Origin of the sequence: Vibrio sp. OPT20 (assembly GCF_963889365.1) — a bacterium.
Classification (GTDB): domain Bacteria; phylum Pseudomonadota; class Gammaproteobacteria; order Enterobacterales; family Vibrionaceae; genus Vibrio; species Vibrio splendidus.
Genome location: NZ_CAWPOA010000078.1, coordinates 283,566 through 340,700 on the forward strand (window position 1 = coordinate 283,566; position 57,135 = coordinate 340,700).

The following is a 57,135-nucleotide window of genomic DNA, read 5'->3' on the forward strand; positions in this document are numbered from 1 at the left end:
GAAAGTAGCAATAACATTAACAGCGTGATTGATGTGATTAAGTCGGTTGCTGACCAAACCAACTTACTCGCACTAAACGCGGCGATCGAAGCGGCTCGTGCAGGTGAACAAGGTCGTGGCTTTGCCGTCGTTGCCGATGAAGTTCGTACTCTGGCACAACGTACTCAAGAGTCTACTTTGGAAATTGAAGGCTTCATTAGCTCTCTACAATCAGACGTGCAAACCGCGTTTAACGTGATTGATAACAGCAAGAAGATGTCTTCAAGAGCGGTTGAAGATTCACGAGGAGTAGAGCAGACGCTGCAAGATATTTCAGGTGCTGTGAGCGAAATATTCAGCATGACAGAGCAGATCGCAACTGCGACCGAAGAGCAAGCGGTCGTCACTCAGGATATCGCTCAGAACGTTGTGGCAGTCGAACAGAAGTCGACAGAATCTACGACGGGTGCAACGCAAATTGCCGCAACAGCTAAAGAGCAAGCTGAACTGGCAACATCACTGAAAGAGCTTTCGAATACGTTTAAAAGTTAGCGGCTCAGAGCTAGAAGCTTTCTATCTTATATAAAAATGTCCCGCCTAGTGCGGGACATTTTTTTAAGAGTTGAAACGACCAGTAGAGTCGCTTAGAGCTCGAATAGTACATCTGTGCGAATAATGTATTTCGTCCCAGAAAGCATCGGCGCAGAACCGTGAATACAATGGGCGGGGTGCGTACCGTGAGGAAAACAAAGCACGCTGCCGCTTGGTGTTCTAACCGATTCTATATTCGCGTTCTCCTGATGATGCCCTTGACGACGAGCAGGCTTACTCGGGTCATTACGGTTAACCATAAATTGGGTTTCGCCACCAACGAAGTCATCACTCAATAGAATCAAGAAGGTGTACATGCTCCAGCGGTCACCAAATGCGTCATCGACTAACTGTTCATTCACCACCTGACTGCCAGGCCATGATCCATCGGTGTGCATCTTAAAGAAATCCCCTTTATCGTAACGATAAAAGCGGAAACGACCGTTAATGCCTAGAGGTTTTACACCAGCAAAGTGATTGTACTTATCGATGAATTGATCTTGGCAACGCTTCCAAATAACGTCGAGAGTTTCAGTATCTGCGATCAAGTTGAGATTCTGATTATGGCGAACTTCTCTTGGTAGAGACACGGCAGCATCTTCCGTAAATCCAAGCTTGTTGGCTTCATCCAGTATGCGCTGAACTTCTTCGGGAAGCAGCACATCTCGCAACTGGAAAGCACCGGGAACCTTGTCTACTTCAACGCGTGATACCGCGTTAACGTTCTTATCAAGTGCAAATGGGTTTGCAGATTTTGGTGCCCAAACAGGAAGGTCACTGCGCTGGGTACCTGACTCGCGTCGAACGACATAAAAATTCTCATTGTTATTCATCATCAACCTCTATCTCTATCTTGAAACCACTTTTACTTGTGCAAACTGACGGTGCCCGTCAACCGAGCCGTGGTAACCAAGGCCACTCTGTTTCGCACCAACCCATGGAGCATCACCACTGCCGCCTTGTCCTTGATTAATGCCAACCATGCCAGCATCAAGTTCGTCAGCAACGTCATTGACGCCTTGGTTTCCAAAGACCACAGCACCTAGGCCGTACTCACTGGCGTTGGCTCGCTCAATCGCACCTTCAATGTCGGAATAGCGACTGATCGAGACAACTGGACCGAAAGTTTCTTCTGTTTCCAGTTTCATTTCTGCTGTCATTCCGGTGATTACTGTAGGGCGGATATAACGCTCGGGTTGCTCAGAACCGCCTAAAAGAAAAGTGGCTCCTTTCTGTTTTGCGTCTTTTAGCTGGTCGACAATCTTGCCATGTTGTGTCGCGTTGATGATTGGTCCGATATTGACGTTCGGCATATCCCACGGGCCAATCTGGTACATGTTGGCGATCTCGGTGACACGTTGTTCAAATTTTTCAGCGATACGATCATCAACATAAATACGTTCAATCGAAGTACACATTTGCCCTGAGTTCTCAAAGCTGCCTGCGACGGCAAAGCGAGCGGCCTGCTCTAGGTTGGCATCACGCATCACAATCATTGGGTCTTTGCCACCTAGTTCCATGACCAAGCGTTTTACCTTGCTCGCGGCACGTCGCATGATGTCTTGGCCTATTGCTTTTGAGCCAGTGAACGCGATCATTTGGATGTCGCCTTCGACTAATGCTTTGCCTGTTTCACCATCACCTTGCATCACGGTCAAGACATTCTCTGGTAAGTACTTTTGCAGTTCACCAAAGAATGCTTCAGCGATGAGAGGGGTCTCTTCTGAAGGTTTTAGAATCACGCTATTGCCGGCGACCAGTGCTGGCACAATGAGGTTGTTTGCCATCATCACCGGGTAGTTCCAAGGAGATATAACTCCGACAACACCTAGTGGACGATATTGAAGTTCTGTTGAGCCGGATAATTTTCGAGTGTTGAGTGCACGCTGAGCATCTTCTGCATAGTGCTGACCCATGTAGATCGCACCGGTTGCTTCTCCGGTCGCACGGCGAATGTCTTTACCCATTTCACGAGCAAGCAACTGTGAGAGGGACTCTTCGTACTTATCAAGTTGTTGATAGGCTTTGATAATGGTCAGCACTCGCTCGTTCATCGAAAGTTTGCGCCATGCTTTTTGTGCTGCTTTTGCTTTGTGGATGGTTTGAGTTACTTCTTCAGCCGAAGTTTGGTTTACCTCGCCAAGGAGTTCACCATTACTTGGGTCAAAGGATTGAATAGACTTGTTCATGTTTGTCGGCTCCGCTGCATTTTTAGTATCGGCATCATCATTATTATTGAATAGTGCGATAACTAGATATCTAAAAATCTCGATGTGTTGATTTTTAAAAATGATATTCGTCATAAAGGATGGCGTGATTCCATCCAGTTTTCATCTTGCTATCTAACTGCTGTTCTGTTGATTTTTGTTCTTTTCAACTAAAGGGAATCAGACAGCGCTTTCAGGAATTTCTCGATGTATTCGTCATTACGCTTGTAGTAAGTCCACGAGCCAATGCGTTTTGATGTCACTAACTTCGCACGCTGCAGGTTCGAGAGGTAAGAAGAAACGGTAGATTGAGATAAGCCACTCTTCTCCTGAATAATGCTAACGCATACCCCCTCAACATCGGTATCAACGAGTTGTTTCTCTAAGTTAAAGTGCTCTTGAGGCGACTTAAGCCAATGAAGAATATCTCTGCGTACCGGGTTGTTGATGGATTTTAAAATTTCGTTCACGTCTGACATGGTGTTTGACTGCTATTTCCGATTTAAATGAAATATACCCTTGAAACTAAGATATCGCAATATGTCGATATCTATTTTCGGTGTCTGCCAATCTGGCGTTACGGTGTCTGCCAATCCGACGTTGCGGGATCTGAGTATCGATTTGTTTTGGTAAAGCTTGTTCGCTATTAACTAATGAACAATCCCCAAGTTACTCGCTCAAAGCAAAGTAACTTAGGGATAAGGCTCAATTTTAGGCGTCTACTGACATCTCTATAAGCGTATCTTTCTGGTTTAACTTTGAGACTAAAGCACTTGTCCGTTAACCGACAATTTCACATCAATGTTGCCACGAACCGCGTTTGAGTAAGGGCAAACTTGGTGCGCCGTTTTCACAAGCGTCACAGCTTGTTCTTGCTCTAGATCCAGTTCAATCGATAGAGCAACAGTTAAAGCAAAGCCACCGTTTTCATTTGGTCCGATACCGACTGTTGCAGTGGTTGGCGCCGATGCGATTTTGATTTTCATCTCTTTCGCAACGTGAAGTAGAGCATTTGAGAAACACGCAGAGTAGCCCGCAGCAAACAGTTGCTCAGGGTTTGTTGCTTCACCTGTTCCGCCCATTTCTTTAGGGTAGCTCAACGCCACTGAAAGCAGATTGTCATCAGTAGAAACTTGGCCGTTACGACCCGCCGTTGCTGTTGCAGAAGTTGTGTAGAGTGTTGTCATTGTTTTAGTCCTTAATTATGATTTTGTGCAATTAAGTTGTGCGCAACTTAATTTTGAAGCTAGCTTAATTGATAAAATTTGAGCGCGCAAGTATATTGTGCACAATTTAAATTATTGGTGAGGCGATCATGAGCGACCAAGATGACTATCTAAAGCTGGATAATCAGGTGTGTTTCGCGCTGTATAGTGCATCGAATGCAATGAGTAGAGCGTATCAACCTTTGCTGAAAGCACTTGATCTTACTTACTTGCAATACATTGTGATGATGGTGCTTTGGGAAGAAAAAGAGATAAATGTCAAAGCGCTAGGCGCAAAAACGCATTTAGATTCAGGTACGTTGACGCCACTACTCAAGCGTTTGGAAGTGAAAGGTTACGTGCTTAGAACTCGCAGTATTGAAGATGAGCGAGTTCGAGTTATCACGTTGACACCTGCAGGGGTAGAGCTCAAAGAGCAAGCGCAGACCGTTCCGGTTGAAATGCTGTGTCTTTCTAAGATGAATGAAGATGAGCTTAAATCGCTAAAAGACCAGTGTGAGCAATTGCTTGGTAACTTAACCAAGTGAGAAAGCCCTTTTAGCTCTCGGTAATGATAATAAGAAAGCGAAAAAGCCCGTTAGTCCTACTGTTAATTAGTTGCGATTGCTAATTCGAGTAAGGTTAACGGGCTTTTTGTATCTGCCGTCGTTCAAATGGCAGCAGATAGTGTATTCAATTGGGATTTATCCCATAAACCAAGATACGAAAATCAACGCACCAAAGCCGAATGTTGCCATTAGTGCCGTGTCGCCACCGGCTGCAGTATAGCTGCCTTCGGTTTGTAGGTGAGGGAAGTCAGGTCTACGAACCTTAACTACCATTGCAAGTGGTCCCCAGATAGCTAGGAACACCAATACCATCCCTGCGTAATCCAGCATGCTGACAAACTGGCTAGCGAACAGCTCTGCTAATGCCAAAGGTAAGATGAAGGTCAACGCATAAGCCAACGCTTTGTTGTTGGTGACGGCATCTTTGTTTTGGTCGTAAAGCGCCATCGACACACCGAGGAAAGAAGTCACCAAGGCCAGAGCAGAGAACAGAGCAATCACCACTTTCAACCAAGCAGATTGGCCGCTGAACGCAGAGATCAACTCAGAGATATTGTGGAACTGACTGATCGCGTCTGTGCCAAGGTTACCGATAATCGCAAACAACCAAGTTAGGTAGCAGATTAGTGGAATCACCGAGCCTAGCAGAATCATATTGCGGATCTGTTTTTGAGTCGCTTCTCGGTTGTAGATAACCAGTGACGGGATAACTACCATAGAGGCAAAACTGGTAAAGATAACTGCGCTGTACTGTACTACATCATTAGCCGTGTATTTGCTGGCTTGAGTCAGGTAATCAAGGCGAATATTGCTAAATAAAGAGGCGATAACGATAAAGAGCATCACCACCATCATTATGAATAAACCGCGATTCAATTTGTCGATATACGATTTACCCGCCACCACAATCACACCCATCAATAGGCTGAAAACGGTATAAGCAACGGATGCAGAGATGTCTATTCCCACATCGAGCAATAGCTTATGAATGATGTCGCCAACACCTAAGATATAAGCGATCAGCATGCATACCAGTAGCAGGTAAAAGAGTGCATTGATAAAGTGTTTACCTTTGCTGCCTAGAGTTAGGTAAGCAACACTGCTCATGCCACTGTTGTCTTTAGTTTTGGTACACGCTTCTGCCAGTAGGAGTGCAGAGTAAGTGGTGCCGATAAAGATAAGTAGCATCAGCACTGAGCTGATCATGAAGCCAAATTGGGCCAATACCATCGGAATGGCCAGCATGCCTGCACCTAATGCAGTCCCTGAAAGGATTAGGGAACTGCCGAATAATTTCATATTCAAGAAAATAACCTCGAAGTATCCAAATAATTTTTAGTTGGATTGTAAATATTTGTTGCCAAGACTAACAAATTACTCAGTAAAGTTAGGGGTTAATTTCTAATAAATTTTGAATTTCTCTAAAAAAATCACGAAGCAATTTGTGAGGGGTATGGTTGGATGAATCAGGTGTTCGGCAGGTGAATTGTTTTAGCCTTTTTATAACCTTTGTAAATTAATCGACGTTCAATAACCCGCACTGCACCTCTGATTAAGATATGCCTTTATTTCAGAAAAACTCAGTCCAAATCTTGCTTATTTAGTGAATCTCTGTCGGATTTTTATATCTAGCACAGCTCATTTGATGAGCCCCAATCAATAGACTTCTTGAGAGAGCATGGGGGTTTGTCGTAAATGGAAAGACCTGTTGTCGTAGATGCCACTCGGTAGTTTTGCATTTCGCTCTTATTATCCTCACACCAATTATGTGGGGGTGTTATGTATCGTTTTCTATTTTGTAGTTTCGCACTTGTGCTTTTGTATCCAACGGCTATTGATCTGTATTTGGTTGGGTTACCTCAAATCGCCGCGGACTTAAATGCTTCTGAGGCTCAGCTCCATGCCGCTTTTTCTATCTATCTGGCCGGTATGGCAACGACTATGTTGTTCGCGGGTAAATTTGCCGATAGCGTAGGGAGGAAGCCCGTTGCCATTTTCGGTGCAATTGTTTTTACTCTCTCGTCGACCTTGGGCGGGGTTGTGAACAGTGCTGAGCCGTTTCTTATCGTGCGTTTTTTCCAAGGTGTTGGTGCTGGATCTTGCTATGTGGTGGCGTTCGCTATCTTACGAGATGTCTTAGACGATAAAAGGCGTGCCAAGGTGCTGTCGATGTTAAATGGCATAACTTGCATCGTTCCGGTACTCGCGCCTGTGATTGGTCATCTAATCATGACTGTTTACCCATGGCCGAGTTTGTTCACGACCATGGCGGGCATGGGTGTAGTGGTGTGCTTATTGTCTGTGTTGGTGCTAAAAGAGACTAAGCTCAACATCAAAGATAATGGGTTAGCCAAAGCCTCTCTCTCTGAGAAATCGCGCTTACCTGAGAAACCTGTAACCCTTCATTCGACTTCAATCGAAACGTTTAAAGAGCCGTTGTTTATTAGCCGAGTGATCATGACCAGTTTCGGCGTGACCACAATTCTCACTTATGTGAATGTCTCTCCACTGTTGATTATGACAGAGCTTGGCTTCGATAGAGGTCAGTACTCTTACACCATGGCATTAACCGCCTTGGTGAGCATGTTGGTGTCATTTTCAGCCCCATTTGCATTGAATGTGTTTAAGCAGAAAAGCTTAATGCTGACCTCTCAAACGTGCTTCATTGTGGCTGCTATTTTGCTAATAGCCTCGATGGATGGTGGATTAGGACATTACGTGACATTAATAGGCTTCGCTTTCGTGTGTGGCGGATTCTCGTTAGGCTTTGGTGTCGCGATGAGCCAAGCATTGAGCAGTTATTCGCAGCGGGCAGGTGTGGCTAGTTCGATTCTTGGTGTTTCTCAAATATGTACGTCGGCATTGTTTATCTGGTTTATGGGCATTATTGGACTAAGTGCATTGAATATGTTGGCATTTATATTAGCTGTTGGTGGAGTTATCAGTATTGCTCTAATACTATGGGTAGGTCCCTCTCAAGTTAAAAGTGATTATGAAGAAGCCACTAGCCCGTCTTGATCTGAACCTGTTGTTCACTCTGCAATTGCTGCTGCAGGAGCAGAGTGTTTCAAAAGCTGCGAAAAAGCTGAACGTCACGCCTTCTACGGTGAGTAAATCACTCACCAAGCTTAGAGATTGGTTTGATGATCCTTTGTTTGTGAAAACGCCAAGGGGATTAACGCCAACGCCACTTGCACTGAGCATGGTAAAAGATCTTCAAGACTGGCTGCAGATTGGAAGCCAAATACTGACGACTCGTGGTGACGAAGCGCCAAAAGATGTGCGTTTGAATCTAGAGGCAGAGTCTCCTTTATCTCTGATCATGCTTAACGAGTTGACGCAAAGCGTGTCTCAACGTTACCCCAACGCGAAAATCAAAATGCGTAACTGGGACTACGATTCGATAGATTCCATCGTACGTGGCGAATCGGATATTGGATTTTCAGGGAGAGAAAGCCATCCGCGTTCGAAAGAATCTCTAGACTCACTACCTTATTTCATCGACTTCGAGGTTCTGTTTCACGACTTGCCGGTTGTGTATTTGAGAAAAGATCATCCTGCCTTGAAAGAAGAGTGGAATCTAGAGGCTTTCCTTAAATACCCCCACATCAATATTGTGTGGGAGAAAAGTGAAACATGGGCGCTAGATGAAGTGCTTACTGACCTACAACTAGACCGAAATATCGTACTGACTTTAGCTGGTTTTGAGCAGTCGTTATTTATGACCGCTCAATCGAATCACACCATGACTACCGTTGCGCCGAATTACTGTCGACGTTACGTTGAACAACTCCACCCCAATCTTACTTGTCTACCCATCCCTTTAGATGAAGAAAATGTCAAAAAGCTGCTGATCCCGTTCACCATGATTTGGCACAAACGCAATGCCTACAATCCGATCGTTCTATGGTTAAAAGACACGCTCAGAGAGCTTTACCAATTTGAAGGGAAAAGTGTCTAACCTTGTGATGAGATTAGATGTTCTGAAGGCTTGTGCCATTAGCATCGATCGTTGATTGAAATAAGAATGCAGACTTATAAGCGAGCCCGCCAGTTGATGCCTGGCGGGTTTTCTATTTTTAATCATGTGGTTAGGGTTGGCCCCTCAAAATAAAATCGGTTTTTCTTAATTGTTGATTCGATAAATAGACTGAAATTGAACGAATGTTCAAAATAATAGTTGAACGATCGTTCTAATTTGATCTATATTGTTTTCACACCAACGGAGAACAGTCATTAATTGCTCCGTGATTGAATAACTTTAGAATCATAAATTGATAGGGATAAAACAATGAGCAACTTCAAAATTCATTCAGTAGAATCAGCGCCAGAGCAAAGCCAACCTATTCTTGAAGGTGCTAAAAAGCAAATGGGCAGAGTACCGGGCTTATTTGGTGTATTGGCTGAATCTCCAAACACACTTAAGGCTTACACTCAGCTTCACCAGGCGTTTAGTGACTCATCTTTCGATGCTGAAGAGCTAACGGTTGTTTGGCAAACCATCAACGTTGAACACGAATGCCACTACTGCGTTCCTGCGCACACAGGTATCGCACATTCAATGAAGGTTGATCCTGCAATCACCGAAGCACTTCGTAATCGCACGGCTCTACCCACTGAAAAGCTGCAAGCACTGCATGACTTTACGCTGAGCATGGTACGCAACCGCGGTAATGTACCTGAAAGCGAAATGGCAGCATTTTTCGAAGCGGGCTATGGTCAGCAACAGGTGTTAGAAGTGATTCTTGGCTTGTCTCAGAAAGTGATCAGCAACTACGTAAACCGCGTTGCCAAAACGCCAGTAGACAAAGTATTTGAACAGTTCGCTTGGCAAGGTTAATTACCGTTAACCAAATCAAAACCTGATAATGATGAAAGCCCCGCTCAGTTGAGTAGGGCTTTGTTGTTTGGGCTATGTGGGCCTAATCTGGTTAAGGTGTATGTTTAGCGATTATCTTCGCTAATGTCACAACCCCTTCTTTCCACTCTTTGCTCTCTTCAATATTGGCGACAGTGAAGCGCAAGCAGTGTTTATATTGGTCATTCGTCCCAAACACAGTACCGGGTAAAATTCCCAATTTATGCTTTAAACAATCTTGGTAGACGGCATAACTATCGACCGACTCTGGCAACGTTATCCAGTTTAAAAAAGAGCCTTCTGGCTTCGATAAATGATAACGCCCTTCAAGATGAGGATAGCTATCCAATGCTTGTATTAACAAGCTTTGAAACTGCTTTTGGTTGGTTTGGTAGAGTCGTTTCATTTTCGAAATGTGACTGCGGTATTTGCCTGTGGTGAGGAATTGACCCACCGCGGATTGCATCAGGTTTGAACTGCCCATGTTGTCGCATAAAAGGTACTTTTCGACCAAAGGTTGGTAGCGACCCGACAGTAACCAACCGATTCGTAAGCGTGAATCTAGGGTTTTAGACAGTGAGTTGACGTATATAACTCTATCTTGATCATCAAGTTCTTTGAGACTAGCGATTGGTGTATCGAATGCCAAGCTACCGAACACATCGTCTTCGATAATTGGTAAAGATCCGGTGATCTCCAGAAATGCTTTTCGATTCGCCAATGGCATCCGTGATCCCGTTGGATTAGTAAAGTTTGGCGTTAGTAGTAAGGTTTTCACTTTCCATTTTTCCAACGCACTCTGTAGTGATGGGATATCAATACCGTGGCTAACGCTGCTTGGGATTTCAAGAGCTTGCAAGCCAAGTGATTCAAGTAAAAGTAGATTACCGAAATAACAGGGCGACTCGACCGCCACGATGTCGCCGGGCTTGGTGAGCGCACGTAAAGCCAAACTGATAGCCTGTTGAGCACCATGAGTAATCGCAATCTCTTTCGATCCCGCAGGCACACCAAGATCATGGGTGATCTTTAACAATTGCTTTACTAATTGCTCGTCGCCGGGGGGTAATTGGTAATAACCGGGAAGCTGAGTTTGTAATCGACTGTGGCGGCCAATCTCGGCATACAAGCTACGAATCGCAGAATTGTTGATGTTCGGGTGCGCGGAGCCTGCCAACAGTTTCAGACGACCTTTCGGGCGAGAGAGTACCGATTTGGTGACAGATAAGAGGTCCACTTTTTGAGGTTGGCTCGATGAATCCCAGCTGGTGGTATTGGGCGCTTTCACGCGATAGCCAGATTTAGGTACCGAGTAAACCCAACCCGTTGCTTCGAGTTCTTGATAGGCGCGAATCACGGTATTTTTACTCACGCCAAGCTGTTCGCTTAGTTGACGGATTGAGGGAAGACGATCGTCTGGGTGAAAGAGCCCTTTATCAATTTGAGCCTTAATATGTTGTTCGGTAGCAAGATATTTATTGCCGCTGAGTTCTGCTTCCACGTTTTTCTCCCTCGTTGCTCACTCTCAATCTGTAACCATTTAAAGTGTTATATCTGTGTCTTTATTAGTTATCTGTACCCAACTAAGGTAACAGCATTGATGAAGAGTTGACCAGAGGTTTGTAATGCTGATTAAAATGATTCCGTTCGTGTTTGTAATATTGTGGTCGTCAGGCTTTGTTGGCGCACGTCTTGGTGTGGAATATGCCGAACCCGCAACGTTACTCTCACTGAGGATGGTGGCCAACGTAGCGCTGTTCTTGGTTTTGATTGCAATCCTTAAGCGTCGTATCCCTCGTGGTCGCGCATTCTTCCACGCTTGTGTGGTTGGCATCTTGATTCATGGTTTTTATCTTGGTGGCACCTATCTGGCGATTGATATGGGTATGCCTGCCGGGTTAAGTTCTCTACTGGTTGGCTTACAACCGATTCTGACTGCCTTGATTATGATCAGCTGTACTTCACAGCGGTTTAACTTCGCACAATGGCTAGGATTAGCGCTCGGTTTTGCGGGTATTAGCTTGGTGTTGATGGGCAATATTGAATGGCAGTCAGACGACCAAAAAGGCTTGGCAACATTATTGTGTTTGGTTTCTTTGGTGGGTATTACCTGCGGCACTTTGTATCAGAAGCGCTTCTGTCAGGGGACAGATATGGTCGGCGGTGCGATGGTGCAATACTTGGCTTCTGCTGCGCTGTTTCTACCGTTCGCAATGCGTTACGAAACGATGCAAGTGAACTGGACTGTAGAATTCACGTTGACTCTAACCTGGCTGGTGGTGGTTCTGTCTTGTGTTGCCATCCTTTTGCTGCTTTACATGGTAGAGCACGGTGCATCTTCAAGTGTGGCGTCGGTGTTTTACTTGGTGCCACCGACGACAGCAATTCAAGCCTGGCTTATTTTTGGTGAGTCGTTCGACATCTATGGTGCAATGGGCTTCGCCTTGTCTGCCGCCGCGGTTTATTTGGTGGTGAGGAAGCCAGAATGGATTAAGGCTCGCAGGCGAACAGCGTTAGAGCGGTAAGCGTATTTCATCAAAACTAACTGGGTTTAAAGCCGAGTGATAGAAACAAAAAAGAGCCTGAATGTTCAGGCTCTTTCTGTATCAAATATTGGCTAGCGACTATTGATTAGCGCTGCATTAAACAAGCGTAAGCCGTTGTAAACGGTGCTTCTTGGTATTGCTTAAGGCCAGTTTCTTTGAACTTCATCATAAGAGGGTTGCGCTTAAGGCTCTCCTTGATGTCAGCCGGTGATACAACGGTTACGTCTAGGCCGTCGATCAGTTGAATTGCTGCTTCTAGTTTGAAACCAAAGCCACCGCCAGCAAATTTGCCTTTAGTTTGGCGTTGACGAATCACAACTTTGTCTACTTGGTAATCTTCCATTAACTTTGCAAAAGAGAATTGAAAGTCTTTCATATTCTGCGTGTCGTTTGCGTCGCTAATCGCAACCTTTGAAACTCGGCAATCAGGGATATTAAATACACCATCTGACAGAGAAAGAAGACAGATGACAGCATCGTTACCTTTGATTTCAACACCACAAATTTTCATGTTCATACCTATTTACTTTTGAGCCGTACATTATGGTGCTATTTCCATTACTTCTCCAGTATTTGAGCATGTCTGTGGTAAATAAGTGCAAAAACGTCTTTGGCTCTACTTTTTAAAGTTGACCTTTGGTTGAATAATAGACAGTCGATTCAAGGGTAACGTTTTCTATGCGACTAGGTTCACAAACTTTTAGCTAGCTTTTATATTGATACTGTATATTATGCGCGCGTCCCTATTTACTGTGTGGTTATTAACCCCCTTATGAGTATCAACAACCTATCTATTAAGAGTAAAATTGCGATTCCACTAATGGTGATCGTGATTGTTTTCTCGACTGTTACTGTGCTTAATGTCATTAGATCTAATGCTCAGGCTGCGATCAACCATGAGCTGAATAATGTGGTTCAGCCCGTGTTAGACAATTTGGAAGATGGGTATCGTGACATTTACCAAGTTATCGCTTCTGCTCAAGGTCTGCTACTCGCGAAAGACCAAGCGGCGATTGAGTACCAAAAATTTGAGTTTAAAGACAATGCTTACAAAGCGGTTCCTCGCTTTGAAAGTGTGGAAACTTTATATGCAGCGGGCGTGCTAGATCCTTCTTCTCGCGGTGAGTTGTCAAAGCTTGTGAACGCGATGAGCAAGTGGGTGGCGCTGCATGAACCAATGTTTGCAGACCCTGCCAGCGCATACCAATACAACATCAATTACTCGCCAGCATTAGACGCTGAGTTTGCAATCATTCGTGTTCAGCTTCGTGATATCAGAACCCTGATTGAACAGAAGCAGAAAGAGCTTCGTCAGCAAGCTGCTGACTCTATCGAATCAAGTAAGTTGATCATTGAAGTGGGTATGGCGGTCGCTGTTTTCGCTGCGCTTTTCGCGATGTGGTTATCTAACCGTTTTATCGTCCAACCAATCCAGAACGTAGAGAAAGCGATGAATGAGATCGCATCGGGCGACGGTAACTTGTCTCAACGCATGAAGGTTGAAGGCAACGACGAAATTGCTCGCTTAAGCTCCGCATTTAACCAGTTTGTTGGCAAGATCCATGTAACCGTGGAACAAGTTATTCTCACATCGAACGCAGTACGTGGCGAGATGGAAAACATCAAATCACTCACGCAAAGTGTTGCTGAGTTTTCTTCAAATCAGCAGCGAGAAAGTGAAGTGGTAGCTGCGGCGGTTCATGAAATGCAAGCAACTAGCGAAGTGGTCAGTGGTAATGCACTGGATGCCGCAACTGCAAGTAACGTTGCCAATCATGAAGTGGAATCGGCTGATACGACGCTGGGTTTAACCGTGACTTCTATTGAACGCCTTGCGCAAGATATCGAGAATGCGGGTGGGGTGGTTCAAGATCTGGATACCGATGTGAAGAACATTGCTTCAATTCTTGGCGTGATCAAAGGCATTGCAGAGCAAACCAATCTGCTTGCATTGAATGCGGCGATTGAAGCCGCTCGTGCCGGTGAGCAAGGCCGTGGTTTTGCCGTAGTTGCAGATGAAGTAAGAGCGTTGGCGAGTAAAACTCAAGACAGCACTGGCGAAATCCAATCAATGATTGAACGCTTAGAAGTGGGCGCTAAACACGCGGTTGGTGTGATGACTGAAAGCAAAGTGAGTGGCGAGAAAACCATTGTTCAGGCAGGAACGGCGGCGTCTTCACTGAGTGAGATTCGTAACTCAATCGGCAAGATGAATGACATGAACACACAAATCGCGACGGCAGCTTCGCAACAGTCTCAAGTGTCTGAAGAAGTGAACAAGAATGTTCAACGCATCGCTGAAAGCACCATGCAAATGGTTGAAATGGCGAGCAGCGCTGAGAATGCTTGCATGGCATTGGCCGAACAGTGTGAAGCGCTTGATAGCCTTGTGTCTCAGTTTGAAGTGTAATCTTCAAAATTAGCCAGACGAATATGAGCTGATAATGGTTGCTCGTTTTGAATTCCATTAATCATAGCTGAACGACAAAAAAGCCCGCATTCTATGAGTGCGGGCTTTCTTTTTGACTAGGTGATCAGTTTTTTTGACTACGTGATCAGTTTTTAGACCTGATCAATCATTCGGTGTTAGCTGCTGCGACCGTCTTTGTATGTGTAACGGTAGTCAACTTTTACGTTCGCTTGGTAATGAATGTCACCGCTCATGTTAGTGATTTTCTTCACTTCCATATTCGCGTCATCAATCTTGAACGAATCGTATTTGGTTGTCTGTTGGAACTGTGGCAGTTCTCTTGAAAGCTCAAAAGGTGTTTTTGCGCTTAACTCATCCATAAGGTTTGTGCCTGCATCGTATGCTTCCGCTTCAGTAACAAATGTATCAGACTTTAGCGTTGTTTCTTGAATCGTTGTTTTAGTTGCTGCAAACGCTGTGGTGCTGAGAACAAGAGTTGATGCAAGTATGATTAATTTCTTCATAGGATTACCTTACTTTGTTGGAATACCTGTGTTCCGGTACAGAACCAACATACCAATGAAGTGGTAAGATGAGTGTCAGGAGAAAAGCCGATTTTGTTAGTATTAGGTAAGGAATATGGAGAAATGTCAGGTGTTGGTTGTATTGATTTTGAACGATTGTAGATGCAGACCATTTATGCACAGTGCATATCAAGCAAGGTGACACTGATATCTATCTTCAATACACTGTCTGGGTAACCATCGTTTAGCATAAGGTAAAAGCATGGCCAATTGGGAAGGGGTAAGTGAGTTTGTTGCAGTGGCAGAGCGTGAAAGCTTTACCGGTGCGGCGCAGAAGCTCGCTACGTCGGTGGCTCAAATCAGTCGCAGAGTCGCAAACCTCGAAGAGCGTCTCGCAGTGAAACTACTCAATCGAACGACTCGTAAGGTTTCTCTAACAGAGGCGGGGCAACTCTATTATCAACAGTGTAAGTTGCTGGTCGAAGGCTTAGAAATTGCTGAGCTTGCGGTCACGCAGATGCAATCCACACCGAAAGGCTTGTTGAAAGTGACGGCACCCGTGACTTATGGCGAGCGTCAACTCGCCCCAATACTTCATCAATTCTTAAAGCTTCATCCGCAAGTAGAGTTAGAGCTAATGCTGACTAACCAAAAGCTCGACCTTATTGATTCCGGTGTTGATGTGGCGATTCGCCTTGGTCGTCTAGAAGATTCAAGTCTTGTGGCAAAAAAGCTTTCTCAACGACAACTCTACGTATGTGCCAGCCCTGAATACATCGAACGCTATGGTGAGCCGCATACGCTCTCTGAATTGAGTCACCATCAATGTTTGGTCGGTGGCTTTGAACATTGGCGATTCAAAGAGAATAAACGCCCTCGCTCGGTTCGTGTTAATGGACGAATTAGGTGTAACAGTGGCCTAGCCTTATTGGATGCCGCTAAACAGAGCATTGGCTTGGTTCAACTGCCAGAATATTACGTGAGTGAAGATCTAGAGTCGGGAGAGTTGGTCGAAGTGCTATCCGATTATCGAGACGACAAAGAAGGGATATGGGCGCTTTATCCTCAGAACCGTAACCTGTCTTCAAAGGTTCGCTTGCTGGTGGACTTCCTGTCTGAGCAATTGGATTAGTTCTATGACCCAAAGCCACAACAATTCAAAGGGTCAAGCCGAGCTGATCCTTAGCGTGTTCGACACCCTTGAGCAGCACTATGGCTATTTTGATTGGTGGCAAAGGGAAGACCCTTACGAGATAGTTTTGGGCGCTATTCTGGTTCAAAACACCAACTGGAAGAACGCAGAGAAAGCGCTCACCAACCTAGGCGATAAGTGCGATCCAAGCTCAGTAGCCGAGATGGGTCTTGAGGATCTTGCCCAAAAGATTCGTTCGAGTGGCTACTACAATCAAAAAGCCATTAAGTTGAAGGCTGTGACTGAGTGGTTTTCGAAGTACCAATACGATATGTCTGTGGTGCGAGAACAGGACAAAAATCAGCTCCGAAAAGAGCTATTGGAAGTCAAAGGAATCGGCGGTGAAACGGCTGACGCGATTCTGGTGTATGCGATAGGTAAACCATCTTTTGTGATTGATGCGTACGCAAGAAGGATCTTCACTCGCAATGGGCTCGATGTGCCTAAATCGTATGAAAAATTTCGAACCTTGATGGAAAGCGTGATCCCTCTAGATACTAAAAAGTACGGCCACTATCATGGTTTGCTAGTCGAACATGGTCAGCAGTTTTGTAACCCTAAGCCCAAGTGTGAACATTGTCCTCTGAATCAAAGTTGTGTTGAGGCTGAATTTGGGTCTTAGAGCGGTGCAATATGCTCCCTTACATCAATACCCCATCTAATTAAAAACGGGCTTCAGAGTAGAGATTCTGAAGCCCGTTCATATTTAGTGTAAAAGTCTTAACGTTAAGTAGCGCTTACTTGCTATTTATAAGTAGCGTTTACTTACTATTTAATAGACCGTAAATGTCCTAGACCGTGAAGCGATCAACCAAGTGGTACAGCTCATTTGCGCGGCTGTTGAGGTTTTGGCTCCCCGCACGGTTTTGATTCGCTAATGATGCTGATTGTGAGCTTTGATCGGAAATCACCACAATGCGTTGAGATATCTCTTGGCCAACAATGTTTTGCTGCTCTGTCGCGGTAGCAATCAATGAGTTCATGTCCATGATCGTATCAATCGACTCTTGGATTTTCGCCAGTGCTGCGGCTGCGGCATTCGCTTCTTCCACCGTTTGAGCACTTTTATTTTGGCTCGAATCCATTGCTTTTACGGCAGCATCTGACGCGGCTTTTAGCTGCTGAATCATTTTATGGATGTCGCCAGTGCTTTCTTGAGTTCGGCTTGCCAGTTTACGAACCTCGTCCGCAACCACTGCAAATCCACGCCCTTGCTCACCTGCACGAGCGGCTTCAATTGCTGCATTCAGTGCTAATAAGTTTGTTTGTTCGGCAATATCTTGAATGACCGTCAGTGACGACGAAATGTTTTGTACATCACCCTCTAATCTAGATACCACAGTGTTGGCTTCGGATACTTCGCTAGCAAGGCCAGCAACAGAGTTGGCAGCAGCGTTCACTATTTGTTGAGCTTCTTTGGCATTACCCTCTGCAAGCTTCGCTGAGTCAGCCGCCTGGCTTGCGTTACTGGAGATTTCTTGTGCTGTTGTTGTCATTTCGGTCATTGCTGTTGCAACTTGTTCAGTCTCTTCACGCTGACCAGTGGCAATTTCATCAACCTGAGCGGCGCGAGAAGACATACTGCTGGTTTCAGCGACGACTTGCTGGCCAACATCACTCACGCTGCGGATGATGGTTTGTAGGCTAGCAACGAAGGCGTTGAAGTTCTCGCTGAGCTTAGTGAACTCAGGGGCTTTGAATTTTTCCATTCGAGCGGTTAAATCGGCCTCGCCACTTGCAAAGGCACTAATTGAACGGTCGAACTGCTCAAGAGGTTGCATGATGGTGCGGTTCACTGCAACAGCGAAAACGGCTACCACTAGGGCAATCAATCCGCAGAAAATCGCGATAGCAGTCAGGGAACTTTGTAGCGCGACATTCGAACTTTCTTTCATCTCGGCAATAACAGCGTCGATGTCATCGGTGTAGAATCCAGTACCAAGCATTAAGTCCCATTGCGGAACAAATACTGAGTAGCTAAGTTTTGGTAACGCGACAGATTGGCCCGGTTTCGGGAAATAGTAAGTCGTAAATTCACCCAGTTTTGAGTTCTTGATCAGGTCTCGGATTAGGTAATTACCTTGCTTGTCTTGAAGGTCATAGTAGTTTTTACCAATACCATCGTTACTTTGCCCAACCACAACTCGGACACCTTTAGAGTCGTAACCAAAAATATAGCCCGATTCGCCATATTCTAGGGTTTTCAATGTTGGTAAAGCCTCTTCTAGTGTTGCCCCTTTATCTAAAAATGGGCTGATCGAAGAGTAGGCCATTTGCAGGTACGCTTTGAGTTCCTTTTCTTTCATCGCCATCATATTGCTACGCGTCGATTCTACTTGCTGTGCGGTTAGCTCGGTGCTCTTCATATACGTCACGCTCATCATGCCAATTGCCATTAGTAGCAAAGGAATGAAAGAGAGAATATAAAGGCGGTTTTTGATGGTTAGGGTCATTTCACGCTTCCTGTGTGATTTTCTCATACAATTTTCAACACATTATTAATGTGGTTTCAAAATGTAAATGGGCTTGTTGTCTAATTGTTACCCTAGAATATTTTTGTTTGATAAACATGATGGCGGTTAAGTTTTTAATGTGAGAAGCCTTGCAATTAAAGGCTTAAGAGCGAAAAAGCGAGTTTGTATCGATGCTTTTGAATTCGACGTTGTTTTGGTAGAATGCGGCCCTTTGTAGCACCTTGCTATGTTTATTCGTTAAGTGAGAAATATTCATGAACAAAAGCCATGTGATTATTGGTTTAACTAACCCAAAGAGCCCGACGAATGTTGGCGCTGTTATGCGTGCGGCTGGTTGTTACCAAGTCGACGAAGTTAAATACACAGGGCAACGCTACGAAAAAGCCGCTAAATTCCATACTGATACGAAGAGCGCAGCGCGCACGATCCCGCTTACAGCCGCTGAGTCATTTTTAGATAATCTTGACGCGGAAACTCAGATTGTGTGTGTAGAACTAGCAGAAGGTGCGACACCACTGCCTCGTTTTAAACACCCTGAAAATGCTATCTATATCTTTGGCCCTGAAGATGGCTCAATTTCTCAAGATGTTGCGGATAGAGCTGATCACGTTGTGTATGTACCAACGGTTGGTTGCATGAACTTGGCTGCGACGGTGAATGTGCTGCTTTATGACCGCCTTGCAAAGTCAGATGAAATGGATGAGAGCAACGAGCTTATTAAAAAGAGCCGTGATAATCGTAATCATCTATTAATCAAAGAAAAGTAACTATTTACTTCTAGTAAAAGTAACGATCTGCTTCTAGTGTTATCTATCCCGTAAGCAATCGGATATTATCTTTGGTTCATCATTAGATAATTGAAGGGTTAGATAACACCATGGAAGACAAGCAATTACTTGCCGCGCTGCAACAACACCCTGTCCTCGATCTGTATCAGTTATTCCAAGAAGTTGGTCAAAATAGCTCTCTATACGCACTATTAGAGAGGTTATCTTCCCTTAAAGAACACCACCAGCTGAGTACTCGTCTTAGCCCTTTTAAGCCACACATCGAAGGGTTACTGGCTCAATTTGATGGCACTACACCGGATAGTGATATCCTCAAGGCAGTTGCTCTTCAGTCTGAGATTCAACAACGAGGCCACAGCATGAGCCGTTACATCATGACATCAGACAATCACCGTCATTTTTCTCCAAATGCAGACCTAGTGATGTTTGGTGATTCGATCACCGAGTGGGCCCCGTGGGCGGATATTTTCCGCGATGTCTCAATGGTCAATCGTGGCCTAGCAGGAGATACCACAACAGGCATGTTGCGCCGCATTGATACCACGTTGAATGTGAAACCAAAGCTTGTATGTTTTATGGCAGGGGTAAACGATTTAGCTCAGGGTTATGATGTCGAATATATCTACCAGAACTACATTGATATGCTTAAGGTGTGGCAAGAAAACGATATTCGAATCTTGGTGCAATCAACGCTTTATGTTGGCTCTAAACTGCAAGGTTTGAACCCTTCAGTGGAACTGCTCAATAGCAAGATAAGCGAGTACTGTTCTCAGCAATGCATTGCGTTCTTAGATGTGAATTCTGTATTGTCACCTAATAAGCTTTTGTCGAATGAGTACTCGTGTGATGATCTGCATCTGAATGCTAAAGCTTACCAAGCTTGGGCTGAGGTGCTTCAACCTACGATAGCTGAGTTACTAAAATAAACTCACGCAAATAGCCAAATAAATAGACCGATAACCAGCTTAGCTAATACAAGAAAAGCTAACCCCTAGATTTGTTTCGCGAACCATAAGGACATCAATGTGAACCTAAGACAGTTGGAAGTCTTTTACGCGATCATGCAAACCGGCACCGTATCTGGAGCCGCACGTAATCTGCATGTGTCGCAACCTAATGTGACCCGTATTCTGGCGCACACAGAGCAACAACTTGGGTTTGGTTTATTCGAACGTGTTAAAGGGCGATTAGTGCCAACGGTAGAGGCCAAAACCTTGTTACCTGAAGCAGAAAAAGTGTATCAGCAACTGGGTCAGTTTCGATCTTTGACCAACAAAGTTAAGCAAGGCCATCAGCATTTACGTATTGGTGCGCCGCCGATTCTGGCGACCAAGTTGCTGACGCCAGTGATTGCTCAAATGTCTCGCGAACAATATTCCAGTAAACAAGAGCTCTCTTTTGAGTTGCTGACAGCCAACCGTGACGAACTGTGTGCTGGGCTATTAAAGCATGAGCTTGATATTGCTATCGCGTTCGGCGATGAAGCACCGCCTGCCATATTAAGTGAAACGCTATTAACTGAATCACTCAAGGTTTTGGTTCCATCCAATACGGTGGAGCAGTTACCGGCAGAATTAACGCTAGATGATCTTATCAATTATCCGCTGCCAATCATCGGGCTCGATCCCCGCGATCCATTAGGCTTACTGCTAAATCAAAACCTTGTGGCGCTAGATGAGCATTATCACCACCCTATATCGGTACGTGGATACAGCGCTGCGGCGGAACTGGTGAAGCACCAAGCAGGGTTTGCGATCGTTGACCCGTGGACGGCAGAGCAGTATCAAAATGACGATGCGGTTTGTGTGTTGCCACTTCAACCAGATATCCAATTCTCGGTATCGATGCTTTGCGCAGAGCACACCCCTCAGTCTATTTCCGTTAAGCAATTGATCGCTTCATTGAAGAGCCATACTCACCCTATAACTTAAGGTTATAGGCACGCCATAAATAGGTATTCGGCAGCTTCTAAGTTCTTAATTAAAGTAAATCCATACAAGGACTTATTAATTAGGAATGCTCATGTCGATCGCTCAACCTTACCTTCTTTTTCTTGGGGATGTTACCGACCCACTCGCGGCAAAAACCGCTCGCGGTATTCATCAATGGCGACCAGAAATCTGCCTCGGCCAACTGCGTTTAACGGGCGATACCGTTTCACTGGGCTTAATGGACATGACCTTGCAAGAGGCGCAAGCGCAGGGTGCGAAAACGCTAGTGATTGGCACCGCAAATCCGGGGGGCGTCATTCCTGATTCTTGGCAGTCAACCATAATGGCCGCTGCAGAAATGGGATATGAGATTGCATCTGGCATGCACCAACGATTGAGTGAATTTTCACCGCTTGCTGACATGCAGCAACAAGGATTGACTAAGCTTCATGATGTACGCCATTTTGATGGTTCTCTAAAGGTTGGTAACGGTAAGCCACGTCAGGGTAAGCGCCTGCTTACTGTCGGAACAGATTGCTCAGTAGGCAAAATGTTCTCGGCATTAGCGATTGAAAAATCGCTTAAACAAGCGGGAACATCTGCTCAGTTTAAAGCGACAGGGCAGACCGGTATTTTGATTGAAGGCAGCGGAATTTCGATTGATGCTGTGGTTGCGGATTTTATTTCCGGCGCGGTTGAAGCGATTAGCCCCGATTTTACCGACCACGAGTGGGACATCATTGAGGGGCAGGGTTCTTTGTTCAACCCTTCGTTTGCAGGCGTGAGTTTGGGGTTATTGCATGGTGCACAAGCCGACGCTTTGGTGTTGTGTCATGAAGTCGGGCGACCACATATTCGTAACCTTCCTCATGCTCAATTGCCAAGCATAGAACAGACGATTGAAGCCAACTTACAAGCGGCACGACTGACGAATCCAGACGTGAAACTGGTCGGCATCTGCTTGAACACGTCGGCAATTAGCGGTGAAGACGCTGAGACATTATGCCAAGAATGGACCACACTCTATCAAGTGCCCGTGACGGACCCTGTGCGTTTTGGTGTACAACACATTACTGATCATTTGCGACATTCACTTTAACGACTTCATCATTTCTACGTTTCCATTTGTTAAAGCGAACATCAACCGAGTGAAATTATGAAGATTACAGCAGAACCCATTACTATCGCGATGCAAACGGCTTTTCGCATCTCTCGTGGCAGCCGAACTGAGTGTCACGTTGTTCGTGTTTATATTGAACATGATGGCAAACAAGCTCAGGGAGAGTGCACCCCTTACCCACGATACGGCGAGTCATCGGAGTCTGTGTTAGCGCAAATCCAACAAGCGTCTAGTGCTCTTGAAGGTATGTTTGAGCGAGGCGTTACCGATCCGGCAGAGCTAAGAGAGCATCTTCAGTCTTTATTGACCGGAGGGGCAGCGCGAAATGCGGTCGATTGTGCGCTTTGGGAGCTTGAAGCCAAACAACATGACCAGGTCTTCCCAAATAGCCTGTTTGAGTTACCGAATCAAATCGTGACAGCAATGACCGTCTCGATTGGCACTCCAGAAGCGATGGCGACTCAAGCTCGAGACTATGTCGCAAATGGAGCGAAACTCTTAAAAGTGAAGCTTGATGGAGAGCAAGTGATAGAGCGTGTTCGCGCGGTACGAGAAGCTGCGGCAGATGTTCAGATTGTACTGGATGCCAATGAAGCGTGGACGGGGCTGAACCTCGAAGAGTTGTTTAATCAACTAACAGAGTTTGATATTGCGATGATCGAACAACCTCTTCCACAGCAGCACGATGCGTCACTGGCACACATCAAGCACCCGATCCCACTGTGTGCGGATGAAAGCTGTCATACCACTTCACAGCTCTCATCGCTGTTGGGTAAGTATGAAATGGTCAACATCAAACTCGATAAAACGGGCGGTTTGACTGAAGCATTGGTACTTTCAGAAGAAGCACAAAGGCTCGGGTTTACTCTGATGTCTGGTTGTATGCTCGGTACATCGTTGGCGATGCGTGCAGCTCTGCCTATTGCCGTCCAATCTAAAATTGTCGACCTCGATGGCCCAGTATTACTTGGTCAAGATGTAGCACCATCACTGACTTATCGAGATGGGATGATTATTCTCTAAGTTCGCTGAGCCTCGGGTTAGTCGATGGACATGACATAAATGAAATCGCATGAGTGAAAGCTTGTGCGATTTTTTAGATCTCTAGTCCTTAACTTATTAAATAATCGAAGGTTTTTACTGCTTGATTGAGCGCGCTATTCGTATGATTTACGGGCGTATTGATAAAGTAATCACGTTTCTGTCGGTGCGGTCACTTTCTATTATCGCAAAACAGACAGCTCAAGCTTTATAAAATAATTGTTATGATATCTTATGTGAAATGTTAATGATTACTCTTCGTTTAATAGTTTCACTAAAGCTATTCGATGCAAGCCCAAGTAAGGCTCACACCCTAACTGATTGAATCATTGACAGTTCCTGTTGATTATTTGATGAGAAGAAGGTGGGGCGAGTGAGTAGTCATGTCTCCGAGGTTGTAGAAAATAAGGATAGTTTCGAGCGCCCGTTCTCGATCAAAATTCCACGTCGTAAGTGGTTTGGTTGGAAAGGTATTGAGCTGCGCTTGGTACTTGCGTTAGCCATGCTATCGATGACCACTATCTTCCTCTCGGTTGTCTCCAGCTTTACCTTCGATGATTTAAACCAACGTCTTGTTGAGCTAAAGGAGAGTGAAATCCCGGCCTTAGATAATGCCGCACGCCTAAATGATATGGTGCGAGTGATTATCACAACATCTTCTCAGCTCAGTGACGCTGAATCGAATTTAGAGCGCAAACAGGCGATGCTAAAAATCGAAGACGCTATTTCTGTAATGAATAGCGTTATGGTTCAGTTCCCGGACTATCACGCCTATTTTAAAGATCTTATCGCCCAAGTTAATAACAGCCTTAGCTTGTTGTATCAAAGTGAAATTGAGTCAGAACAGCTCAACCAAGAGCTTCGTAATTTGCTCGAAGGTTTTTACCCTCTATTGCAGCAAGCCAGTGATTCACTTGATAACTTGCCAGAGTCTGCCAAAGCTCAAATCCAGTACACACAGCTCAAGTCTCTGCTTTATTACCAATTAGGCTTGGTCGAAAAGTTGTATAACGACTCCAGTTTTAATGAACTGGATTACACCAGTTTGCGATTAGAGCAGGTAGGGGAAGAGTGGTGGAAGCTTTGGGTCAGTGGTGATTTAAGAAGTGATTTTCCTCAATTAGATCATCAACTCACGGTGATTTATAACCTTGCCTCAAGCGATAGCAGCTTGTATGGGATGAAAAACAAAGCGCTCGATCATCTTTATCAAGAGCAATATTTCCTGCAAAACAGCCGTGAGCATTTGAACCAATTAACCGTGCAGATCGAAAGCAACACCAGCAAGGTGAATAGCAATATTGACCAATCGATTCAGCAGGCGCAGCAATCTTTGCAATCTAACCAGCGTCTCTCTCTTTTTCTTTCTCTATTTAGCGTGTTGGCTGCCGCTGCTATTTCATGGTTCTACGTGCGTAAGAGCATTTTGGAAAGACTTTTACAGCTTAAAGACAACATGTTTGCGATTTCTACCGGCCATTTAGATACCGAAGTGTCCATTCGTGGCAAAGACGAAGTGACGCAAATGGCCAAGTACCTAAAGGTATTCCAAACTACGGCCAAAGTCGTTAAGCAAACCAACCGAAAATTAGAAGCTGAAGTGGAAGAGCGAACCCTAGCCGAAGCTAAACTTCGAGTGACTCAAGATGAGTTGATCCAAGCCGGAAAACTGGCTGCATTGGGGCAACTCAGTGTTGGGATCACTCACGAAATCAATCAACCTCTGACGGCTGTGAATAGCCACGTTCGAAGTGCTCAGCTTTGGCTCGGTAAAAATAGACCAGACAGAGCACAAGAGAATCTTAAAAAGATCGAAGTCCTGCTAGAAAAGGTGGCTGCGATTACTCGTCACTTAAAAGCCTTCTCACGTAAGAGCGATGGCAAGATTGATAACGTCGAGTTGGATAAGGTTGTCAGTGATGCGATTGACCTGTTTGAAACCAGACAGAGCGCAGTGTCGATTCAGTATTCCCCCCAAAGTTACCAGATGGTTCGAGCCAACAGCATACGCTTGGAACAAGTACTGGTGAACCTCATCAGCAATGCTCTGGATGCCATTGAGCATAAAGAGCAGCCTCAACTTAGTATTGCTACGCAAGTGCTTTCGAACACCACTCAGATTTTGGTTAAGGACAACGGACTGGGCATACCTGAAGAAGATATCCCGTATTTGTTTGACCCATTTTATTCCAGCAAAACAACAGGTAAGGGGCTTGGGCTAGGCTTGTCTATCGCATACAACATAATAAAAGATTTTGGCGGCTCGATTCACGTGGAATCGGTTGAACACCAAGGCACCACCTTTATCGTCACTCTACCAAAAGGCACAGGTTCATGATTTCAGAAAAACACATAGTTCTTATCGACGATGAAATAGATGTCGTCGAAGCCGTGAGCGAAATGTTAGAGCTAGAAGGGTTTAGTGTCACCACCTTCACTGATCCCAACCTTGGTCTTAAATCGCTCAAAGCAAACAGCCCGTCGGTTGTACTGTGTGATGTACGAATGCCACAGGTGGATGGACTTACGTTGCTGAGTTCCATTCAACATAGAGCCGCTAACGTCCCTGTATTGTTGATGAGTGGCCATGGCGATATTCCCATGGCGATAGAGGCAATGAAGCTAGGGGCTTTCGACTTTTTAGAAAAGCCACTTAATGCGAGTGAGTTGGTAGAGAAGCTCGATTTAGCGTTGGCACAATCTCAGCACAATTGCCCAGCGACAACAGGGGATGATGAGGAAGCTGAGTTACCGATTGAAACGGTGGTTATTGGCCAATCAAAAGCGATGGATACCATACGTAAGCAAGTGCTTGCCTTGGCACATACTGGCGTCGATACCATTATCAACGGAGAAACGGGAACGGGTAAAGAGGTGATAGCTCAAGCTCTACATCAATTCAGCCGTCGTAAAACCAAACCGTTTGTCGCGATAAACTGTGGTGGCATGACAGAGAGCATTATCGAAAGTGAGTTGTTTGGCCATGAAGCGGGTTCGTTTACCAGTGCCAACAAGAAACGCATTGGCAAAATAGAACAAGCCAATGGTGGTACTCTGTTTCTTGATGAAATAGAAAGTATGCCAATTGCGGTGCAAATTAAACTGCTGCGCGTCATTCAAGAACGAATGATTGAGCGCGTTGGTGGTAATGAGTTGATACCTGTCGACATCGTCGTGGTCGCAGCCAGCAAAGCCGATCTCGTGAGCTTGAGTGAGTCTGGGGAATTCAGAGCTGATCTCTTCTATCGCTTGAACATTGCGAGCTTAAATCTTCCGGCACTGCGCCAACGAAAAGAAGACATTCAGGTGCTGTTTCGCCATTTTGTGATTCAAGCGAGCCACAAATATAAGACGCGCCCATCAACGATTTACCCTGAGCAGATACAGCAGCTATGTCGGCATGAATGGCCAGGTAACGTGCGTGAACTGCGTAATGTCGCTGATCGATTTGTGTTGGGTATCGTCGGCGATGGTTTCGATCTTCAATCGCCGATTTGTGAAGCGTCCGGAGAAGATTTCGCTTTTGAAAAGCAGATGGAGCAGTACGAACGAAATGTACTGACGGAAGCGCTAATAGAAAGCGCAGGCAACATTAACGAGGTATCAAGTAAGCTGAATTTACCGCGTAAAACCCTTTATCGAAAAATGAAGAAACACCAATTGGATAAAGAGAGTTTCAAAGCTTAATTCGTTCAGGTGTTTGTTAAATGGAAAACCAAAAGAAAAAGCAAAACGAAAGCCAAAAGCAAAACCAAAGCCAAAAGAAAAAGCACAAGACAACAATGACCCATTTGGTTTTTAGTCGAATGGCTAACTGTTTCAAGTGATTGTAATAAAAGCGCTTTAACATCTGGCATAAAGCGTGCAATCCCTACATTGTGGCGTCAGCCCACACGAGGTTATTCGGTGTTGAGTCAAAAAACATATGACGGCTATCTATATATGACAGCTATCCAACACCGAATGATCGAATAAAGGACATTAGAAAAATAATTGCTTGTTGCAAGGAGATACAAACATGAAGCAAATACTGAAAGGTTCGATTGCTCTGATATTAGGCATGAGTTCAATAACGGCATGGGCCGCTGAAGAACCAGCAAACTTAGGACCTCGTCCCCTCTTTTTAGTTAACAATATGGATGAGAGCCCTTTGAAAACCAAGCTACTGAGTTGTAGCGAAGGACCTTTCCATCGTAGTGATTTTTCTATTGGGCATCGCGGAGCTGCGATGCAGTTTCCTGAGCACACTAAGGAATCTTATTTAGCGGCGATTCAAATGGGCGCGGGTGTTGTCGAGTGTGATGTGACCTTCACCAAAGATAAGGCGTTGGTATGTCGTCACTCTCAAAGTGATCTACACACCACAACCGATGTTTTGGCGCATCCAGATCTCGCTAAGAAGTGTTCAACACCGTTCACTCCAGCCAACCCGGCGACAGGCGAAGATGCGCAGGTTGAGTGCCGTACTTCTGATTTCACGCTGGCTGAGTTTAAGACGCTCAAAGGTAAAATGGATGGTGCGAACCCAAAAGCCACCACGGTTGAAGAGTACATGAACGGGACTCCAGGTTGGAGAACCGATCTTTACAGCCAAAGTGGCACACTGATGACGCACGCAGAAAGTGCAGCACTGTTTAAAGAGCACGGCGTTAAAGTGACTCCTGAATTGAAATCAGCCGCGGTAGATATGCCTTTCAATGGATTTAGCCAAGAGATGTATGCACAGAAGTTGGTGGATGAACTGAAAGAAGCGGGTTTCAAGCCTTCTGAGACTTACCTACAGTCATTCAACTTGGATGATGTGAAGTATTGGATCAATGAAACGCCGAAGTTCGGCAAACAAGCGGTTTATCTTGATGACCGTGTTTATGAGCAAGCGGACTTTGTCGCGTCTGTTGAAAACATGAAAGAGCTACACGATGCGGGCGTGAATATCATCGCACCACCTCTGTTTGCTTTGGTTGAACTTGATAAGAACAACGAATTAGTGGCGTCTAACTACGCGAAACTGGCTAAGGATGCAGACCTCGACATTATTGCATGGACACTGGAACGTTCTGGCCCGCTAGCGCAAGGCGGTGGTTGGTATTACAAGAGCGTGAAAGATGGCATCAACAATGATGGCGATATGATGAAAATGCTTGATGTGTTGGCACAAGATGTTGGTGTGATGGGCGTATTCAGCGATTGGCCTGCAACGGTAACTTATTACGCTAACTGCATGGACAGCGACGCATAGGCGATTCTGAGAGCGCTGTTACGTCGCTAATTATAGCGTTTGTATAGAGAGCGCTTAGCCAAAGAATAATAAGAGAAAAAGCAGTGAACCAAAGAGCCTTCGGGCTCTTTTTTTACCACTGAAATCGGCGGGACAGAAATGACCCAAATGATGGGTTTTGAGTTGGACACGAATGACTCAAAAGTAATTTGAAAGTGTGGGTTTTTATTTAAGTAACTGAAATTAAAGATATAAAAAGGTGGCACAAAGGCTGCAATAGTGAAGGTGACTTTCAACAATAAGTAAAAGTAAGGTTTGAATATGAAAATCAGTGTTAAAGGACTGTTAATCGCTAGCTCATTACTACTTCCTTCAATGGCTATGGCAAGCGACTGCTCTAGTCGTGGTGTGTTAGACGATCGATACTGTGATGAAAACCAAGATTTGGTGGCCGATTCACCAAAGAATCCAGATGAGTGGAATGACCCAAGTACGCTTGTGTTTACCTACACGCCGGTAGAAGACCCAGCGTTATACAAAGATGCATTCGCCGACTTCCAAGCTCACCTAAGTAAAATTACAGGTAAGCGAGTGATTTACTACACAGTGCACTCAAACTCTGCACAAGTAGAAGCGATGCGTTCTGGTCGACTGCATGTTGCAGGTTTCTCTACTGGCCCGACTGGCTACGCAGTTAACCTCGCGGGTTACGTTCCAATCGCAGTAAAAGGCGATGAGTCTGGTTTCCAAGGTTACAACCTAATCACAATTGTGCGTAAAGACAGCGGCATTAACAAAATGTCTGATCTGAAAGGCAAAAAGGTTGCACATACTTCTGCATCTTCCAACTCTGGCAACCTAGCTCCTCGTGCGTTATTCCCAGCGAAAGGCCTAGTGCCAGATGAAGATTACAAAGTGCTTTACTCAGGTAAGCATGACCAATCGATTCTAGGTGTCTTCAATGGAGATTATGACGCAGCACCTGTGGCATCGGACGTGTACGATCGTATGGTCGCAGCAGGTCGTGTTGACGATTCTGAACTGAAGATCATCTACCGTAGCCCACGCTTCCCAACGTCTGCGTTCGGCTATGCTTACAACCTAAAACCAGAACTGGTTGAGAAGATCAACGAGGCTTTCTTTAGCTACCGCTTTACACCAGAAATGAGCGCATCGTTTAAAGGTGCAGACCGTTTCTCGCCAATCAGCTACAAAGAAGAGTGGGATGTAATTCGTGATATCGCCCACGCGACAGGTACGGCTTACACCAAAACTGGCCTGAAGAAGTTAGCTGAAAAAGATGCGGCTAAACGCGCAAAGAAAAAAGCCGCTGAGTTAGCAAAACAAGCAAACAACGGCTAGTTCTTAGCTCTGTTGGAAGGCTAAGTTTTAGAAAGACTTAGCCCTTTAAAAACACCTACTTCAACTAAATATCTATGCCCTCGCGGGTAGGGCATAGATCATTCGAAAATTCGCACAAGGAAATGCAGTATGGCCGTAGCAAGCTATGAAGGAATAAAGATAAACAACCTTTTCCACGAATACGTGGCAGGCAAGCCAATCCTTAAAGGCATTAATATTGATATCGATGAGCCAGGTATCATCGCGATCATTGGTCCATCTGGTACCGGTAAAAGTACGCTTCTGCGCTGTATCAACCGACTCAACGATCCAAGCCAAGGTGAGATCATATTTGATGGCGCAGACCTGACTCAATTAAAAGGCCAAGCGCTACGCAAACAGCGTCGACACATCGGCATGGTGTTCCAAGAATATAACCTCGTGGAACGTTTAACGGTTATCGAGAACGTGTTGAGTGGCCGTTTGGGTTACATGACCGCTTGGAATGCATGGCGTCGTAACTACTCTGCGCAAGACCTAGCAAAAGCGTTCGAGTTACTTGAATTTGTTGGCTTGCAAGACTTTGCTAACCAACGTGCCGACAGTTTATCGGGCGGCCAAAGACAGCGTGTCGGTATCGCTCGCGCCGTTATGCAAGACCCATATATCTTATTGGCGGATGAACCGACTTCATCACTCGACCCGAAAACCGCGGTTGAGATCATGGAGTTGATGGAGACATTCGCAGAACAGAAAAACATTCCCGTGTTGGTTAACATCCACGATGTGAACTTAGCCAAGCGTTATGCCAAGCGCATCATCGGCATGTGTAACGGTAAAGTTCATTATGACGGCAGCCCTGAAGGGATCTCAGAAGAAGATCTAAAAATCATTTACGGGGGTGAGTCATGGCTGGATTAACCCCAAGTTCATCGTCAAGCGTACCGTCAAACCAGTCGCCAGCAAAGCATGAAAACCCGTTCAAAACTTCATGGACTAACCGAGCAATCATCGCTGCAATCATTGGCTACCTGTTTTACAGTTTCTCGACGTTAGGGCTGACTTTTGATCGTTTGGTCATCGGTTTTGGTGAAAGTGAGCGGTTACTATCAAGAATGTTTCCGCCTGATTTTTCGCGTACTAGCTTACTGCTGAGTGGATTAGCGGAAAGCTTACAAATTGCGATTATCTCAAGCTTCTTTGGCATCGTTATTTCATTGTTTCTGGGCTTGTTAGCTGCGAGAAATATGATGCCTTCAATCGTATCGACGCCAATACGTTGTTTCATCGCACTATGTCGCTCTTTTCACCCGGTGATCATCGCAATCCTATTTGTGAAAGCGGTGGGCTTCGGTGCCCTAGCAGGGATCCTGACTTTGGTCTTCGCATCGATTGGTTTTATTGCCAAGCTTTTTGCAGAAGCGATTGAAGAGATCTCTTTTAAACCGGTTGAAGCGATTAAAGCAACCGGTGCCAGTTTTATCAGCGTCATTTTGTATGCGGTAATGCCTCAAGTATTTACTCGTTTTATTGGCTTTGCTAGCTACCAGCTTGATTCCAATCTACGTAATTCAACCATGGTTGGCATTGTGGGTGCGGGCGGCCTTGGCGGCACGTTATTTTCGGCATTCCAACGTTTTGACTACGACTTTGTCGCCGCTATTTTGATCACCATTATCGCATTGATTCTTGTGGGTGAATTTCTTTCCGACATTGTTAGGAGAATCTTCTAATGACAACTGCATCTATCGATAAAGAGTGGCAGCGCTTTACACCCAACGAACGCGTGGCTCGATTTGCCGTTTACCTTAGCTTAGTGTGTGCGATTGTTTGGTCTTGGCAGACGGTTGAAGTGATTCCTGAGTTCCTATACGACGCGCCAGCGCAGTTTGCTGACATGTTCGAGCGTATGGTGCCAGTGGACTACGCTTTCTATCCTGAATCAATCCACGCAGCGATGATTGAAACACTGCACATTGCGACGTTAGGTACCTTGTTTACCTTGATATTTGCGATTCCATTGGCGTTATTGAACGCGCCAAATATCACACCTAATAAAGCGCTGAACTGGGTGGCTCAATTCTTTCTGGTGTCTTCACGTTCTGTGAACTCATTGGTTTGGGCTTTGTTGTTTATCGCACTATTTGGCCCCGGTGTTCTCGCAGGCATTATGGCAATTGCCATTCGCAGTATCGGCTTTGTAGGGAAGCTGTTAGCGGAAGCGATTGCCGAAGTGAACATGGGGCCTATCGAAGCTCTGCGCGCAACTGGCGCTTCTTGGATGAGCATCTTGCTTAAAGGGTATTGGCCACAAGTTATGCCCGCATTCTACTCCATCGTGTTGTTCCGTTGGGACATCAATGTGCGTGAATCTGCGGTATTAGGGTTAGTGGGCGCTGGTGGTATTGGCGTGGTGCTAAACGATGCGCAGAATCTTTTCGAGTGGCAAAAAGTTTCGATGGTATTAGTGAGTATCTTCGCAGTGGTTATCGTTGCGGAAGCCGTAGTGATCCACATACGTAACAAACTCATATAAACATATGGTGCAATGCAGCGTGTTTTGTGTGATGTGTCAAAGTTAAGAGCTTATCTAGCATTTTGAAGCTCAAACGACCCTAGGTACTTCGGTCTACCTAGCGGTCGTTTTTTATGTCTATTGAGTGACCTAAGACCTTGTTAGAAGTAGAAGGGCGTGACTCGTTTTTAAGTGTCTAGCTTTTAACTGCCAGCAGCGCATCCACAAATTCTGCAAACCCATAGCCACCCGGCTGCGACATCACCTTACTTGGATGATGATCTAACTTATCCCAATAATGCTTAATGTTTGCCACGCCAACTGTGAGTGGTAGTGATTCGAACATCTGCTGATCGTTCATTGAATCGCCGACATAGCAGGCCTGATTGTGGATTTTCTCAAGCGATAAGCCTTTATTAGCAAGGAAACGGTGCACGGCGTTTTTCTTTGAGTGTTCGCCATACCAAGCATTGATATGAATCGAACTTGCCGTCGCGTGTGCGCCTAAAGCGTGTATTCTTTCGAGTACCGCTTGAACAGTTTCAGGATCAACAGGCTTACGGTTTTGGCCGATATCAATCGCGACCTCACACAAGCGGTAAGATTGATCCAAAGTTAGCGAGAGGTCGGGGTAACTCAGCAAGATCGCTTCAACTTCTTGTTTTAGCTTAGCTTGGTTCTGACGCACTTGTTCTAGCGGTGTTTCTGATGAGAGTTGTAATGCACCATCTTGCTTCTCTAGTAAGAAGGCGCCGTTCTCTCCAAGCACGGCATCGACAGGCCAAAGCTGAGCAATATGGTCACACCAACCAGCACAGGCTCCCGTTACTGCGACTACTTTGATTCCATTGTCTCTCAGCTTCTGTAGCGCAATCAGGGTTTCTGGAGGGAGTGAACCTTGCCAAGTGAGCGTGTCATCGACGTCGGTTAATACCCAGTTGATGTGTTGCCAGTCATTACCTAGTTGGTGTTCCATCCTCAAACTCACTTATTCGGGTTTATTGTGTTGTGTGGAGTGCTCTGTTCGTCGTTAAACGTTTTTCACTCAGTGCTACTAAGTGTCGTTAATTAACGCTTAACCGTGTTTAGAAAACACAATGTTTAGCAAAATCACCGGCTTCATTGGCAGTCCAGTCGCCTTTCGGTTTTTCTTTCATATCTGTACACCAAGCTTCACTGCCCACTTCTGTACAAGCCATCAGTTGAGTCGCTAGAAATAGAATTAGCGCGATTTTTTTCATAATAAACATTCCTTTATTCTCTAAATTTCTGCTTATAACTGTACCAAATACGACTAGCGATTGTTATAGCAGTCAGTGACATAAGTTTGTTAAAAACGATATAGAGTTGGGCTTGGTTCTAAGATGGGAAGTGAAGAGGTTAGGCCGTCGCGATAGGCAAAATCGAAGTGATAGATTGATAAAGAGATTGAGGGGGGATCGAAAAAGCCAGCAACATGTGCTGGCTTTGAAATTCTTGTGCGCTTCTATTTGTTAGTGCGCTTTAACTACTTGTCGAGTTATACCAGTTTCATCTCTTGGATGATGTCCGAAGCGATTTCTGGCTTCGTGCTCGTTGGTTTCTCGTGTAGGTCTGCTTTCAATTGTCCCTTACGGTTACTTAGGCCTGCTTCAAGTTTCTTGAGTGCTGCAGCGATAGCTGGGTACATAACATCGTCTGTAGATTTTGCTGTTACTCGTACACCTTCGTAGTTGGTGAATACTTCTACCTGATGTTGACCGTGTTCTTTAGTAATGATGATGTCGCAACTGATCAGTGATGGGAAATGGTTCGATATCTTCTCGAATTTACTTTCGATGTCTTTGCGTGACTCGTCGTTAATTGATACGTGATGTGTTTGAACATTTATTTTCATAAATCATACCTTTCCAATGACTGTGTCATTTAAACGTAGCAAACATCGGTGAGTTTAACCAACTGCGAAATAGCACATGTGTGATTCACTTCAGTGTTATCAAATAATCTCCCATTACTCCCTTGAAAGTCCGATGAACTGGTCGCATATTATGTTTCGTGAATTTCAAACGTGTTTAAAAATCCCTCACCTTTGAAGTATTGCTCCAATTCACTCTTTCAACTTAGTTTTTATCGCCCTAATCACGCATCACTCCAAATACTTATTCTAGTCTGCTTTTATAAATCCACATCCATTTTAGTGAACAAAACATATCTGCTCTGTCAATATCACAATTACTGATATAAAGAACAATGAGATATTGAGATGAATTTTAGTACGGGATACTCTAACAGCCATCTTCTATTTGGATCCGTTATCATGAAAATGCCTGTTAAATTCGCTGCAATTGCAGCTTCCCTTTCTTTCGCTTTCAATGCCTTTGCTGCCCCAGTTGAATTCCAGAAGATCCCTGAGATCATGCAGCAATTTGAAACGGCAGAACTGTACGTTAAGAAGTCGGTCACCTTAGGTCGTTTACCAGCCGAGTCTGAAATTGGCATTGATTTCCCGACCTATGTTTCAGACGGTGAGGGCGGTTACAGCATCGAGACAAATAACGTAATGACAGATTCTATTGTTATCGCAAGCATGCCGAAAGCGATTGTGGATGATGTTTTCAACCAATGGCTAGTACCTAAAGAGACGTGGATCAGCAGCTACGGATCTTTGCCAACCTCGACCGTTGAATTTAAGCCGTTTAAGCGTATTAAAACCATCAAAGCCATTAAGATTGATGCTGAAATGCTTGAGCTGTTAGGCAGTGAAGATGGCAACACGGCGATGATCAAAGTGAGCTGGGATGAGAAGGGAATGAAGGTCTATAAGGATGGTTACTTAGCGGATTATGAGTACGGGATTGCCCCTCATGAGATGCAAGAAAACTATGAGCTAGCGCCTAAGTAATTAAGTTCATGTAAGAAAAGCGCCCAGTTTTTGCTAGGCGCTTTTTTTAAGCCCACCAAAACATGACGAAACTCACGCTTTTCTGACAATTTACCGCTCGTTGTGTTAGCATGCGCGGCTTGTCTTTGTAATTGATAAAAAACATATTACTCAGCGGATTTCTTTGTTTATCTGCCGTAATGACCTCATTCAGTTTGGCCTGACTTGGCTGAACATCTGCATTTTGCTCGGACGCAAAGAGAGTAGTACTCACTACTTCACTATGTACATTTGAGAGCACCATCTATCAAAGGCCTTTTTGAAACAGCCTAAATTAGCGCGAACTTAGTTCTGCGTGAAGGGTTTCGTTTTTCCAAAAATCCCTCTCGGCGGCTAAGTACTCCTTAGTTGCTGACAAGTAAGGAGTCTATATGACGACTACGGTATCTACGTCCGTACCTACATCTCAAGCTGGTAACACAGCTCCGATAGAGAAAGAAGTAAACCACCCGTTTCTCTCTTTGGTTATCATGGTGATTGTTGCTGCCATCGCAACTTACTTCATCCCTGCTGGTGAGTTTGAACGAGTGGTCATGAATGGCCGCACGGTTATCGACCCAGACAGTTACACACTATTAGCCAGTAACCCAACAACATTAGCCTCTTTTTTCGAATCATTTTTTAAAGGCTTCAAATCCGCTTCTGGTGTGATGGGTGTTGTGGTGTTTGTGGGTGGTGCTTTCGGCATTATCAAACACATGGGTTTGTTAGACGCATCCGTCGTTGCGCTGACGACTAAGCTAAAGAAGCAAGGCTTGTACGTGATTGCACCTGTGATCATGACTGCGATCTTTTTCAACGTCACCTTCACCGGTATGCGTGAGCTTGATGTCATTTTTATCTCTTTGATGATCCCTATCTGTATCAAACTTGGCTATGACGCGATAACGGCACTTGGTGTTGTTTTACTGGCAAGTTGTGCTGGTTTTGCAGCTGCCCTAGCTAACCCATTCTTCACAGGTATCGCACACACTATTGCTGAACTGCCTATGTATTCAGGCATGTGGTACCGCTTTATTGTTGGCATGTTCATGTTGTTAACGGGTGCTTGGTATGTACTTAATTACGCGCGCAAAGTTAAGCAAGATCCAACCAAAGGTTTGTTGCATGGTACGGGTTACCACTATGAATCTAGCGTTGAAGTGAAAACACTGACTACTCGTGAAAAGCTTGCGGGCATCGCGTTCTTGGGTGTATTCGCATACATGATCTTCGGTACGCTGACGATGGGTTTCGGTTTCACTGAGATTGCGGGTGCATTCGTGGCAATGGCGATCATTCCGGGTTTGGTGGCGGGTTTATCTCCGAACAAGATTTGTGAGTATTGGACCAAAGGTGTTAGCGATGTATTGGTGGCAGTACTGATCATCTTCTTCGCTCGCTCAGTGTTGACCATTATGGAAGATGCGAAGATTGTTGATTCTATTATCTTTTATCTTGCACAGATCATTTCTGGTAGCTCTAAACTTGTGGCAGCAGCAGGGATCTACTTTTCGCAGGCTGCGATCAACTTATTCATTCCGTCTGGCAGTGGCCAAGCGGTGATCACTATGCCAATCATCATTCCATTGGCAGATATTGGTCAAGTGACTCGCCAAGTAGCAGCACTTGCTTCTCAATTGGGTGATGGTATTTCTAACTATATTTACCCAACCAACGGTGGCTTGTTAGCGGTATTGGCTATTGCAAAAGTACCTTACACCAAGTGGGTTCGTTTCTTCTTACCGCTGTTCTTGTTCTGGTCAGTGGGCGCTTTGATTTCAGTTGTGATTGCTCAAATGATCGAGCTAGGGCCTTTCTAAGGGTTTCTGTTTAATCGAATGCATGGACAGTTAAGGCTTAACTGAAGCCGTGTGAGTAAATAAGAAGGCAGCGAATTCGCTGCCTTTTTTCGTTTAAAGAAAAGCTATTACAATCACCAAGATTACTCTTCAAATTGGTAAGAAGAGGGCACGACAATGACGCCTTTTTTCGATATGTGGAAGCGTTTAGCGTCGGCAAGTCTATCAATGCCTATTTGGGTTCCATCTGGCACCTTAACGTTCTTATCGATGATGCAGTTCTGAATATGGCAGTTTCGCCCAATCTCAACGTCTTCAAACAGAATACTATCAATCACAATCGCGGCATTGCTGACTTTGACCTTAGGGAAGAAGATAGAGTTTTGCGCCGAACCCCCTTCAATCACTACTCCATTCGCGATCATCGAGTTGATGAATATCCCTTGGTTTCCTTCTACAGAAGCAATGGTTCGCGCAGGTGGAAGTTGCGGATCATAGGTGCGAATCGCCCAATCTGGTTGGTATAAATCGATAGGCGAGGCTGGCTTCAACAGATCCATGTTGGATTGGTAATAAGAGTCGATAGTACCCACATCTCTCCAGTACGCATCTTGGGTCACTCGGCCTTCTTCATCACCAAACTTGTATCCGTAAACACTGTTGTTGCCGACCAATTTAGGAATGATGTCTTTACCAAAATCGTGGCTTGAGTTCGGGTCTTCGGCATCCGCCAGTAGCGCTTGTGTTAACACCTCTTTATCAAAGACGTAAATACCCATTGAAGCCATGCTTCGAGTTGGCCTACCGGGTACACATGCTGGGTAACGTGGCTTTTCGGTAAAGTTATTGATCTCGAGAGATTCGTCTATCTCCATCACACCAAACTCTTTGGCTTCATCAATTGAAACTTCCATGCACGCCACGGTTAAGTCGGCCTCGTTCGTTTTGTGTTGCTTGAGCATTGGCGCGTAATCCATGCGATAGATATGGTCGCCTGATAACACCACCACATGCTTAGCTTCACTACGAGAAAGCAGATACAAGTTTTGATAAATCGCATCGGCTGTACCGCTGTACCAGCTATCACCGGTTCGCATTTGTGGGGGAACATTGGTGATGTATTCGCCGAGCTCGGGGTTAAGTACCGACCAACCATCCCTTAAATGTTTTTGCAAAGAGTGAGACTTGTACTGAGTCAGTACCAGAATTTGGCGAAGCCCAGAGTGTAAGCAGTTCGCGAGTGTGAAATCGATGATTCGATATTTGCCACCAAAGGGCACCGCAGGTTTTGCACGGTTATCGGTGAGGGGAGAAAGCCGAGAGCCAACACCGCCGGCCAGAACGATTGTTAGAGTGTCTTGCATGGTCAGAACCTCAATGTATTTATGATTATGAACATAGACTTGCAAGCACTAAGCCAAATGTAACTCATTGAATATTAAACGAGGTGAGATTGATTCTTGTAGATCTGCACCAAATTGATGCGTACGAGATATTGGCTTGCTCTATTTTGATCCGAAGAGACCTGGGCAAAGTGAGGGTGGTGAATTAACAAGATGACGCACGGGAAAGTTGCATTACAAAACTGTCAATAAAATGAAGGAATAAAGTGATCAGGTCGATATAAATTTACATAAATAATCACAACTTTTCACAAATTGATTTCCATCAATAAAGTAGGGTTATTATATGCTACCTTGCACGCAAAATAAGAAATGATTACTCATTCACCAATAAAAATTAAGCCCTCAAAAGGAAATTATAATGAAAAAAACAGTATGTGGTATTGCGGTTATTGCGGCTCTTATGTCAACCAACGTTTTTGCTCATAAAGAAGGTGATTTCATCATCCGTGCAGGTGCAGCAATGGTATCTCCTAACGATAGCAGTGGAGATGTTCTGGAGACATCGGGGTCAAAATTTGGTGTGGATTCAAACACCCAACTTGGATTGACATTTGGTTACATGTTTACAGACAACATCAGTCTCGAGATTCTTGCAGCGACACCGTTCTCCCATACAATTTCTACAAACCATGGTGGTTTAGGTGATATCGCCGAGACAAAACACTTACCACCAACGTTGATGGTTCAGTACTACTTCGGCGAAGCAAACAGCAAGTTCCGCCCTTACGTAGGTGCGGGCATTAACTACACTGTCTTCTTTGATGAAGAACTTAATGGCACTGGTAAAGATGCAGGCTTAAGTGACTTATCTCTTGATGACTCTTGGGGACTTGCGGCAAACATTGGTATGGATTACATGATCAATGAAGATTGGTTCTTGAATGCGTCAGTTTGGTATGCAGACATTGATACTACAGCGAAATATAAAGCGGGTGGAAAACAATACTCAACCGACGTTGATATCGACCCATGGGTATTCATGATCGGTGGTGGTTACAACTTCTAACCCTCTTTATTAGTTTACTAAAGGCGCTCAAGCACCAGCCAGCTTGGGCGCTTTTTTTTGCTTGCTTGTTAATGAAATGCTCACTCCAACTTATTGTTGTTATGGGTGAAGCAAACTGATTGTTGTCATTTATTGTTAATAAAAGAGAAAGATAAGTGTCATAACAGCCCTCTATGATCGCGTTTCAAATCATGGAGGATATATGAATCGTAAATTTAATAAGCTGACACTATTACTGCCTATTGCGGTAAGTTCTGCTCTAGTAGGGTGTTCTCAATCAACGTCAACATCACCAACGGCTGCTATCCCATCTCAAACGTCACTTGATGCTTTTAGCTTTCAATGCCAATCCATCGAGCAGCCAAGCGCTTCCAATGCTGAGGTAACCGGAATCAGTCTGGTTGGACGTGCTATTACCGACGCTCCGTTTGATACCTCAGCAGCCGAAATCGTCAGCTACGATTCATGTACCGATAAGCTTTATGTTGTGAACGCTCAAGCGCAGAAAGTCGATGTGTTATCAATGAACTCAGCTAGCGAACCAACATCTTCGGGTTCTATTGATCTTCAATCAGCGGCTGCAGCTTCGGGTGTTGATATTGGTGCAGCGAATAGTGTGTCGACTCATCAAGGATTAGTTGCTGTCGCTATTGAAAATGCCGACAAGCAACAAAACGGCATCATTGCACTTTATCGTTCAGACACGTTAGAGCTGATCACTACTTATACGGCTGGTGCATTACCGGACATGGTGAGCTTCTCGAAAGATGGTCGCTACATTGCCTCTGCAAATGAAGGTGAGCCGAATGCGGATTACAGCATTGATCCTGAAGGCTCAGTAACGCTGGTGGATTTAAGCAGTGGTCCTTTGCAAGCGACAGTCACTCAGATTGATTTCAAGGCATTCAACCAAGGCCAGCCCCGCCATGCAGAGCTGGCCGACAAGGTTCGACTCTCTGCGCCGAATGCAACTGTCGCTCAAGACCTTGAACCGGAATACCTAACGTTTGCTGATAACGGAAAACTCTACGTTGCCCTTCAAGAGAACAATGCGTTGGCAGCGATTGATGTGGCGAGTGCACAAGTGGATGCGATTCTTGGATTAGGCGGGAAGCCTTGGGATAACGCTAAGCTAGATGCGTCAAATAAAGATAAAAACATCGGTAACCTACAAAGCTACGCAATGTTGGAAGGCCTTTACATGCCAGACAGCATCACCAGCTACAGTGTTGATGGCAACACCTACATTGTGACTGCGAATGAAGGTGATGGTCGTGAGTATGGCATCAAAACCACGCAAGAAATGTGTGACGAGAAAGGTTTTGAGTGGGATGGTGATGACTATAAAGGCACCGAAAACTACGCAACAGAAAAAGACTTTTGTATCGCTTATGTCGATGAAGTGCGTGGCAAGAAGTTAGACGTTGATGCTAACCACCCATTAGCTGGTGCATTGAAAGACAACAAGCAACTTGCACGTCTTAAAGTGATTAAGCCACGAGGGACACTCGCTGCTGATCAAAAGGTTCAAGCATTCGGTAGTCGCTCGTTCTCTATTTGGGATGAGTCAGGCGAGTTAGTGTTTGATAGCGGTGATGATTTTGTTCGAATCGTACTTGAGCAAGATCCTGCAAACTTCAACAGCACTAATGATAACAACCAAAGCGGTGACGATCGTAGCGATGATAAAGGGGTAGAGCCTGAAGCCATCGAAGTTGCTGAGATTAACGGCAAGCAGTATGCCTTTATTGGACTTGAGCGCCAAGGTGGCATCATGATTTACGACGTAACGCAGCCTAAGAGCGCAAGTTTCATCAGCTATCTAAATAACCGCAATTTTACTCAGCCTGTATGCACTAAGGTTGATGAAGACGGTGGTTGCGATAACGATACTTATAACTCGAAAGCAGGAGACCTAGGTCCAGAATCAATCAAGTATTTTACTCGTTCTGGTAACCACTTTATTGCGGTTGGCAACGAAGTGAGTGGTAGCACGTCAGTTTACCGCGTTGAGTTTTAATCACGGTTACTGCTTGTAGCTAGACTCAATAAAAACAAAAGCGCCACTACTGAATCAGTAGTGGCGCTTTCTATTTAATTTTCACGAATATATACGTGATAGATTGGCTTCTATGGCTGTTGCTTAGTTGGTGCTAGAGCAATCTCACGGATACATACGTTTTGTGGTTGTTGGTAAGCGAATGATACAGCGCGAGCGATATCGTCAGCTGCCAATACGCCGCCCATGTCTTCTTTCCAAGAGTCGTAACCATCTTTGATTTCTTGAGATGTTGTGTGCGACAGAAGCTCAGTCTCTACAGCACCTGGTGCGATAGTCGTAACACGAACATTTGAAGCTGCTACTTCTTCACGAACGTTTTCAGAGATAGCGTGAACCGCGAACTTAGTACCACAGTAAGCAGCGTGGCTTGGGAATGTTTTCTTACCCGCAATTGAGCTGATGTTGATGATAGTACCTGTGTTACGTTTCATCATCGGAGCAAGTACAGACTGCATGCCGTTTAGAAGACCAATTACGTTCACATCGAACATTGTCTTCCACTCTTGAGCGTCTTGAGTATCGATTTGACCAAGAAGCATTGCACCAGCATTGTTGATAAGCGCATCTACAGGACCAAATTTCTCTTCACCTTGTGCGATTGCCGCGTCAAAAGATGCTTTGTCTGTTACGTCTACTTTCACTGATAGTGAGTTTGGTAGGTTAAGCGCTTCGAGGCGGTCAACACGACGAGCTAAAAGTAGCAGAGGGTGACCTTCATCGCTTAGACGACGAGCGATTGCTTCACCAATACCAGAGCTTGCACCTGTAATTACGATTAGTTTTTTCATTTTATTTCCTCTGTACTTTTATTGCGTCGGTTGGCTACGACGTATTGTTTAAGTGCATTCGAATCAAGTGCTTGTTGCCTTGCTTCGTTGCGATGGAGGTATATTAAGGAAAATAGTATTGTTGATATATAGCGCTTTACTTGAAACACTGTTGCTGTAGTGCAACAATAAAGGTGTTCACTTTATTACTTCATCACTTTTTAAATTTCACAAGTAAGCTGGCGACCATGCTCAATCAAATTAACCTGTCTGACATTCGTTCTTTCGTGCTTATCGCTCGTTTAGGTAACTTCACTAAAGCAGCGGAGGAGCTTGATGTGTCGCGCTCCCACGTGTCACGCCAAGTAAGTAGCCTAGAAAAGCAAATGGGAGTCACTCTGTTTATCCGCACTACTCGAACCTTAAGGCTGACTCACGCGGGGCAAGATCTGTACGCGAGATGTGAACAAGCCTTAGATAATATAGACCAAGCTCTGATTGCTGCAGTGGATGATGTCGAAGAAGTACGTGGCGATATAAAAGTAAACTGTGTCGGTGGTTATCTTGGTGAGGTGATCATCGCGGATCTGGTCAATGAGTTTATGCAGCTCTACCCAGACATCAGCATCAGTCTTGATTTTAGTAGTAACCGAGTCGATCTGATTGAAGACGCTTTCGATATCGCTTTTCGCATGGGGAGCTTAGAAGATGCAGGGTTTATCGCAAGAAAGCTTCTAGACATTGAGATGGGAACACTCGCGAGCCCTGAGTATTTCGCTCGCAAAGGAAAGCCAAATCACCCTAAAGATCTAATCCATCATGATTGCTTAACGGGGTCAGTGCGTAAGTGGAGTTTTCAAGCTTTGGATGACACCAAGAAAACGGTCGATGTGCATGTGACGGGCAGGTTGCAATGCAAAAATGGTCGAGTGTTGGTACAGGGCGCGAAGTCAGGCAACGGAATTATTCGTGTTCCAACCATCTATTGCTTACAAGAACTCAATGACGGACAACTAGAGCAGGTGTTTGATGAGTGGGTGGTGCCGAAAGTGGACTTTTCAGCGATCTACCATCGAGACCGCTATCAACCAAGCCGAATCCGGACCTTCATTGATTTTGTGAAAGGCCGTTTTGAGCAAATGCCAGTCAGTTAAGCGCTGCGTGCTGTCGTCCGTCTTCCTTCTTTTGTCTTCCGTTTTTTGGCAATAGTTGGACTGGCTCGAACTTACATCTCGTCGATTTCGTTTTGTAGGTTTTCCAGCTGGTCTAGAATCAACAAGAACTTCTCACCGAACGGTGTCACTTGGTACTCAACTCTTGGTGGCAGTTCGTTGAACATTTGCTTATCTAAAATCCCGAATTCTACATTTCGCTTCAAACATTCATTCAATACCTTGGTAGATAGCCCTTCTACTGAGCGCACCATTTCACCGGGGCGATTAATGCCATTTGCCAGTAATTGGTAAACCGTTAGCGACCATTTACAGCCGTAGATGGTTTCTACCATGCGAGCTGAGCGCTCGGGTGCTGATTTTCTTGAAAAAAAGTTTTCCTGATTTTTCATAAAGATGTACCAATAAGTACCTACCTAACCGATTTGTACTTACTATTCATAGTGTTAGTTCAAGGCCTAAGATTACCACGTTCACATGACTTAGGAGATAACAAAATGAACTTCACTAAAAATGGTATTGCAGTAGTAATCGGTGGCACAAGTGGTATGGGCTTTGAAACAGCGAAGCAGTTAGTCGCTCAAAACATCCATGTGTTGGTTGTCGGCAATAACCCAACTAAGTTAGATAAAGCGGTGTCAGAACTGCAATCGTTAGGTCATGCTTCAGGCTGGCAAGCTAACCTTTATGATGATGCGAGTGTAGCTAATCTCATTGCGCATCTAGAGTCGCTTGAAGAGGGTATTGGTTACCTTGTTAATGCGGCTGGCTACTTCAACCCTAAAGCGTTTATCGAGCATCAAGAATCTGATTACGAGCAATACATGCAGCTCAATAAAGCAACCTTCTTCATCACTCAAGCGATAAGCAAATTGATGATCAAGAACGGTGGCGGCAGTGTGGTTAACGTTGGTTCTATGTGGGGTAAGCAAGCAATCAAAGCGACGCCATCTTCTGCCTATTCAATGGCTAAAGCTGGTTTGCACGCCTTAACACAGCACATGGCAATGGAACTGGCTGAGCATAGCATTCGTGTAAATGCGGTGTCTCCAGCTGTGGTTAAAACGCCGATTTACGAATCTTTCATTAAACCTGAAGAAGTGGATCAAGCGCTAGAAGGTTTCAATGCGTTCCACCCGATTGGTCGAGTTGGTTTGCCGAAAGACATCGCCAATAGCATCTCTTTCTTACTGTCAGACAGTGCTGATTGGGTAACGGGTGCAATCTGGGATGTTGATGGCGGTGTGATTGCTGGTCGCAATTAATTAGGATTCTTTTTAGGTGGCTGTCGCGTAGGCAAAATAGCAGCGAGATGGCCTCCTGGATGAGTATTCGCGTAGAATAAAAGCTAGAAAGATAATAAGAATAATTAAAACGATAACAAGAGTAAGGTCGCCATTATGTTCAACATGGACTTTTCAAAGAAACTGGTTATTGAAACCGAATCATTAGACTGGATTGCAAGCCCTGCCAAAGGGGTTTGGCGTAAGCCGCTTGAAAGAGAAGAGAAAGAATCGGGCCACACGACCAGCGTCGTGAAATACGATCCTGAATCTTCATTTTCTGAGCACCCGCACCCGCAAGGTGAAGAGATCTTCGTATTAGAGGGTGTTTTCTCTGATGAAACCGGAGATTTCCCAGCGGGCACTTATATCCGTAATCCGCCGGGTAGTGCGCATTCTCCATCAAGCAAAGATGGCTGCACGATCTTGGTGAAGCTCAACCAGTTTGATGCGAGAGACTTAACTCAGGTTCGTATCAATACTCTAGAAACGGAATGGCTTCCGGGCATCGGTGGCTTACAAGTAATGCCGCTGCATGGCTTTGAGCTCGAAAATGTGGCCTTGGTGAAATGGCCCGTTGGTGAGCGCTTTCAGCCACACCGTCATTTTGGTGGTGAAGAGATCTTTGTGTTGACAGGCACTTTTAAAGATGAACATGGCGTGTATCCAAAACACACTTGGATGCGTAGCCCTCATATGAGCGAGCATTTCCCTTATGTGGAAGAAGAGACGGTTATCCTAGTGAAAACGGGTCACTTGCCATTGGATTAAAGGAATGCTCAATATAAAGATGAGAAAGCCGCATTGTTGTGAACAAGCGGCTTTTTTAGTTTTTATATATGAATTTACTAGTAAGCGACACCAATACGTTGACGTGGGAACTTACCAGCTTCGAGCTCATCAATCATCGCAATCGCGTAGTCGCTGACTGATATTTTGCTGTTGCCATCTTCGTCGGTGAGCAGTTGGTCACCACCTGTGCGGTAGGTTGATAGCTTATCGCCCGGGAAAATTTCTGCTGCAGGGCTAACAAACGTCCAGTTAACCTCGCTGTTTGATTGCTTGAACACTTCAAGAGCTTCACCCTGTGCTAGTGCTTCGTTTTTGTAATCTGCTGGGAAGTCCGGAACGGTCACTAACGGTACGTTTGGCGCCACTTCTAATGAACCTGCACCGCCAACCCAAAGTAGGCGCTCGATACCAATGCTTGGCAGTGTCTCAAGCAGCTTAGTTGCTGTGCTTTTTACGATGTCGTGATTACCCAAAGCACGTCCGCCAATCGAAGTGATTACTGCATCAACGCCGGATAGTGCGGTTGCAAGGCTTGCTGCTTCATCTTGTAAATCAAATGAACGAACCTCAACATTGTTCATTTCTACACGGCTTGCATCTCTTACGACAGCAACCACGTCGTGACCACGAGATTGAGCTTCTTGAGCAATGTGATTACCAATCCAACCTGATGCGCCTAATACTGCAATTCTCATAATGTCTCTCCAATTATCTAATTTATTGAGTCGTTTTCTCGACAGCCATTGCAGTCTAATAGCTCACTAGGTTGCGATAAATATCGTAAAATGATGTAGATTGTATCTATATGGTGATCTAATAAGATTTGATTAGCTAGCAAGTAGTTCAAGGAGAGCGTGATGGATAGGTTGACGGCAATGCGTAGCTTTGTCGAAGTTGCGAATTGTGCCAGTTTCACTCAAGCAGCTGAGCACTTAGATATGAGCCGGTTGCAGGTTTCACGTCATGTTCAAGAGATCGAAGGGTGGCTAAAACAAAGGCTACTGCACAGGACCACTCGTAAGGTAAGTTTGACTGCGGCAGGAGAGATTGCGTTGCAACGTTGCGAAAAAATTCTCCATGAAACCGCAGAGCTAGAAGTCACTTCACTCAATCAAACCGACGATCTTTCAGGGGTAATTCGAATTGCAGCGCCGATTGGCTTAACTCAAAACATGTTGTTGGATGTGGTCGAGCAATTCACAGAGCTTCACCCTAATATCACGGTCGAGTTGTTTGCCTCAGACCGTTTTGCGCAGCTGGTGGATGAAAGAATCGATATTGCGCTTCGTTATACTGACCAACCTGACGATAGCTTGATTGCTCGAAAGCTAATGGAAATTGATTCGGTGGTGTGTGCCTCACAAGACTACCTAGACAAACACGGTGAACCTGAAACGGTTGAAGCGCTTAGACAACACAATTGTTTTCGTCATTTGAGTGTCTCTAAGTGGGATTTTGTTAAGGATAACCAACATTATTCGGTTGAGGTGTCGGGGACTATTAAGGCCAACGATGTTGGGGTGTTAGCTCGCGCCGCACAGCATGGCAAAGGGGTTGTTCGATTACCTTGTGATTTAGCGAATCCGTTGATTGCTGAAGGGAAGCTGAAACGAATTTTGGATGATTTTGTTTCACCGAGTAGTGTGCTTTGGGCGGTGTACTTGTCTCGCAGTTATCAGCTGCCTGTTGTTCGTCAGTTTATTGATTTTGCAGCAGAAGCTTGGTCTAACGATATTAAATCTGAAGACGTTTAAGCTTACATCGCTCCTAACTTGTCTCGTCCTAAAATAGAACCAAATAAATATATAAGCCCATAAATACAAAAATCCGATATCAAAGGTGATATCGGATTTGAACTCAATAATTCAGAGTTCCAGCACGCTCTCCTCTCACGAAGTCTTTACATGTAATGATGTACGGATAATCGGGTATTTATCACCTTATCGTTGATGCTAGGTAAAGGCTGATACAAGCTTTTGGTAATGTCTGATAATACTTGGTCGTAGACTTGCGATACCACAGTAGAGATATCACTGGTTAACTCGTACATGCTATCTGCTGGCTGGGTCGCTTCAGTACTTGATGCGATCTCGGTAAGTGCATGCATCGCACGTGTACAAATGGGTGACCCACTGCTGATAGGGCAGATAATCGATAATTGGTTGAGTTTGCGGTGTGTCTGAGATGCGTAGAATTTGAATCTCGCATACTCCTCAGGCTTCTCCATATCAGGTATGCACATTCTCAGCTTGGTCAAGATCTCCATGCAGTCTAAGATCTGTTGCCAATTCATGTGGTATTCACTACTCATGTCTTCTCGCTCAGACTGGATCAGCCAGATGATCATCACTTCATCCATCAAGAACATGCTGTGGCGAATTGTTTTGCCATGAATCGATTGGTTACGCACCAAGCTGCGGTTTTGCCAGTCGCTGTGCATGGCAATGAGCTTAAGGTGATAGATGCGATACATAGGGCGACTATCAAACGACACATGGGATTGGAGCAATTCAGAGACCTCAAGTATGTTGTCGTAAATCTTATTCACTTTACGAATCGAGTCGCTAGACAATTTATACGCCAGAGCGTAATGCGTTGCAGCGCGATGTTTACGTGATAACAGCAATAGCTCTCTAAGCAAAACTAAGGTTTCGAACCGGTGTGATAGCGCTGTTTCTCTCTTCCTTGAGAAATGATACAGGGCGGAAAGTACTAATAGGGATAAACCCACTGAAATAACTACAAACATATTCTACTCCTAATATCTGTATACCTACTTAGTGGTAGTGCAGACACCGTGCCAAAATATATAATTGTTATATTTCAATTGCTTACGTTTTTGTGGTGATTGTAAATGGTCAACATTGGTGCATGATCTCACCATTTGTGTGAGTGTTTCTCATATTTTGCAGGATTTTTTGAGAGGTTACGCTTTTCTAAGTGATTTGGCTGAGTAGGTTCCGATAACTAGACATACGTCGGCGATCCACCGCTGTCTCGTCTCAAAATACGGAAATTAAAAAGGCCTAATTCTTTAATGCTATTATCTAGAAACAGCATTAAAGAATTAGGCCTTTCAATATTTATTAGCGACCCAATTATCGCCAGGGCTAGACACTGACGATTAAGCGTTATGCAAGCTTAAGGTCGAACTCAGTGCGGTACATAACCATATCTTCAATGGTCAGTACTGGCATGTTGTGCATTTTACCGAAAGCAACGATCTCTGGCGCTTTTGCCATCGTGCCATCTGGGTTGGTTACTTCACACAGTACACCGGCAGATTGAAGACCAGCCATTTGCATAAGATCCACTGTACCTTCTGTGTGGCCGCGACGAGCAAGTACACCACCTTTACGAGCACGCAATGGGAAAACGTGGCCAGGGCGAGCAAGGTCAGTAGGCTTAGCTGTTGGATTTGCAGCTGTCTTGATCGTTGTTACACGGTCAGCGGCAGAAACACCTGTTGTTACACCCACTTTCGCTTCGATAGTTACGGTAAACGCAGTTTGGTTTGCGCTGTTGTTATCAACAACCATAGGTGGAAGTTCAAGTTGGTTCGCTTGCTCGTCAGTTAGACACAGGCACACAATGCCGCTGCATTCGCGGATCATAAGCGCCATTTGAGCATTCGTCAGGTGTTCTACTGAGTAGATGATGTCGCCTTCGTTCTCACGATCTTCATCGTCAAGTAGAAGTACGCCACGACCTTCGCGTAGAGCTTGCAGTGCGTTTTCAACGCGAGTGATTGGTTCGCCAAATTCGGCAAGTAGTGAAGACTGATTCATGGTTAAACTCCTAAAATATCACCAGAATCAGGGCTGTATGAGGGATCTCAACCGAGCACAACAAAGCCTACTCATTACAAGTAGCTTGTACCAATCGTAGTAAACAACTGGTCATTCTAGCTGGTTAAAACCCTTGATAACGGCGTTAGAATTTTTGACTGTAGAATAACTACTTATCGAAAAATTTTGCCTTGTTCTCAAGCGTTTTTCCTGCGCTATCTCTGATCATTTATTTACTGTGATTGGTATTAGCTCATTATGGTTTTATCCAAAACGAAATGCACCCGTCTAAGTTGGAGGCATGAACCCAACTCACGCGGGTACGCCTTTCCAACTTAAACGAGTGTGTTTTCATTCTCTCTCATCCGGACTATGACCGTCGGCTCTGGCATCTCACCAGATCTGCTGACCTCGACGAATCGAGCGCTCGCGGGCTTATCTTTAGATTTTGCTAAGGACATACCGCCGGTGGGGAATTTCGCCCCGCCCTGAGAATAAAAATTAATAATCTGTTTTGCTTTTGAAAGCAGACCAGATGGTAATCCTTTCAATAGTGGATTTAAAGGACTGACAGCAAAGTTTTTAAGATTCTGGCCTTATAATCCGGTAAGTGTTCACTTTATCAGCAGAACACGTCCGGTAGTCTATTAGTGGGATGATGCCTTTGTCTCGTCTGGTTTCAGTGATTTTTGCTATCTCTATGAACATAAATGGATGTTGAACATTATTGGTGCTGGCGTGGCTGTTCACCGAATCAATACTCAAGAGGTCCATTAATCGAATATTGTTACACCATGACGGCTGACTGACCGTTTTGACATAAAATTGATATTGACGATGCTAAGCTGCGATAGCATCCGACCACTTTATCTAAAAGATCTTAGCCATGACTTCTCTGTTCTCTAACAAATCCAAAGGCTTATTACTGCTCGTTCTAAGTTTGTATTCCCTCATACCCTTTTTGATCTTTGGATCTGACTTCGACCTTGGAAGTGCTGTTTTGCCTTTCTATGGAGCCTTCATAACGTTTGTGACTTACTCTGCGGGCAATCAAGGATTCTTGGTAACGCTAGCGATTTTGTCTTTAGTATTGTTCACGGTGAAGTTTTCCAAAGCTAAGTTAGTCAGTCTTTGTCTGCAGCTCGGCTTGTTGTTGGTGCTTAGCTTTGCAGCGAAAACCTTCTTAAAGCATTCCACTGAGAGCCCTCGTCCTTATTCTGAGTATTTGGTGACGCAGGAAGTGGTTGATATGCCAGAAGTGTTTTACGAATTACCATTGGTTGAAAAGAATGCTGCGATTGAGTCTGTACAAGATAAGGTGAGCGAGTGGCGAACGCGTCACTGGTTGGGTGAAACCGACTACTCTTTCCCATCTGGACATATGATCTTTGTCGGTGTGTGTTTGGCGTTCTTTGGTGGTCTTCTCCTAGAGGCGAAACGCTTTTATCTCGTCGGCGGTTTACTGGCTTGGGCTGGTGGTGTCGCCTATAGCCGTGTTTGGCTTGGCATGCATCGACCAGAAGACTTAGCCGGATCTATTGCCTTTGCGGGTTTGATCTATTTATTGGTGCCGCTTATCTCAGAGCAAAAAATAGAACGCTATTTACCTGCATTTTTGAAACAGACTTCTTAGGGATCCTTCCTCACTGCAAAAGAAGGGCTCAGATTAGCAGTACGTAATAAACGCTACTGATTGAGCCCTAGCTCTGCTTGTTTCTTTTTGGTTAGACCTAAGGACACAATTCGGTGTGACTCAATGAGATAGTATCTCAGCTCCTCATCCCTTTCTGGCGTGCTTTCAAACAGCTGAATCCATTTCATACCGCGTGAAGCAAAGTAGGGTGCGGGTTTATAGCCCGGCTCTTCTTTCAGAAAGTCGAAGTTCTGATCGGACGCCTTGAAGATAAACGCAGGCTCATCTTTCGGTCCCCAACCACCAATCGCAAACACCTTGCCACCCACTTTCCAAACGTGCGAGTTATTCCACTGCATCACATAACTGGTTGCAGGCAGCGACTCGCAGAATGAATTGAATTCGTCGTAAGTCATAGAGCGTCCTTTTATCTATTGGGTGTTTGATCTGTGTTGGTTTTCTAAGATGTCTTTTCCGGTCTTTATCGCCAATAACTAGCCAGCTAAACCCTGCCAGATTGCCGTAAAGCCACTGAGAGAACATAGCAGTAATGAACCAATGCGTATCTTCTCTTTAGGGATGCTTTGTGTCGTCATTAACGCCACTTTGTAACCCAACCAAGCAGCAGGCAGCAAAGGTATAGTGATGATCAAGTGGTGTAGCGTGAAGAAGCCAATTGGGATCTGTACTACCAACGAAATGATCGAACTAAACACGAAAAACGCAGAAAGGTTACCACGAAGCTGATTGGCATCTTGGTGTTGGAGTAGCAGTGCCATCGGTGGACCACCAATACCAGAACTGGTGCCAAAGAACCCAGAGAAGAACCCTGCAATACCCATCTTGATTGGGGTTGGTTCGAGCCTGAATGGCAATAGGCTAACAATCACGGCAAATACCACCAATAAGCCTAACCATAATGACAACACGCTCGTTGAAACCATCACCAATAATGCTCCGCCTGCCAATGAGCCCGGAATGCGGCCCAGCAATGCGATTTTTAACCCGCCAATAGAAATGTTTGCACGGTGTTTAAAGGCGTTGAATAAAGAGATAAACAGGCCAACCAAGCAGATAGGCGCAGGTACATAGTCTGGGGAAACCAAAAACAGCAGTGGGGCTGCAACAATAGCCAAACCAAAGCCGATTGCGGTTTGCACAAATGAGCCAGCAAAAATGAGTGCCATTGCGATAAGGACAGTCTGATCTATGTATTCCATAAGCCTGCGGATTAGTTTTAAAGGAGCGAGTGGATACTATAAATTAAAACGAAAAGGATAGTCTTATTATTCAGTGAGGTTTATGCAAATATCGGCCGTTTTAATTGGTGAAATAGTGACTAACAAAAAAGCGAGTGAGTATATCAGGATGTTTCCCTTCAATACTCACTCGCTTTATTGGAACGACTTGTTGTTTACGCTAGTGGGGGAGTCAGCGTTAAACGTTAAGCCATTGCCAATTTCAGTCGCTCAATCGGCTTGTCATTGATTGGTAAATGGATAAGCGCTGCCGCAAATGCAAGTACCACGGTTGACCACCAGATTGGCTCGTAAGAACCGTAGTAATCGTAAATACGACCGCCAACCCAAGCGCCTAAGAAGCTACCCACTTGGTGAGTAAAGAACACCAAACCGTACAACGTTGATAGGTAACGGGCACCGAAGATCTGACGAACTAAGCCAGACGTTAGCGGAACTGTACCCAACCAACAGAATCCAATTGCCGCGCCGAAGATAGCCGCAGTTGACTCAGTTACAGGCAGAGTAACAAACGCACCGATAACCACAGTACGCACTAAGTACAGTGCCGACATTACATGGCGTTTGCTGAACTTGTCGCCCATTACACCCCAGAAGTAAGACCCGAAGATGTTGAAGATGCCAACGTAAGCCAGTGCCATCGCAGCGCTACTCGCCGGTAGGTCTTTGTCTGCTAGGTAGCTAGGTAAGTGCGTTGCGATAAACATTACATGGAAACCACACACGAAGAAGCCCGCGTGAATCAACCAGTAACCTTTGTGAGCAAACGCCTCAGACAACGCTTCTTTTAGCGTTTGGTTCTCTTCAGCTTGCGCTTGTTTGTTTGAGGCTGCTTTAGGCGCTCGCATAAACAGCGCAAAAGAGATCATCAAACAACAAAGTACGCCAAACACTTGCATCGCACTCTGCCAGTCAAATTCGTTCAACATGTATTGCGCGCCCGGAATTACCGCGAACATACCAAATGAACCTGCTGCTGTGGTTAAACCAAATGCCTTAGCTGCGTGCTCTGCAGGTACTACTTTTGCTACGGCACCTAATACGATCACATAGCTCGTCGCACTTAACCCAAGGCCAACGAGTGCGCCTAGTGAAACGTAAAGCATACTCGATTCGGTAGAAATTGAGGTAAGAAGTAAACCCAAACCGTAAGCACATGCACCAGCGATAATGATGCGCCTTGCTCCCCATTTGTCAGCAGCCATACCAACAAAAGGTTGGAACACGCCAAACAATAGGTTTTGTAGCGCAATCGCGAAGCTGAAAAACTCGCGACCTGTACCGAAATGCTCTGAAATTGGCATCATGAAAATGCCGAATGATTGTCTGATCCCTAGACTGATAATAAGTGTGCCGATCCCAAGCCATACCAGTAAAGGAAAACGGAAAATGCTCATTCTAATACTCTTAAATTAATGGTGGTGATGTGAGTGGTCTTGCGCTGACATGTGTTGGTCAGTCATCTCATGGTGATGTTCGTGCTCAGAATGATCATGCGCTGATTGCTGGTGGCAGCCACTGCTCACGGCATGCTGAGCCAAGAGATCAATCAATGGCTGACTGTGATGCACAATAACCAAACTAATGACGAGAAACAGCGTCATTCTGGCCAATTGGGCAAAAAGAGATTGTGAAAACATACGGTGTTGACATGCGCTCAATGTTGTAAGAAGTCGCGCATCATAGTGATGAGTAGGTTATGTATCAAATGACCATTTGTGATGTAGTCTATGCGTTTTATGCATAGATTGTCGCTTGATTGGAATTGGTATAAAACGCGCTCAATAAATAAGAAAACTTGAAGCTCGTTAGTTAATAGCAACAAGTATCTAATTAAGAATGAAAGTATAAATTCAGGTTTATAACTAGCTGTTTAATTTAAGGTTTCACAAAGCTGTAAAAACTAATATACAAACTAATCACTAAGCAACATTGCTCGTTCACTCGACTTATCTGTCAAACATCGTAAATTTGGGCATAAATCGTTTCAAGACTACTGAAACGCGATGTTAAAAGATTCAGGGAGAGTCATTCACATGGATAAAGATCATAACCTTCGCGAAAATTTACTGGCACTGCTCTTAGGTAGCGCACTGGTTTCACTCGGCGTTATCTTTTTCAACCAAGTCGGTTTGCTCACCGGAGGCACGGCTGGTCTAGCGATCTTCATTACCAAAGTAACAGACCTAAGCTTTGGCCAAGTGTTCTTCGCACTTAACTTACCTTTCTATATTTTGTCGGTTGCTCGTATGGGCTGGCGCTTCACCATCAATACGTTTATCGCGGTTTCGATTGTTTCGTTCGCCGTGGATCACTTGTATCACGTGATTCAAATTGCCGAAATTCATACATTGTATGCAGCTTTACTTGGTGGTGGCTTGATTGGTACCGGCATGCTGGTGATTTTCCGTCATAAGATGAGCTTAGGTGGCTTCAACATTCTGGCGTTGTTCTTACAAGAACGTTTTGGAATTCGAGCGGGTAAGGTTCAGATGGCACTAGACTGCACGATTGTTGTGCTTTCTCTGTTCATTGTTGATGTGTCATTGGTTCTCCTGTCTGTGCTTGGTGCGATAGTCACCAACTTGATTCTAGCAATGAATCATAAACCGGGGCGCTATCAACCTGTGGTAAAAGCGGAAGCAGCATAGTTCGGTTCGCTCAAGCACTCGATTCGCATAAACAAAGCGTGATTTGCAGATTACGAAAACAACAAAGCCAGCATCAATTGCTGGCTTTGTTCTATTGAAATAACGGATTCTATGTAGCGATTAACACTTGCCGCAGCTGGCGTTCGGCTTAAGCTCGCAATCAATCACATTGCCTTGTTGATCAAGGGACAAGTTACAGCACTCTTCAAACAAGTTCTTTAGATCCCCGCGGCTTTTCTGAACACGAGACTTAACGGTTGAGTAGCTGATGTTTTGAGCTTCTGCGATCTCTTTCTGGCTTTGGCCTTTAATATCGACCGCAAGCAGTAATGATGAACTTTGTTCTGGCAGTGCTTGAATAAAAGGTTCAATACACAATGAAAGCTTCTGCTTAAATTCAGAGTCGTGGTCTAAATCGGTAAACCACAGATCTTCAGCATCAATTTGGCTATCACGTTGTTGGCGTGCATGCTTACGGTAGAAATCGATGATGGTGTTGTTGGCTAACTGGAACAGCCAAGCCTTAACACTGCTCGCATCTTGGACTTTGTCTAAGTTCTGATAGGTCTTAATCAAGATATCTTGGAGCAAGTCGTCTACATCCGCAGAATTGTTGACCTTTGAATGCAGGAATGACTTTAATGCTTGCTGATACTCGGCCCAAACTTGTTCGAGCTTCAAAGGTGCTCCGTTCAAAGGTACATCAGTTGCACTGTTCATTTACGCAACACTCGTCTTGTAAGAAATCAATCACGCCTTCTAGACACTCATACTCCGCCACGCAGAATAGAGTTCTTCCTTCTCGTCTTTGGCTGATTAGGCCCGCAGACGCCAAGCTTGATATGTGGTGAGACAAGGTGGAACCAGGGATACCTAGCTCTTCTTGTAGGCCGCCAACTGCAATGCCTTGATAGCCAGCTTTAACGACACTCTTATAAATGGTTAGGCGAATAGGGTGCCCCAACTCTTTAAGTGCTTTCGCAACGACTTCTAAGTTCATATTAACTCCTCAAGATTTAATTTCGATGTTAGTCGAAATGTATGTCGAATTCAAATTTAAAAACGGTGGCTGTGTAAGTCATTGAAAAAATGTGTTTTAGAAAATCATTTCGATTTTTATCGAAATAAAGCTTGATCTGGAGCTGTTTATTTCTATAATTCGAGAATATTCGAAATTAAGGGTTGGTTACTTTTCTCATAGAGCCCGACCTTCAATCCAGTTTGGAGTTAATTATGAGCAATGAAATGTTAACAATGCTAAAAGACGCACTTGATATGTTCGCTTTCTTAGCAGTAGAGCTAATTATCCTCTTTTTAGCGATCAGCTACATTGTTGGGATTCTTCAAGAGTTCCTTACACCAGAAAAGATTCAATCTATCCTGAGCTCACGTAATGGTAAGGGTTATGTAGTAGCAGCACTACTGGGGGCAATTACACCTTTCTGTTCATGTTCGACCATTCCTTTCTTAAAAGGATTGCTGCGTGCAAGAGCGGGTTTCGGTCCAATGATGGTGTTCCTATTCGGTAGCCCGCTATTGAACCCAGTGATCATTGGTTTGTTCGTGATTACCTTCGGCTGGCAAGTGGCTGTGTTCTACTTCTTAGTCGCAATGACAGTATCGGTAGTGGCAGGTTACGCACTTGAGAAGCTTGGCTTTGAGCGTTACGTAAAACCTGAAGCGTATGAATCGACAGGTTCTTCTTCAAGCTGTCGCACTAGCTGTGGTGATTCAGCTCCTCAAAAAGCAGCGCCAGCTAAAGCGGAATCTTCATGTGGTACAAGTGCATGTGGTGAACCTGCACCAGTAATGGCTAAAGAGACATCTTGCTGCGATTCTAAAAAAGAAGAGCCACAAGTAACGGTTTCATGCTGTTCAGCGGATGGAAGCGCAACAGCTGAAATCGTAGAGAAGAAAGAACCTAGCCGTTGGATGAGAATTTGGTTCTCAACTTGGAAAGACTTCAAACAAGTTTTCCCTTACCTAATGATGGGTATCGCGATTGGTTCATTCATCTACGGCTTCATTCCTACAGACCTAATTGCACAGTACGCTGGTGAAGGTATGTGGTATGCGATTCCTGTAGCCGCTGTAATTGGTATTCCA

56 protein-coding genes and 1 riboswitch (1 of these 57 cut by a window edge) are annotated in these 57,135 nt (G+C 44.8%); of the genes, 33 read left to right on the forward strand and 23 right to left on the reverse strand.

What is annotated here, in order from left to right:
- Positions 1-531: methyl-accepting chemotaxis protein (locus tag AACR09_RS18380; protein WP_228010754.1), on the forward strand; the 531-nt coding region annotated here is incomplete at its 5' end.
- A gap of 92 nt (positions 532-623) precedes the next feature.
- Here the strand turns inward: AACR09_RS18380 and AACR09_RS18385 are convergent.
- From AACR09_RS18385 to AACR09_RS18400, 4 genes are all read right to left on the reverse strand, one after another.
- Complete coding sequence (locus tag AACR09_RS18385) at positions 624-1,403, reverse strand: oxidoreductase (protein ID WP_193835554.1); 780 nt, start codon at positions 1,401-1,403, stop codon at positions 624-626.
- A 15-nt stretch (positions 1,404-1,418) separates the two neighbouring features.
- Positions 1,419-2,759 carry an aldehyde dehydrogenase family protein gene (locus AACR09_RS18390; protein WP_193835555.1) on the reverse strand — a complete coding sequence of 447 codons (1,341 nt, stop codon included), beginning with the start codon at positions 2,757-2,759 and terminating at the stop codon, positions 1,419-1,421.
- 188 nt (positions 2,760-2,947) lie between these two features.
- Positions 2,948-3,256 carry an ArsR/SmtB family transcription factor gene (locus AACR09_RS18395; RefSeq protein ID WP_004732945.1) on the reverse strand — a complete coding sequence of 103 codons (309 nt, stop codon included), beginning with the start codon at positions 3,254-3,256 and terminating at the stop codon, positions 2,948-2,950.
- 285 nt (positions 3,257-3,541) lie between these two features.
- Complete coding sequence (locus AACR09_RS18400; RefSeq protein ID WP_108180855.1) at positions 3,542-3,964, reverse strand: organic hydroperoxide resistance protein; 423 nt, start codon at positions 3,962-3,964, stop codon at positions 3,542-3,544.
- A 128-nt stretch (positions 3,965-4,092) separates the two neighbouring features.
- On the opposite strand from AACR09_RS18400, the gene AACR09_RS18405 reads away from it, so the two are divergent.
- Positions 4,093-4,530, forward strand: a complete 438-nt coding sequence (locus AACR09_RS18405; RefSeq protein WP_017088301.1) for a MarR family winged helix-turn-helix transcriptional regulator — start codon at positions 4,093-4,095, stop codon at positions 4,528-4,530.
- 156 nt (positions 4,531-4,686) lie between these two features.
- Here the strand turns inward: AACR09_RS18405 and AACR09_RS18410 are convergent, their stop codons facing one another.
- Entirely contained in the window at positions 4,687-5,850 is a 1,164-nt protein-coding gene (locus AACR09_RS18410) for an amino acid permease (RefSeq protein ID WP_193835556.1), read from the reverse strand.
- Between the two features lie 480 nt (positions 5,851-6,330).
- On the opposite strand from AACR09_RS18410, the gene AACR09_RS18415 reads away from it, so the two are divergent.
- The 3 genes from AACR09_RS18415 to AACR09_RS18425 all read left to right on the forward strand — a co-directional run bounded on the left by AACR09_RS18415 (position 6,331) and on the right by AACR09_RS18425 (position 9,391).
- Positions 6,331-7,569 carry an MFS transporter gene (locus tag AACR09_RS18415; RefSeq protein WP_193835528.1) on the forward strand — a complete coding sequence of 413 codons (1,239 nt, stop codon included), beginning with the start codon at positions 6,331-6,333 and terminating at the stop codon, positions 7,567-7,569.
- Complete coding sequence (yidZ, locus tag AACR09_RS18420; RefSeq protein WP_004732954.1) at positions 7,544-8,512, forward strand: HTH-type transcriptional regulator YidZ; 969 nt, start codon at positions 7,544-7,546, stop codon at positions 8,510-8,512. The genes AACR09_RS18415 and yidZ overlap by 26 nt, the downstream gene beginning before the upstream one ends.
- A 330-nt stretch (positions 8,513-8,842) precedes the next feature.
- Complete coding sequence (locus tag AACR09_RS18425; RefSeq protein ID WP_004732957.1) at positions 8,843-9,391, forward strand: carboxymuconolactone decarboxylase family protein; 549 nt, start codon at positions 8,843-8,845, stop codon at positions 9,389-9,391.
- A 91-nt stretch (positions 9,392-9,482) separates the two neighbouring features.
- Here the strand turns inward: AACR09_RS18425 and AACR09_RS18430 are convergent, their stop codons facing one another.
- Positions 9,483-10,910, reverse strand: a complete 1,428-nt coding sequence (locus AACR09_RS18430; protein WP_193835529.1) for an aminotransferase-like domain-containing protein — start codon at positions 10,908-10,910, stop codon at positions 9,483-9,485.
- Between the two features lie 124 nt (positions 10,911-11,034).
- On the opposite strand from AACR09_RS18430, the gene AACR09_RS18435 reads away from it, so the two are divergent.
- Entirely contained in the window at positions 11,035-11,934 is a 900-nt protein-coding gene (locus AACR09_RS18435) for a DMT family transporter (RefSeq protein WP_102547583.1), read from the forward strand.
- A 106-nt stretch (positions 11,935-12,040) separates the two neighbouring features.
- Here the strand turns inward: AACR09_RS18435 and AACR09_RS18440 are convergent, their stop codons facing one another.
- Positions 12,041-12,466 (reverse strand): DUF3010 family protein, encoded by a 426-nt coding sequence (locus AACR09_RS18440; protein ID WP_010432976.1) that lies wholly within the window; start codon positions 12,464-12,466, stop codon positions 12,041-12,043.
- A gap of 261 nt (positions 12,467-12,727) precedes the next feature.
- Here AACR09_RS18440 and AACR09_RS18445 point away from each other — a divergent pair, with 261 nt between their 5' ends.
- Positions 12,728-14,365 (forward strand): methyl-accepting chemotaxis protein, encoded by a 1,638-nt coding sequence (locus AACR09_RS18445; protein WP_182795506.1) that lies wholly within the window; start codon positions 12,728-12,730, stop codon positions 14,363-14,365.
- 176 nt (positions 14,366-14,541) lie between these two features.
- On the opposite strand, the gene AACR09_RS18450 is transcribed toward AACR09_RS18445, so the two are convergent.
- Positions 14,542-14,889 carry a DUF3316 domain-containing protein gene (locus AACR09_RS18450; RefSeq protein ID WP_017076504.1) on the reverse strand — a complete coding sequence of 116 codons (348 nt, stop codon included), beginning with the start codon at positions 14,887-14,889 and terminating at the stop codon, positions 14,542-14,544.
- A gap of 262 nt (positions 14,890-15,151) precedes the next feature.
- On the opposite strand from AACR09_RS18450, the gene AACR09_RS18455 reads away from it, so the two are divergent.
- Together AACR09_RS18455 and AACR09_RS18460 are read left to right on the forward strand one after the other, a co-directional pair.
- Entirely contained in the window at positions 15,152-16,021 is an 870-nt protein-coding gene (locus AACR09_RS18455; protein WP_017076903.1) for a LysR family transcriptional regulator, read from the forward strand.
- A 4-nt stretch (positions 16,022-16,025) separates the two neighbouring features.
- A complete protein-coding gene (locus AACR09_RS18460) occupies positions 16,026-16,703 on the forward strand; it encodes an endonuclease III domain-containing protein (RefSeq protein WP_121602703.1) in 678 nt (225 codons plus the stop codon).
- A gap of 169 nt (positions 16,704-16,872) precedes the next feature.
- On the opposite strand, the gene AACR09_RS18465 is transcribed toward AACR09_RS18460, so the two are convergent.
- Positions 16,873-18,534 carry a methyl-accepting chemotaxis protein gene (locus AACR09_RS18465; RefSeq protein WP_017088291.1) on the reverse strand — a complete coding sequence of 554 codons (1,662 nt, stop codon included), beginning with the start codon at positions 18,532-18,534 and terminating at the stop codon, positions 16,873-16,875.
- A gap of 275 nt (positions 18,535-18,809) precedes the next feature.
- On the opposite strand from AACR09_RS18465, the gene AACR09_RS18470 reads away from it, so the two are divergent.
- The 12 genes from AACR09_RS18470 to phnE (AACR09_RS18525) all read left to right on the forward strand — a co-directional run bounded on the left by AACR09_RS18470 (position 18,810) and on the right by phnE (AACR09_RS18525) (position 32,530).
- Positions 18,810-19,322: an RNA methyltransferase gene (locus AACR09_RS18470; protein WP_017076901.1), complete on the forward strand. Its 513-nt coding sequence runs from the start codon at positions 18,810-18,812 to the stop codon at positions 19,320-19,322.
- 110 nt (positions 19,323-19,432) lie between these two features.
- Positions 19,433-20,269 carry an SGNH/GDSL hydrolase family protein gene (locus AACR09_RS18475; RefSeq protein ID WP_193835530.1) on the forward strand — a complete coding sequence of 279 codons (837 nt, stop codon included), beginning with the start codon at positions 19,433-19,435 and terminating at the stop codon, positions 20,267-20,269.
- Positions 20,270-20,368: 99 nt separating this feature from the next.
- The gene (locus tag AACR09_RS18480; RefSeq protein ID WP_193835531.1) at positions 20,369-21,274 is read left to right on the forward strand and encodes a LysR family transcriptional regulator; all 906 of its coding nucleotides are present in this window, start codon (positions 20,369-20,371) and stop codon (positions 21,272-21,274) included.
- Positions 21,275-21,365: 91 nt separating this feature from the next.
- Entirely contained in the window at positions 21,366-22,373 is a 1,008-nt protein-coding gene (gene dgcN / locus AACR09_RS18485) for an N-acetyltransferase DgcN (protein WP_193835532.1), read from the forward strand.
- A gap of 57 nt (positions 22,374-22,430) precedes the next feature.
- On the forward strand, positions 22,431-23,417 hold the full coding sequence (dgcA, locus tag AACR09_RS18490; protein ID WP_193835533.1) for an N-acetyl-D-Glu racemase DgcA: 987 nt from the start codon (positions 22,431-22,433) through the stop codon (positions 23,415-23,417).
- 382 nt (positions 23,418-23,799) lie between these two features.
- A complete protein-coding gene (locus tag AACR09_RS18495) occupies positions 23,800-25,773 on the forward strand; it encodes an ATP-binding protein (RefSeq protein WP_102556972.1) in 1,974 nt (657 codons plus the stop codon).
- Positions 25,770-27,122: a sigma-54-dependent transcriptional regulator gene (locus AACR09_RS18500; RefSeq protein WP_193835534.1), complete on the forward strand. Its 1,353-nt coding sequence runs from the start codon at positions 25,770-25,772 to the stop codon at positions 27,120-27,122. Before AACR09_RS18495 ends, AACR09_RS18500 begins: the two co-directional genes overlap by 4 nt.
- A 331-nt stretch (positions 27,123-27,453) precedes the next feature.
- Entirely contained in the window at positions 27,454-28,674 is a 1,221-nt protein-coding gene (locus AACR09_RS18505; protein ID WP_108214100.1) for a glycerophosphodiester phosphodiesterase family protein, read from the forward strand.
- Positions 28,675-28,974: 300 nt separating this feature from the next.
- Complete coding sequence (phnD, locus tag AACR09_RS18510) at positions 28,975-30,015, forward strand: phosphate/phosphite/phosphonate ABC transporter substrate-binding protein (RefSeq protein WP_004732989.1); 1,041 nt, start codon at positions 28,975-28,977, stop codon at positions 30,013-30,015.
- Positions 30,016-30,144: 129 nt separating this feature from the next.
- Positions 30,145-30,915 carry a phosphonate ABC transporter ATP-binding protein gene (gene phnC, locus AACR09_RS18515; protein WP_004732991.1) on the forward strand — a complete coding sequence of 257 codons (771 nt, stop codon included), beginning with the start codon at positions 30,145-30,147 and terminating at the stop codon, positions 30,913-30,915.
- Positions 30,903-31,727 carry a phosphonate ABC transporter, permease protein PhnE gene (gene phnE, locus AACR09_RS18520; RefSeq protein WP_193835535.1) on the forward strand — a complete coding sequence of 275 codons (825 nt, stop codon included), beginning with the start codon at positions 30,903-30,905 and terminating at the stop codon, positions 31,725-31,727. The genes phnC and phnE (AACR09_RS18520) overlap by 13 nt, the downstream gene beginning before the upstream one ends.
- Complete coding sequence (gene phnE / locus AACR09_RS18525; protein ID WP_004732994.1) at positions 31,727-32,530, forward strand: phosphonate ABC transporter, permease protein PhnE; 804 nt, start codon at positions 31,727-31,729, stop codon at positions 32,528-32,530. The genes phnE (AACR09_RS18520) and phnE (AACR09_RS18525) overlap by 1 nt, the downstream gene beginning before the upstream one ends.
- A 175-nt stretch (positions 32,531-32,705) precedes the next feature.
- On the opposite strand, the gene AACR09_RS18530 is transcribed toward phnE (AACR09_RS18525), so the two are convergent.
- From AACR09_RS18530 to hpf, 3 genes are all read right to left on the reverse strand, one after another.
- Positions 32,706-33,485, reverse strand: a complete 780-nt coding sequence (locus AACR09_RS18530; protein ID WP_004732996.1) for an HAD-IIB family hydrolase — start codon at positions 33,483-33,485, stop codon at positions 32,706-32,708.
- 109 nt (positions 33,486-33,594) lie between these two features.
- Positions 33,595-33,750 carry a DUF3012 domain-containing protein gene (locus AACR09_RS18535; RefSeq protein ID WP_004732998.1) on the reverse strand — a complete coding sequence of 52 codons (156 nt, stop codon included), beginning with the start codon at positions 33,748-33,750 and terminating at the stop codon, positions 33,595-33,597.
- 278 nt (positions 33,751-34,028) lie between these two features.
- Entirely contained in the window at positions 34,029-34,385 is a 357-nt protein-coding gene (gene hpf / locus AACR09_RS18540) for a ribosome hibernation-promoting factor, HPF/YfiA family (protein WP_004733000.1), read from the reverse strand.
- 420 nt (positions 34,386-34,805) lie between these two features.
- On the opposite strand from hpf, the gene AACR09_RS18545 reads away from it, so the two are divergent.
- Positions 34,806-35,390, forward strand: a complete 585-nt coding sequence (locus AACR09_RS18545) for a hypothetical protein (protein WP_193835536.1) — start codon at positions 34,806-34,808, stop codon at positions 35,388-35,390.
- Between the two features lie 410 nt (positions 35,391-35,800).
- Entirely contained in the window at positions 35,801-37,231 is a 1,431-nt protein-coding gene (locus AACR09_RS18550; protein WP_076644880.1) for a YfcC family protein, read from the forward strand.
- 122 nt (positions 37,232-37,353) lie between these two features.
- Here AACR09_RS18550 and glgC read toward each other — a convergent pair whose 3' ends face one another.
- On the reverse strand, positions 37,354-38,574 hold the full coding sequence (glgC, locus tag AACR09_RS18555; RefSeq protein ID WP_193835537.1) for a glucose-1-phosphate adenylyltransferase: 1,221 nt from the start codon (positions 38,572-38,574) through the stop codon (positions 37,354-37,356).
- A 400-nt stretch (positions 38,575-38,974) separates the two neighbouring features.
- Between glgC and ompW the strand changes: the two genes are divergently transcribed.
- A complete protein-coding gene (gene ompW, locus AACR09_RS18560) occupies positions 38,975-39,622 on the forward strand; it encodes an outer membrane protein OmpW (RefSeq protein ID WP_193835538.1) in 648 nt (215 codons plus the stop codon).
- A 202-nt stretch (positions 39,623-39,824) separates the two neighbouring features.
- The gene (locus tag AACR09_RS18565; RefSeq protein ID WP_193835539.1) at positions 39,825-41,642 is read left to right on the forward strand and encodes a choice-of-anchor I family protein; all 1,818 of its coding nucleotides are present in this window, start codon (positions 39,825-39,827) and stop codon (positions 41,640-41,642) included.
- 110 nt (positions 41,643-41,752) lie between these two features.
- Here AACR09_RS18565 and AACR09_RS18570 read toward each other — a convergent pair whose 3' ends face one another.
- Positions 41,753-42,472 carry an SDR family oxidoreductase gene (locus AACR09_RS18570; RefSeq protein WP_193835540.1) on the reverse strand — a complete coding sequence of 240 codons (720 nt, stop codon included), beginning with the start codon at positions 42,470-42,472 and terminating at the stop codon, positions 41,753-41,755.
- 227 nt (positions 42,473-42,699) lie between these two features.
- Here AACR09_RS18570 and AACR09_RS18575 point away from each other — a divergent pair, with 227 nt between their 5' ends.
- Entirely contained in the window at positions 42,700-43,605 is a 906-nt protein-coding gene (locus AACR09_RS18575) for a LysR family transcriptional regulator (RefSeq protein WP_050643751.1), read from the forward strand.
- A 71-nt stretch (positions 43,606-43,676) separates the two neighbouring features.
- On the opposite strand, the gene AACR09_RS18580 is transcribed toward AACR09_RS18575, so the two are convergent.
- A complete protein-coding gene (locus AACR09_RS18580) occupies positions 43,677-44,015 on the reverse strand; it encodes a winged helix-turn-helix transcriptional regulator (protein WP_004733017.1) in 339 nt (112 codons plus the stop codon).
- 105 nt (positions 44,016-44,120) lie between these two features.
- Here AACR09_RS18580 and AACR09_RS18585 point away from each other — a divergent pair, with 105 nt between their 5' ends.
- Positions 44,121-44,888 (forward strand): SDR family NAD(P)-dependent oxidoreductase, encoded by a 768-nt coding sequence (locus AACR09_RS18585; RefSeq protein ID WP_193835541.1) that lies wholly within the window; start codon positions 44,121-44,123, stop codon positions 44,886-44,888.
- A 135-nt stretch (positions 44,889-45,023) separates the two neighbouring features.
- The gene (locus AACR09_RS18590; RefSeq protein ID WP_193835542.1) at positions 45,024-45,677 is read left to right on the forward strand and encodes a cupin domain-containing protein; all 654 of its coding nucleotides are present in this window, start codon (positions 45,024-45,026) and stop codon (positions 45,675-45,677) included.
- Between the two features lie 77 nt (positions 45,678-45,754).
- On the opposite strand, the gene AACR09_RS18595 is transcribed toward AACR09_RS18590, so the two are convergent.
- On the reverse strand, positions 45,755-46,393 hold the full coding sequence (locus AACR09_RS18595; protein ID WP_193835543.1) for an NAD(P)-dependent oxidoreductase: 639 nt from the start codon (positions 46,391-46,393) through the stop codon (positions 45,755-45,757).
- A gap of 162 nt (positions 46,394-46,555) precedes the next feature.
- Between AACR09_RS18595 and AACR09_RS18600 the strand changes: the two genes are divergently transcribed.
- Entirely contained in the window at positions 46,556-47,452 is an 897-nt protein-coding gene (locus AACR09_RS18600) for a LysR family transcriptional regulator (protein ID WP_193835544.1), read from the forward strand.
- A 146-nt stretch (positions 47,453-47,598) separates the two neighbouring features.
- Here AACR09_RS18600 and AACR09_RS18605 read toward each other — a convergent pair whose 3' ends face one another.
- Positions 47,599-48,447 (reverse strand): hypothetical protein, encoded by an 849-nt coding sequence (locus AACR09_RS18605; protein WP_193835545.1) that lies wholly within the window; start codon positions 48,445-48,447, stop codon positions 47,599-47,601.
- A 382-nt stretch (positions 48,448-48,829) separates the two neighbouring features.
- On the reverse strand, positions 48,830-49,486 hold the full coding sequence (ribB, locus tag AACR09_RS18610) for a 3,4-dihydroxy-2-butanone-4-phosphate synthase (RefSeq protein WP_004733029.1): 657 nt from the start codon (positions 49,484-49,486) through the stop codon (positions 48,830-48,832).
- A 349-nt stretch (positions 49,487-49,835) separates the two neighbouring features.
- A riboswitch (FMN riboswitch) is annotated at positions 49,836-49,986 on the reverse strand.
- Between the two features lie 386 nt (positions 49,987-50,372).
- Between ribB and AACR09_RS18615 the strand changes: the two genes are divergently transcribed.
- On the forward strand, positions 50,373-51,119 hold the full coding sequence (locus AACR09_RS18615) for a phosphatase PAP2 family protein (protein ID WP_193835546.1): 747 nt from the start codon (positions 50,373-50,375) through the stop codon (positions 51,117-51,119).
- A 53-nt stretch (positions 51,120-51,172) separates the two neighbouring features.
- On the opposite strand, the gene AACR09_RS18620 is transcribed toward AACR09_RS18615, so the two are convergent.
- From AACR09_RS18620 to AACR09_RS18630, 3 genes are all read right to left on the reverse strand, one after another.
- The gene (locus AACR09_RS18620) at positions 51,173-51,535 is read right to left on the reverse strand and encodes an MmcQ/YjbR family DNA-binding protein (RefSeq protein ID WP_065605811.1); all 363 of its coding nucleotides are present in this window, start codon (positions 51,533-51,535) and stop codon (positions 51,173-51,175) included.
- Positions 51,536-51,613: 78 nt separating this feature from the next.
- Complete coding sequence (locus AACR09_RS18625; RefSeq protein WP_017083156.1) at positions 51,614-52,339, reverse strand: sulfite exporter TauE/SafE family protein; 726 nt, start codon at positions 52,337-52,339, stop codon at positions 51,614-51,616.
- Positions 52,340-52,563: 224 nt separating this feature from the next.
- Positions 52,564-53,775: an MFS transporter gene (locus AACR09_RS18630; protein WP_048611602.1), complete on the reverse strand. Its 1,212-nt coding sequence runs from the start codon at positions 53,773-53,775 to the stop codon at positions 52,564-52,566.
- Positions 53,776-53,804: 29 nt separating this feature from the next.
- Here AACR09_RS18630 and AACR09_RS18635 point away from each other — a divergent pair, with 29 nt between their 5' ends.
- Both AACR09_RS18635 and AACR09_RS18640 read left to right on the forward strand, forming a co-directional pair.
- Positions 53,805-53,954, forward strand: coding sequence for a hypothetical protein (locus AACR09_RS18635; RefSeq protein ID WP_162267340.1), 150 nt, complete (start codon positions 53,805-53,807; stop codon positions 53,952-53,954).
- A gap of 460 nt (positions 53,955-54,414) precedes the next feature.
- Complete coding sequence (locus AACR09_RS18640; RefSeq protein WP_193835547.1) at positions 54,415-55,029, forward strand: YitT family protein; 615 nt, start codon at positions 54,415-54,417, stop codon at positions 55,027-55,029.
- A gap of 120 nt (positions 55,030-55,149) precedes the next feature.
- Here the strand turns inward: AACR09_RS18640 and sigZ are convergent, their stop codons facing one another.
- On the reverse strand, positions 55,150-55,749 hold the full coding sequence (gene sigZ, locus AACR09_RS18645; RefSeq protein WP_193835548.1) for an RNA polymerase sigma factor SigZ: 600 nt from the start codon (positions 55,747-55,749) through the stop codon (positions 55,150-55,152).
- Entirely contained in the window at positions 55,733-56,029 is a 297-nt protein-coding gene (locus tag AACR09_RS18650; protein WP_004733042.1) for an ArsR/SmtB family transcription factor, read from the reverse strand. The genes sigZ and AACR09_RS18650 overlap by 17 nt, the downstream gene beginning before the upstream one ends.
- A gap of 233 nt (positions 56,030-56,262) precedes the next feature.
- Here AACR09_RS18650 and AACR09_RS18655 point away from each other — a divergent pair, with 233 nt between their 5' ends.
- Positions 56,263-57,135, forward strand: partial view of a permease gene (locus AACR09_RS18655; protein ID WP_193835549.1) — the 5' portion only. The gene runs 228 nt beyond the window's last position; the window shows 873 of its 1,101 coding nt (coding positions 1-873); it begins with the start codon at positions 56,263-56,265; its stop codon lies off the right edge, out of view.

Coding starts and splice junctions, on each gene's coding strand:
- AACR09_RS18385 (WP_193835554.1), bottom strand. CDS start 1,403: ATGAATAACAATGAGAATTTTTATGTCGTTCGACGCGAGTCAGGTACC.
- AACR09_RS18390 (WP_193835555.1), bottom strand. CDS start 2,759: ATGAACAAGTCTATTCAATCCTTTGACCCAAGTAATGGTGAACTCCTT.
- AACR09_RS18395 (WP_004732945.1), bottom strand. CDS start 3,256: ATGTCAGACGTGAACGAAATTTTAAAATCCATCAACAACCCGGTACGC.
- AACR09_RS18400 (WP_108180855.1), bottom strand. CDS start 3,964: ATGACAACACTCTACACAACTTCTGCAACAGCAACGGCGGGTCGTAAC.
- AACR09_RS18405 (WP_017088301.1), top strand. CDS start 4,093: ATGAGCGACCAAGATGACTATCTAAAGCTGGATAATCAGGTGTGTTTC.
- AACR09_RS18410 (WP_193835556.1), bottom strand. CDS start 5,850: ATGAAATTATTCGGCAGTTCCCTAATCCTTTCAGGGACTGCATTAGGT.
- AACR09_RS18415 (WP_193835528.1), top strand. CDS start 6,331: ATGTATCGTTTTCTATTTTGTAGTTTCGCACTTGTGCTTTTGTATCCA.
- yidZ (WP_004732954.1), top strand. CDS start 7,544: ATGAAGAAGCCACTAGCCCGTCTTGATCTGAACCTGTTGTTCACTCTG.
- AACR09_RS18425 (WP_004732957.1), top strand. CDS start 8,843: ATGAGCAACTTCAAAATTCATTCAGTAGAATCAGCGCCAGAGCAAAGC.
- AACR09_RS18435 (WP_102547583.1), top strand. CDS start 11,035: ATGCTGATTAAAATGATTCCGTTCGTGTTTGTAATATTGTGGTCGTCA.
- AACR09_RS18440 (WP_010432976.1), bottom strand. CDS start 12,466: ATGAAAATTTGTGGTGTTGAAATCAAAGGTAACGATGCTGTCATCTGT.
- AACR09_RS18445 (WP_182795506.1), top strand. CDS start 12,728: ATGAGTATCAACAACCTATCTATTAAGAGTAAAATTGCGATTCCACTA.
- AACR09_RS18450 (WP_017076504.1), bottom strand. CDS start 14,889: ATGAAGAAATTAATCATACTTGCATCAACTCTTGTTCTCAGCACCACA.
- AACR09_RS18455 (WP_017076903.1), top strand. CDS start 15,152: ATGGCCAATTGGGAAGGGGTAAGTGAGTTTGTTGCAGTGGCAGAGCGT.
- AACR09_RS18460 (WP_121602703.1), top strand. CDS start 16,026: ATGACCCAAAGCCACAACAATTCAAAGGGTCAAGCCGAGCTGATCCTT.
- AACR09_RS18465 (WP_017088291.1), bottom strand. CDS start 18,534: ATGACCCTAACCATCAAAAACCGCCTTTATATTCTCTCTTTCATTCCT.
- AACR09_RS18470 (WP_017076901.1), top strand. CDS start 18,810: ATGAACAAAAGCCATGTGATTATTGGTTTAACTAACCCAAAGAGCCCG.
- AACR09_RS18475 (WP_193835530.1), top strand. CDS start 19,433: ATGGAAGACAAGCAATTACTTGCCGCGCTGCAACAACACCCTGTCCTC.
- dgcN (WP_193835532.1), top strand. CDS start 21,366: ATGTCGATCGCTCAACCTTACCTTCTTTTTCTTGGGGATGTTACCGAC.
- dgcA (WP_193835533.1), top strand. CDS start 22,431: ATGAAGATTACAGCAGAACCCATTACTATCGCGATGCAAACGGCTTTT.
- AACR09_RS18500 (WP_193835534.1), top strand. CDS start 25,770: ATGATTTCAGAAAAACACATAGTTCTTATCGACGATGAAATAGATGTC.
- AACR09_RS18505 (WP_108214100.1), top strand. CDS start 27,454: ATGAAGCAAATACTGAAAGGTTCGATTGCTCTGATATTAGGCATGAGT.
- phnD (WP_004732989.1), top strand. CDS start 28,975: ATGAAAATCAGTGTTAAAGGACTGTTAATCGCTAGCTCATTACTACTT.
- phnC (WP_004732991.1), top strand. CDS start 30,145: ATGGCCGTAGCAAGCTATGAAGGAATAAAGATAAACAACCTTTTCCAC.
- phnE (WP_193835535.1), top strand. CDS start 30,903: ATGGCTGGATTAACCCCAAGTTCATCGTCAAGCGTACCGTCAAACCAG.
- phnE (WP_004732994.1), top strand. CDS start 31,727: ATGACAACTGCATCTATCGATAAAGAGTGGCAGCGCTTTACACCCAAC.
- AACR09_RS18530 (WP_004732996.1), bottom strand. CDS start 33,485: ATGGAACACCAACTAGGTAATGACTGGCAACACATCAACTGGGTATTA.
- AACR09_RS18535 (WP_004732998.1), bottom strand. CDS start 33,750: ATGAAAAAAATCGCGCTAATTCTATTTCTAGCGACTCAACTGATGGCT.
- hpf (WP_004733000.1), bottom strand. CDS start 34,385: ATGAAAATAAATGTTCAAACACATCACGTATCAATTAACGACGAGTCA.
- AACR09_RS18545 (WP_193835536.1), top strand. CDS start 34,806: ATGAAAATGCCTGTTAAATTCGCTGCAATTGCAGCTTCCCTTTCTTTC.
- AACR09_RS18550 (WP_076644880.1), top strand. CDS start 35,801: ATGACGACTACGGTATCTACGTCCGTACCTACATCTCAAGCTGGTAAC.
- glgC (WP_193835537.1), bottom strand. CDS start 38,574: ATGCAAGACACTCTAACAATCGTTCTGGCCGGCGGTGTTGGCTCTCGG.
- ompW (WP_193835538.1), top strand. CDS start 38,975: ATGAAAAAAACAGTATGTGGTATTGCGGTTATTGCGGCTCTTATGTCA.
- AACR09_RS18565 (WP_193835539.1), top strand. CDS start 39,825: ATGAATCGTAAATTTAATAAGCTGACACTATTACTGCCTATTGCGGTA.
- AACR09_RS18570 (WP_193835540.1), bottom strand. CDS start 42,472: ATGAAAAAACTAATCGTAATTACAGGTGCAAGCTCTGGTATTGGTGAA.
- AACR09_RS18575 (WP_050643751.1), top strand. CDS start 42,700: ATGCTCAATCAAATTAACCTGTCTGACATTCGTTCTTTCGTGCTTATC.
- AACR09_RS18580 (WP_004733017.1), bottom strand. CDS start 44,015: ATGAAAAATCAGGAAAACTTTTTTTCAAGAAAATCAGCACCCGAGCGC.
- AACR09_RS18585 (WP_193835541.1), top strand. CDS start 44,121: ATGAACTTCACTAAAAATGGTATTGCAGTAGTAATCGGTGGCACAAGT.
- AACR09_RS18590 (WP_193835542.1), top strand. CDS start 45,024: ATGTTCAACATGGACTTTTCAAAGAAACTGGTTATTGAAACCGAATCA.
- AACR09_RS18595 (WP_193835543.1), bottom strand. CDS start 46,393: ATGAGAATTGCAGTATTAGGCGCATCAGGTTGGATTGGTAATCACATT.
- AACR09_RS18600 (WP_193835544.1), top strand. CDS start 46,556: ATGGATAGGTTGACGGCAATGCGTAGCTTTGTCGAAGTTGCGAATTGT.
- AACR09_RS18605 (WP_193835545.1), bottom strand. CDS start 48,447: ATGTTTGTAGTTATTTCAGTGGGTTTATCCCTATTAGTACTTTCCGCC.
- ribB (WP_004733029.1), bottom strand. CDS start 49,486: ATGAATCAGTCTTCACTACTTGCCGAATTTGGCGAACCAATCACTCGC.
- AACR09_RS18615 (WP_193835546.1), top strand. CDS start 50,373: ATGACTTCTCTGTTCTCTAACAAATCCAAAGGCTTATTACTGCTCGTT.
- AACR09_RS18620 (WP_065605811.1), bottom strand. CDS start 51,535: ATGACTTACGACGAATTCAATTCATTCTGCGAGTCGCTGCCTGCAACC.
- AACR09_RS18625 (WP_017083156.1), bottom strand. CDS start 52,339: ATGGAATACATAGATCAGACTGTCCTTATCGCAATGGCACTCATTTTT.
- AACR09_RS18630 (WP_048611602.1), bottom strand. CDS start 53,775: ATGAGCATTTTCCGTTTTCCTTTACTGGTATGGCTTGGGATCGGCACA.
- AACR09_RS18640 (WP_193835547.1), top strand. CDS start 54,415: ATGGATAAAGATCATAACCTTCGCGAAAATTTACTGGCACTGCTCTTA.
- sigZ (WP_193835548.1), bottom strand. CDS start 55,749: ATGAACAGTGCAACTGATGTACCTTTGAACGGAGCACCTTTGAAGCTC.
- AACR09_RS18650 (WP_004733042.1), bottom strand. CDS start 56,029: ATGAACTTAGAAGTCGTTGCGAAAGCACTTAAAGAGTTGGGGCACCCT.